51 protein-coding genes, 1 tRNA gene, 2 other RNA genes, 1 pseudogene and 1 other annotated feature (2 of these 56 only partly in view) are annotated in these 57671 nt (G+C 35.3%); of the genes and pseudogenes, 13 read left to right on the forward strand and 42 right to left on the reverse strand.

Annotation, left to right across the window (positions count from 1 at the left end):
- The 5 genes from B8955_RS02770 to hisS all read right to left on the reverse strand — a co-directional run.
- Positions 1-838 carry the 5' portion of a deoxyribonuclease IV gene (locus B8955_RS02770; protein ID WP_084098307.1) on the reverse strand. It extends 59 nt beyond the left edge of the window, so only the first 838 of its 897 coding nucleotides appear in the window; the start codon lies at positions 836-838; its stop codon lies beyond the left edge, outside the window.
- A 12-nt stretch (positions 839-850) separates the two neighbouring features.
- Positions 851-1510 (reverse strand): RDD family protein, encoded by a 660-nt coding sequence (locus B8955_RS02775; protein ID WP_159444420.1) that lies wholly within the window; start codon positions 1508-1510, stop codon positions 851-853.
- The gene (gene sppA, locus B8955_RS02780; RefSeq protein WP_159444421.1) at positions 1500-2543 is read right to left on the reverse strand and encodes a signal peptide peptidase SppA; all 1044 of its coding nucleotides are present in this window, start codon (positions 2541-2543) and stop codon (positions 1500-1502) included. Before sppA ends, B8955_RS02775 begins: the two co-directional genes overlap by 11 nt.
- A 69-nt stretch (positions 2544-2612) precedes the next feature.
- Complete coding sequence (gene aspS / locus B8955_RS02785) at positions 2613-4382, reverse strand: aspartate--tRNA ligase (protein WP_084098312.1); 1770 nt, start codon at positions 4380-4382, stop codon at positions 2613-2615.
- A gap of 13 nt (positions 4383-4395) precedes the next feature.
- Positions 4396-5685, reverse strand: a complete 1290-nt coding sequence (hisS, locus tag B8955_RS02790) for a histidine--tRNA ligase (protein WP_084098314.1) — start codon at positions 5683-5685, stop codon at positions 4396-4398.
- Between the two features lie 51 nt (positions 5686-5736).
- Positions 5737-5926: a binding site (T-box leader), on the reverse strand.
- A gap of 105 nt (positions 5927-6031) precedes the next feature.
- On the opposite strand from hisS, the gene B8955_RS02795 reads away from it, so the two are divergent.
- Positions 6032-7393, forward strand: a complete 1362-nt coding sequence (locus B8955_RS02795) for an N-acetylmuramoyl-L-alanine amidase family protein (protein ID WP_084098316.1) — start codon at positions 6032-6034, stop codon at positions 7391-7393.
- 58 nt (positions 7394-7451) lie between these two features.
- Here the strand turns inward: B8955_RS02795 and dtd are convergent, their stop codons facing one another.
- From dtd to B8955_RS02820, 5 genes are all read right to left on the reverse strand, one after another.
- Complete coding sequence (gene dtd / locus B8955_RS02800; RefSeq protein ID WP_084098317.1) at positions 7452-7898, reverse strand: D-aminoacyl-tRNA deacylase; 447 nt, start codon at positions 7896-7898, stop codon at positions 7452-7454.
- A gap of 9 nt (positions 7899-7907) precedes the next feature.
- On the reverse strand, positions 7908-10151 hold the full coding sequence (locus tag B8955_RS02805; protein WP_084098319.1) for a RelA/SpoT family protein: 2244 nt from the start codon (positions 10149-10151) through the stop codon (positions 7908-7910).
- Positions 10152-10228: 77 nt separating this feature from the next.
- Positions 10229-10984 carry a 16S rRNA (uracil(1498)-N(3))-methyltransferase gene (locus tag B8955_RS02810; protein ID WP_084098321.1) on the reverse strand — a complete coding sequence of 252 codons (756 nt, stop codon included), beginning with the start codon at positions 10982-10984 and terminating at the stop codon, positions 10229-10231.
- Complete coding sequence (prmA, locus tag B8955_RS02815; protein WP_084098323.1) at positions 10966-11937, reverse strand: 50S ribosomal protein L11 methyltransferase; 972 nt, start codon at positions 11935-11937, stop codon at positions 10966-10968. Before prmA ends, B8955_RS02810 begins: the two co-directional genes overlap by 19 nt.
- A 2-nt stretch (positions 11938-11939) precedes the next feature.
- Positions 11940-12371, reverse strand: a complete 432-nt coding sequence (locus B8955_RS02820) for a hypothetical protein (protein ID WP_084098325.1) — start codon at positions 12369-12371, stop codon at positions 11940-11942.
- 235 nt (positions 12372-12606) lie between these two features.
- On the opposite strand from B8955_RS02820, the gene gpsB reads away from it, so the two are divergent.
- The 3 genes from gpsB to B8955_RS02835 all read left to right on the forward strand — a co-directional run bounded on the left by gpsB (position 12607) and on the right by B8955_RS02835 (position 14581).
- Positions 12607-12999, forward strand: coding sequence for a cell division regulator GpsB (gpsB, locus tag B8955_RS02825; protein WP_084098327.1), 393 nt, complete (start codon positions 12607-12609; stop codon positions 12997-12999).
- Positions 13000-13024: 25 nt separating this feature from the next.
- An RNA gene (gene rnpB, locus B8955_RS02830) (RNase P RNA component class B) lies at positions 13025-13378 on the forward strand.
- Positions 13379-13444: 66 nt separating this feature from the next.
- Positions 13445-14581, forward strand: coding sequence for a THUMP domain-containing class I SAM-dependent RNA methyltransferase (locus B8955_RS02835; protein ID WP_084098329.1), 1137 nt, complete (start codon positions 13445-13447; stop codon positions 14579-14581).
- Positions 14582-14724: 143 nt separating this feature from the next.
- On the opposite strand, the gene B8955_RS02840 is transcribed toward B8955_RS02835, so the two are convergent.
- From B8955_RS02840 to B8955_RS02850, 3 genes are all read right to left on the reverse strand, one after another.
- The gene (locus tag B8955_RS02840; protein WP_084098331.1) at positions 14725-16410 is read right to left on the reverse strand and encodes a M28 family peptidase; all 1686 of its coding nucleotides are present in this window, start codon (positions 16408-16410) and stop codon (positions 14725-14727) included.
- 93 nt (positions 16411-16503) lie between these two features.
- Positions 16504-16905 (reverse strand): ribonuclease HI family protein, encoded by a 402-nt coding sequence (locus B8955_RS02845; RefSeq protein ID WP_084098333.1) that lies wholly within the window; start codon positions 16903-16905, stop codon positions 16504-16506.
- Position 16906: 1 nt separating this feature from the next.
- Complete coding sequence (locus B8955_RS02850; protein ID WP_084098335.1) at positions 16907-17872, reverse strand: hypothetical protein; 966 nt, start codon at positions 17870-17872, stop codon at positions 16907-16909.
- 3641 nt (positions 17873-21513) lie between these two features.
- Between B8955_RS02850 and B8955_RS02865 the strand changes: the two genes are divergently transcribed.
- Complete coding sequence (locus tag B8955_RS02865; protein ID WP_084098339.1) at positions 21514-21717, forward strand: hypothetical protein; 204 nt, start codon at positions 21514-21516, stop codon at positions 21715-21717.
- Between the two features lie 243 nt (positions 21718-21960).
- Positions 21961-22323 (forward strand): PH domain-containing protein, encoded by a 363-nt coding sequence (locus B8955_RS02870; protein WP_084098341.1) that lies wholly within the window; start codon positions 21961-21963, stop codon positions 22321-22323.
- Positions 22324-22862: 539 nt separating this feature from the next.
- Here the strand turns inward: B8955_RS02870 and ssrA are convergent.
- Positions 22863-23225, reverse strand: a transfer-messenger RNA (tmRNA) gene (gene ssrA, locus B8955_RS02875).
- 186 nt (positions 23226-23411) lie between these two features.
- Here ssrA and B8955_RS02880 point away from each other — a divergent pair.
- Complete coding sequence (locus tag B8955_RS02880) at positions 23412-23753, forward strand: DUF2187 family protein (RefSeq protein ID WP_084098343.1); 342 nt, start codon at positions 23412-23414, stop codon at positions 23751-23753.
- Between the two features lie 203 nt (positions 23754-23956).
- The gene (locus B8955_RS02885; RefSeq protein ID WP_084098346.1) at positions 23957-24631 is read left to right on the forward strand and encodes a helix-turn-helix transcriptional regulator; all 675 of its coding nucleotides are present in this window, start codon (positions 23957-23959) and stop codon (positions 24629-24631) included.
- A gap of 40 nt (positions 24632-24671) precedes the next feature.
- Here the strand turns inward: B8955_RS02885 and B8955_RS02890 are convergent, their stop codons facing one another.
- Genes B8955_RS02890 through B8955_RS07070 form a run of 3 tightly spaced genes read right to left on the reverse strand, consistent with a single transcriptional unit; the run spans position 24672 to position 27338 of the window.
- Positions 24672-25355 (reverse strand): histidine phosphatase family protein, encoded by a 684-nt coding sequence (locus B8955_RS02890; RefSeq protein WP_084098348.1) that lies wholly within the window; start codon positions 25353-25355, stop codon positions 24672-24674.
- Positions 25356-25372: 17 nt separating this feature from the next.
- The gene (locus tag B8955_RS07065) at positions 25373-26521 is read right to left on the reverse strand and encodes a fructose-bisphosphatase class III (RefSeq protein WP_327078272.1); all 1149 of its coding nucleotides are present in this window, start codon (positions 26519-26521) and stop codon (positions 25373-25375) included.
- Positions 26493-27338, reverse strand: coding sequence for a fructose-bisphosphatase class III (locus tag B8955_RS07070; protein ID WP_327078273.1), 846 nt, complete (start codon positions 27336-27338; stop codon positions 26493-26495). Before B8955_RS07070 ends, B8955_RS07065 begins: the two co-directional genes overlap by 29 nt.
- A gap of 171 nt (positions 27339-27509) precedes the next feature.
- Between B8955_RS07070 and B8955_RS02900 the strand changes: the two genes are divergently transcribed.
- Complete coding sequence (locus B8955_RS02900) at positions 27510-28334, forward strand: helix-turn-helix domain-containing protein (RefSeq protein WP_084098350.1); 825 nt, start codon at positions 27510-27512, stop codon at positions 28332-28334.
- 55 nt (positions 28335-28389) lie between these two features.
- Here the strand turns inward: B8955_RS02900 and smpB are convergent, their stop codons facing one another.
- The 8 genes and pseudogenes from smpB to opp3b all read right to left on the reverse strand — a co-directional run bounded on the left by smpB (position 28390) and on the right by opp3b (position 36531).
- The gene (smpB, locus tag B8955_RS02905) at positions 28390-28857 is read right to left on the reverse strand and encodes an SsrA-binding protein SmpB (RefSeq protein ID WP_273310850.1); all 468 of its coding nucleotides are present in this window, start codon (positions 28855-28857) and stop codon (positions 28390-28392) included.
- Positions 28858-28868: 11 nt separating this feature from the next.
- Positions 28869-31196 carry a ribonuclease R gene (gene rnr / locus B8955_RS02910; RefSeq protein WP_234983508.1) on the reverse strand — a complete coding sequence of 776 codons (2328 nt, stop codon included), beginning with the start codon at positions 31194-31196 and terminating at the stop codon, positions 28869-28871.
- 4 nt (positions 31197-31200) lie between these two features.
- Positions 31201-31944: an alpha/beta hydrolase gene (locus tag B8955_RS02915; RefSeq protein ID WP_084098353.1), complete on the reverse strand. Its 744-nt coding sequence runs from the start codon at positions 31942-31944 to the stop codon at positions 31201-31203.
- 61 nt (positions 31945-32005) lie between these two features.
- Positions 32006-32239 carry a preprotein translocase subunit SecG gene (secG, locus tag B8955_RS02920; RefSeq protein ID WP_084098355.1) on the reverse strand — a complete coding sequence of 78 codons (234 nt, stop codon included), beginning with the start codon at positions 32237-32239 and terminating at the stop codon, positions 32006-32008.
- A 115-nt stretch (positions 32240-32354) separates the two neighbouring features.
- Entirely contained in the window at positions 32355-33305 is a 951-nt protein-coding gene (locus tag B8955_RS02925; protein ID WP_084098356.1) for an ABC transporter ATP-binding protein, read from the reverse strand.
- 190 nt (positions 33306-33495) lie between these two features.
- Positions 33496-34527: pseudogene (locus tag B8955_RS02930) on the reverse strand (ABC transporter ATP-binding protein); the annotation flags it as partial.
- A gap of 14 nt (positions 34528-34541) precedes the next feature.
- On the reverse strand, positions 34542-35585 hold the full coding sequence (opp3C, locus tag B8955_RS02935; RefSeq protein ID WP_084098360.1) for an oligopeptide ABC transporter permease: 1044 nt from the start codon (positions 35583-35585) through the stop codon (positions 34542-34544).
- 1 nt (position 35586) lies between these two features.
- The gene (gene opp3b / locus B8955_RS02940; protein WP_084098362.1) at positions 35587-36531 is read right to left on the reverse strand and encodes an oligopeptide ABC transporter permease; all 945 of its coding nucleotides are present in this window, start codon (positions 36529-36531) and stop codon (positions 35587-35589) included.
- 61 nt (positions 36532-36592) lie between these two features.
- Between opp3b and B8955_RS02945 the strand changes: the two genes are divergently transcribed.
- A complete protein-coding gene (locus tag B8955_RS02945) occupies positions 36593-36952 on the forward strand; it encodes a DUF3899 domain-containing protein (RefSeq protein WP_084098364.1) in 360 nt (119 codons plus the stop codon).
- Between the two features lie 132 nt (positions 36953-37084).
- Here B8955_RS02945 and B8955_RS02950 read toward each other — a convergent pair whose 3' ends face one another.
- From B8955_RS02950 to clpP, 9 genes are all read right to left on the reverse strand, one after another.
- Positions 37085-38734: a peptide ABC transporter substrate-binding protein gene (locus tag B8955_RS02950; RefSeq protein ID WP_084098366.1), complete on the reverse strand. Its 1650-nt coding sequence runs from the start codon at positions 38732-38734 to the stop codon at positions 37085-37087.
- 266 nt (positions 38735-39000) lie between these two features.
- The gene (locus B8955_RS02955; protein ID WP_327078275.1) at positions 39001-39759 is read right to left on the reverse strand and encodes a DMT family transporter; all 759 of its coding nucleotides are present in this window, start codon (positions 39757-39759) and stop codon (positions 39001-39003) included.
- Between the two features lie 570 nt (positions 39760-40329).
- The gene (gene eno / locus B8955_RS02960) at positions 40330-41637 is read right to left on the reverse strand and encodes a phosphopyruvate hydratase (protein ID WP_084098370.1); all 1308 of its coding nucleotides are present in this window, start codon (positions 41635-41637) and stop codon (positions 40330-40332) included.
- A gap of 54 nt (positions 41638-41691) precedes the next feature.
- A complete protein-coding gene (gene gpmI / locus B8955_RS02965) occupies positions 41692-43221 on the reverse strand; it encodes a 2,3-bisphosphoglycerate-independent phosphoglycerate mutase (protein ID WP_084098372.1) in 1530 nt (509 codons plus the stop codon).
- On the reverse strand, positions 43222-43977 hold the full coding sequence (tpiA, locus tag B8955_RS06980; RefSeq protein WP_084098374.1) for a triose-phosphate isomerase: 756 nt from the start codon (positions 43975-43977) through the stop codon (positions 43222-43224).
- Between the two features lie 27 nt (positions 43978-44004).
- A complete protein-coding gene (locus B8955_RS06985) occupies positions 44005-45192 on the reverse strand; it encodes a phosphoglycerate kinase (protein ID WP_084098375.1) in 1188 nt (395 codons plus the stop codon).
- A 94-nt stretch (positions 45193-45286) separates the two neighbouring features.
- Entirely contained in the window at positions 45287-46294 is a 1008-nt protein-coding gene (gene gap / locus B8955_RS02980) for a type I glyceraldehyde-3-phosphate dehydrogenase (protein WP_084098377.1), read from the reverse strand.
- Positions 46295-46331: 37 nt separating this feature from the next.
- Entirely contained in the window at positions 46332-47369 is a 1038-nt protein-coding gene (locus tag B8955_RS02985; RefSeq protein ID WP_084098379.1) for a sugar-binding transcriptional regulator, read from the reverse strand.
- A gap of 259 nt (positions 47370-47628) precedes the next feature.
- Positions 47629-48225 carry an ATP-dependent Clp endopeptidase proteolytic subunit ClpP gene (clpP, locus tag B8955_RS02990; protein WP_084098381.1) on the reverse strand — a complete coding sequence of 199 codons (597 nt, stop codon included), beginning with the start codon at positions 48223-48225 and terminating at the stop codon, positions 47629-47631.
- A gap of 135 nt (positions 48226-48360) precedes the next feature.
- Here clpP and B8955_RS02995 point away from each other — a divergent pair.
- A tRNA-Arg gene (locus B8955_RS02995) sits at positions 48361-48432 on the forward strand.
- Between the two features lie 316 nt (positions 48433-48748).
- Here the strand turns inward: B8955_RS02995 and B8955_RS03000 are convergent.
- The 7 genes from B8955_RS03000 to B8955_RS03030 form a co-directional block, all read right to left on the reverse strand.
- Complete coding sequence (locus tag B8955_RS03000) at positions 48749-48970, reverse strand: DNA-directed RNA polymerase subunit beta (protein WP_084098383.1); 222 nt, start codon at positions 48968-48970, stop codon at positions 48749-48751.
- A complete protein-coding gene (murA, locus tag B8955_RS03005; RefSeq protein WP_200804255.1) occupies positions 48939-50243 on the reverse strand; it encodes a UDP-N-acetylglucosamine 1-carboxyvinyltransferase in 1305 nt (434 codons plus the stop codon). Before murA ends, B8955_RS03000 begins: the two co-directional genes overlap by 32 nt.
- Before the next feature lie 28 nt (positions 50244-50271).
- A complete protein-coding gene (gene upp, locus B8955_RS03010; RefSeq protein ID WP_084098387.1) occupies positions 50272-50907 on the reverse strand; it encodes a uracil phosphoribosyltransferase in 636 nt (211 codons plus the stop codon).
- A 120-nt stretch (positions 50908-51027) separates the two neighbouring features.
- Positions 51028-52044 (reverse strand): L-threonylcarbamoyladenylate synthase, encoded by a 1017-nt coding sequence (locus tag B8955_RS03015; protein ID WP_084098389.1) that lies wholly within the window; start codon positions 52042-52044, stop codon positions 51028-51030.
- Positions 52037-52909: a peptide chain release factor N(5)-glutamine methyltransferase gene (gene prmC, locus B8955_RS03020; protein ID WP_084098391.1), complete on the reverse strand. Its 873-nt coding sequence runs from the start codon at positions 52907-52909 to the stop codon at positions 52037-52039. The genes B8955_RS03015 and prmC overlap by 8 nt, the downstream gene beginning before the upstream one ends.
- Positions 52893-53975, reverse strand: coding sequence for a peptide chain release factor 1 (prfA, locus tag B8955_RS03025; RefSeq protein ID WP_143238350.1), 1083 nt, complete (start codon positions 53973-53975; stop codon positions 52893-52895). Before prfA ends, prmC begins: the two co-directional genes overlap by 17 nt.
- A 14-nt stretch (positions 53976-53989) precedes the next feature.
- Positions 53990-54586 (reverse strand): thymidine kinase, encoded by a 597-nt coding sequence (locus B8955_RS03030; RefSeq protein ID WP_084098393.1) that lies wholly within the window; start codon positions 54584-54586, stop codon positions 53990-53992.
- A gap of 205 nt (positions 54587-54791) precedes the next feature.
- Between B8955_RS03030 and B8955_RS03035 the strand changes: the two genes are divergently transcribed.
- Positions 54792-56153 carry a Mur ligase family protein gene (locus tag B8955_RS03035; protein WP_084098395.1) on the forward strand — a complete coding sequence of 454 codons (1362 nt, stop codon included), beginning with the start codon at positions 54792-54794 and terminating at the stop codon, positions 56151-56153.
- Positions 56150-56818 (forward strand): type 1 glutamine amidotransferase, encoded by a 669-nt coding sequence (locus B8955_RS03040; RefSeq protein ID WP_200804256.1) that lies wholly within the window; start codon positions 56150-56152, stop codon positions 56816-56818. Before B8955_RS03035 ends, B8955_RS03040 begins: the two co-directional genes overlap by 4 nt.
- A gap of 38 nt (positions 56819-56856) precedes the next feature.
- Here the strand turns inward: B8955_RS03040 and B8955_RS03045 are convergent, their stop codons facing one another.
- Positions 56857-57671 carry the 3' portion of an iron-containing alcohol dehydrogenase gene (locus B8955_RS03045; RefSeq protein ID WP_084098399.1) on the reverse strand. The gene runs 367 nt beyond the window's last position, so only the last 815 of its 1182 coding nucleotides appear in the window; its start codon lies beyond the right edge, outside the window — the gene reads right to left on this strand; its stop codon occupies positions 56857-56859.

Consider the following 57671-nt stretch of genomic DNA (forward strand, 5'->3'; position numbering starts at 1 on the left):
CAATTTCAAATTGATAAGGTGGTTTTTTGTTTTTCTTGTCTTCTCCAATTTGAACCCAAGGCGTTTCTAAAATTTTCGGCAATTCAGTCAGTTGAGGATGATGAACCACTTTATTTAATGCCTCAAATCCAATCGTACCTTCGCCAATATTAGCGTGTCGGTCTTTATGAGACCCTTGTTCATTTTTAGAATCATTCACATGAATAACCTTTAACCGATCTAATCCGATAATACGATCAAAATCAGCTAATACCCCATCAAAATCCTCACGAATATTGTACCCTGCATCATTTGTATGACAGGTATCCAATGTCACTGATAAGCGATCGTTATGGGTAACTCCTGAAATAATATCTGCTAATTCTTCAAAAGAGCGTCCTATTTCGGTTCCTTTTCCTGCCATTGTTTCTAGAGCAATTTGAGGAATTTCATCTCCAATCAATGCTTCATTTAATCCTTTAATCAGTTGTTTGGTGGCAACTTCAACACCAGCTCCAACATGCGCACCTGGATGCATAGTAATTTGTTTGGCTCCTAAAGCAGTTGCTCTTTCGATTTCATCACGTAAAAATCCAACAGCAAAATCCATATAGCCAGGTTTTGTCGTATTTGCTAAGTTAATAATATAAGGAGCATGAACGACAACTTCTTTAATTCCCTGTTCTTTCATCAAAGCCTGACCAGCTTCAATATTCATGTCTTCTACCTTTTTACGTCTGGTATTCTGGGGAGCGCCAGTATAAATCATTAAAGCTGTGCTTCCATAACTTGCTGCTTCGGCAACTGATCCTTTAAACATCTGTTTTCCTTTCATTGACACGTGAGATCCAATTAGCATTCAATATCCTCCTCAAAATGGTTCTTCAGTCATTATTAAACGAAATTGTTTTAACGCAATAACATTTGTATCCATAAATAAATCAATAAAACTTTCCCTTTTGGGCGTAAAAATAACGACGATTCCTAATAGTGGAATGGTTGATAAAATAAACTTGCCTAATCCTTCCCGAATAAAACATGTCTTCATTGATAATCGCGTTTCATTATCATTTATTACCTGCAAATCACATAATATTTTCCCTAATGTTTGACCATTAAACACATAGGAGCTGATAGTAAAATAAATGATCAAAATAAATGTACGGACAAGATAATCCATAACTGATGATGTTACCACTAAAGGCTCAGACAGGAAAAAATCGATAATACCAACACATAAAAAAATCAATAATTGAACAATCATCCAATCAAAACTATAAGCTAACAAACGAATCCAAAACCCACCATAGATTTGTCGACTAAATCCAGATGTAATGGAGCGTTGAATATTTTGACGGTTTTCATCAAAGAGTCGAAATGCTGATTTTTTATATTTTCTATTAGCAAACTGCCACTCGTGACGTTGACGACTTTCTTCTTTTTCCAAATTACCATGAAACACTCTAGCTGTTAGTTGTGGTGGCGCTTCAACTGCTGAAGATGTCTCTTTTGATTTCTTTTTAAATCGCATTTTCTCCACCTCCATATAAATAATAGAGTTGTGGTGCTTTAGCATCCTTAATCATATGATCAATAGCTTTTAAGTCATTAGCTGTACTATCTGTTCTACCTGTTAGAGAGATGAATTGTTGAACATTACTAAATAGTTGGGAGAAGAAATCTTGCTCTTTATTAGGTGTCACATCGACAACTCTAGCGGATGAGAGATCATTATCGCCCATCATAGCGTCAATCGTATCATCTTGATTCCCGATACTATCTACTAACCCATTATCTTTTGCTTGTTGTCCAGAATAAACACGTCCATCAGCTAATTCTTTCACTTCATTTTTGGACATTCCTCTACCATCAGCAACTACAGAAACAAAGTCCTCATAAGATTCATCAATCATTGATTCAAATATTTTTTGCTCTTCTTTATTCGCATCTTTAAATGGTGACCCCATATCTTTATGATCACCTGATTTATAAGTTGTCATCTTGATACCATGTTCATCAAGAAATTCATGATAATTAGGCATTTGCATAATGACACCTATAGACCCTGTCACTGTTTCTTTATTAGCATAGATTTTATCTGCTTCAGCTGAAATCATGTAACCACCACTAGCTGCTGTGGTCCCCATCGATACATAAATTAGAATATCTCGTGCTGCTTTTAAATCATTTAATTTATTTTTCAATTCAGCACTATGATAAGTCGTTCCTCCTGGAGAATCGACGGCTAAAACTAATCCTTTAATATTTTCATCTTCTTTAATTTGTTCGATTACTTGTAACGTTTTTTCATGATTATAGCCTTCACTCATAGCAGATAAGCTGTTGTTATTACCGCCTTGAATTGTTCCTTTAATTGATAAAACAACAATTTCACTATCACTACTACCTGAACGTAATTCTTTAGTAGATAAAGAATTAATTTCATTATTAGCAAACCAATCCACCATAACGTCTTGTTGTTTTTGTTGTGTAAGCTCTTTACCGAGAACACCTAAAATCAGTAAAATTACAGCAAAAATAATGACTAGCCATTTCTTTTTCATAGTAGCCTCCATCTGAAAGTAAAGCCGGAACATACGTCCCGGCTAATCTCAATGTATTTTCCTTATTAATTAATCGACATCAATTTTAGTAACTTGTAGAGATAACTCATTTAATTGATCAAATGACACTTCACTTGGTGCTTGAGTCAATGGATCAAATGCACGACCATTTTTAGGGAAGGCAATCACTTCACGAATATTTTCTTCACCAGCTAGTAACATAACTAAACGGTCTAAACCTAATGCTAATCCTCCGTGTGGTGGGAAACCGTAATCTAGAGCATCTAATAAGAAACCAAATTGTTCTTGCGCACTTTCTTCAGTAAATCCTAATGCTTTAAGCATTTGCATTTGAATATCTTTTTGATAAATACGTAATGAACCGCCACCAACTTCATATCCGTTAAGAACAATATCATAGGCTTGCGCATAAACATCTTCAGGTTGATCAACAAGTTTATCAATATCTTCCTCATTTGGCATTGTGAATGGATGGTGCATCGCATTATAACGTTTTGCTTCTGGATCATATTCTAATAATGGCCAGTTAACTACCCATAAGAAATTAAATTGATTTTTATCCATTAAGTCTAATTCACGACCAAATTTCAAACGAATTTCTGCTAATGATTGGTTAACGACAGCTGGTTTATCAGCGACAAATGCTAGAATATCTCCAGATTCAGCATTTAAGCGATCCATTAATGGCTCAGGATTATCTTTAAAGAATTTACCAATTGGACCAGATAGACCATCATCCGTCACTTTAATCCAAGCAACCCCTTTAGCACCATAAGAGCTTGCGAAGTCAGTTAAACCATCAAGGTCTTTACGTGAATAATTGTCTCCTGCACCTTTAACATTAATGGCTTTAACAATTCCACCATTGTCAACAGCTTGATTAAAGACTTTGAATGAATATTGATCAACAATATCTGAAATATCAACAAGTTCTAACCCAAAGCGAGTATCAGGTTTATCCGTACCATACCGTGACATCGCTTCGTCATAAGACATCACTGGGAAGTCCTCTGTCATGTCAAGATTTTTAACGCGTTTCATAATAGCTTTCAACATATTTTCAACTAAGTCACGAATTTCTTCTTGAGATAAGAAGGTTGTTTCTAAATCGACTTGCGTAAATTCAGGTTGACGGTCACCACGTAAGTCTTCGTCACGGAAGCAACGAACGATTTGATAGTAACGATCCATTCCTGCTGACATTAACAATTGTTTAAATAGTTGTGGTGATTGTGGTAGTGCATAAAATTCACCAGCATGAACACGTGAAGGTACCAAATAGTCACGAGCGCCTTCTGGTGTTGATTTAGTTAAGTATGGTGTTTCGACTTCGATAAACGCTTGGTCATCTAAATAACGATGAATGGTGCTAACTACCTCATGACGAAGTTTCATATTATTAGCCATTTTTGGACGACGTAAATCAATATAACGATATTTCATTCGTGTCTCATCATTAACATCAATATCATCTTCAACTGGGAATGGTGGTGTTTGACTAGTATTTAAAATCGTCAATTCTTTAACCATTAATTCATATTTCCCAGTTTTGATCTTAGGATTAATTAAATCTTCATCACGAAGAACCAATTCACCAGTGACTTCAATGACATATTCTGAACGTAAACGCTCAGCTTCAGGGAATTGATCACCTAAATTATCAACATTGAAAACCACTTGTACGATACCTTCTCTATCGCGTAAGTCAACAAAGATAACGCCACCTAAATCCCGACGTTTTTGTACCCAACCTTTAAGGGTTAACTCTTGTCCTACATGTTCGTCACTAACTTGTCCACAATATACTGTTCGTTTCATTCATATCTCCCTTTTAATTTGTCATTTGTTGATAAATTGAACCAAAATCCGTTAAAAATTGTTGTAATGGAAAGGCATTTTGTTCTCCTGTTGCCATATTTTTAACTTGAATTTCGTCATGATCAATTTCATCTTGTCCAATCGTAATTACTAAGTCAGCTGCTAATTTATCAGCTTCTTTAAATTGTTTTCGTGGCTTCCGATTAAAGAAGTCACGGTCACAGCTATATCCTGCATGACGTACTTTCTGCATAACTTGAGTAGCTGCTGCGGTGGTTTCTTCACCAAAATTAACGACATAGACATCTAATGGATGTTGTGCTGGTACAGAAATACCTTGGGATTCCATTAATAAAATCAAACGTTCCATCCCAATCGCAAATCCAAAACCAGGTACTTGTTGTTTACCATCGGATAATTCAGCAACAAGGCCATTATAGTTACCACCACCACAAATGGTCGTTTCTGTACCATATGTTTCTTCATTAGTCATAATTTCAAAAATGGTTTCTTGATAATAATCTAACCCACGAACCATATTAGAATCAATTTCAAACGGAATGTCTAATGCCGTTAATAACTGTTGAACATCTTCAAAACGTTTTTGTGATTCCTCTGATAAGCTATCTAAAATACTTGGCGCATCAGCAACAATCTCAATATCTCGAGCATCTTTACTGTCTAAAACGCGTAGTGGATTTTGATATAAACGGGATTTTGAATCCTCGCTTAACTCATCAAAATAGGGTTCCAAATATGCAACCAACTTATCACGATATTCTTTACGAGTTTCTGGCGTACCTAATGAATTAATTACTAATTTAAAATCAGAAACTTTTAAAGCATTTAAAATATCAATAGCTAATGCAATTGTTTCAACGTCTGTTTCTGCTGATTCACCACCAAAAACTTCTACTCCCAATTGATTAAATTGGCGTTGTCTACCGCTTTGTGGTCGTTCATAACGGAACATTGATCCCATATAATAAACTTTATATGGTTTGACATGTTCAGGACCAAATAATTTATTTTCTACGTAAGCACGAACAATCGGTGCTGTTCCTTCAGGTTTTAGAGCAATGTGACGATCCCCTTTATCATGGAAGTCATACATTTCTTTAGTGACAACATCTGTCGTTTCTCCTACTCCTCGTGAAAATAAATCATAGCTTTCGAATAAAGGTGTACGAATTTCAAAAAAGCGATAACGATGTAAAATATCTCGGGCTGTTTGTTCAATATATTGCCATGTTTCGACTTGTCCAGGCAAAATATCAACTGTTCCTTTCGGCTTTTGAATCATATAAACCCCTCCTTTTATATTAAAAAAGCCCCTATTCTATAAATCATATAGAATAAGGACGAATTAGTCGTGGTACCACCTTAATTTCAGCATCATGCTGCTTTGCACTTAACGCGTGTTACGGAATAAATTTCTTTATTCACCTCAAGAGTGTCTCAATAACTAAACTTAAAGTCTTTTCACCAACCAGACCTTCTCTTTATTAAGTTATCGTTATCTCTTTCTCTATCGTGGGTTTTATCTTCATATAGCGTATATTAAAGTGATTTTATTGTCAAGATAGGAATCATGTTATTGCACTTTTAAAGGGATAAATGTAAACTAATTACGATAAGGAGCGATACTTATGCTGAAAAAATGGCGAGAAGAAATTATTCAACATAAAGCGCAATACTTTATTTATTTACTTGTGCTGATTATCAGCTTAAGTATCTTTGGTATTGGGCTTTATCGAGTAAATAAAGCCGCGGAAAAAACTTTGCAACCAACAGTTGTTAATATGCGGAAAGGGCCCGGAATCACCTATGACATTGATAAACAGATTGAACAAGGCACCCATTATCACGTAATGGCCGAAAATGGGGATTGGTTACAAATCTTGCTGACTGATGATGATTCTAGCGGATGGGTACCTAAGTGGTTAATTGATTCCAAAGAGTTTGCTGATTCCTCATCTTTTATTGCAACTGTCTTAGATGACACAGCTACTTTATATACTGATAACACAGAGAACTCCGATGTTGCAGGACAAGTCGAAAAAAATGATAAGCTACAAATCGTTCACCAAATTGATGGTTGGGTTCAAGTTCAAACTTCTGAAGGAACAGGATGGATTGCTCAAGAAGCAATTGAAATTACGCCTGGTGAACTTACCCATTCAACTGGTCCAACTGATGAAACATTAAAATTACAAGAGAATTTAAAAAATAGTGGCCAATATACAGTGATTCCTACCACAGAAGGTGCTAATATCCGTGAAACCGCTGAAACAGGAAGTGCTGTGATTGATAAAACAAGCGCTAATGATATCCTCACCTACATTGGTCAAGAAGGGGCTTATTATAAAGTAGCATTGGAAGATGGGCGTGAAGGTTATCTAGCTAACTGGTTAGCTGAATCAAATAGTCAAGCTATGAAAGAGATTGCTGAAAATGTAAATGATAAAGATGCGCTTAATGGTAAAGTGATAGTCATTGACCCTGGACATGGGGGCGAAGATCCTGGTGCACTAAGTGATGTCACTCAAGAAAAAGAAGTCACATTACAAACTGCCAAAGCTTTAAAACAAGCATTAGAAGATGCTGGTGCTGAAGTTCACCTGACTCGAGAAGCTGATGATACCGTCTCTTTAGCCGATCGTCCTGATATGGCGAATGATTTACAGGCTGATGCGTTTATTAGTTTACATTACGACTCACAAGAAACTGTCACTTCATCCGGAACAACCGCTTATTATTATAATGACGAATCATTAAAATTAGCTCAATATATTCAACCACAAATGTTAGAACAGTTACCACTACCTAGTAACGGCATTCGCTTTGGAGATTTCCAAGTGTTAAGGGAAAACGATACTCCTGCTGTCTTACTTGAACTTGGTTATATGAGTAATCCATCTGACGTCGCAACGTTTACTCAAGAAGAATATCATAATAATGTTGCTGAAACTGTTGTTGATGGATTACTGGTCTACTTTAATTACGAATAAAATTCATTTAAAAAGAGCTCTTCCTTAAAGATATAGGAAGAGCTCTTCTCGTTATAAATTATTCATCTGAATCTAAAATTATGGTTACCGGTCCGTCATTAGTTAAGCTGACTTGCATATCAGCACCAAATTGACCTGTTTCAACTTTTAGACCATAGTCATCACGTAATTTTTTATTTAATAGTTGATACATGTTATCACCATGTTCAGGATTAGCTGCATCTACAAAACTTGGACGATTTCCTTTTTTAGTACGACCATACAATGTAAATTGAGAAATTGAAAGGATATCTCCAGATACTTTGTCGAGCGCCCAATTCATCTTGCCATCGTTATCGTCAAAAATTCGCATATGGGCAACTTTTTTTGCCATATAATCGACAGTTTCTTCAGTGTCTGAGTCATGAACTCCCACTAAAAGAACAAAACCTTTGCCAATGCGACCGACTTCTTCATTATTAATCGACACATGTGCGTCAGTTACCCGTTGGATAATGATACGCATAAAAACCTCCTATGATAATGTTCTATAAACTTCATAAACATCGGGAATATTTTTGATTTTATCAATAATTTTATCTAATTGACTTATATTTTGAATGAGTAACTTCAATTTGATTTTTACCGTTGACGAATCATGAGATACATTCCCGTTAATGGTTGAAATCTGTTTCGTCAATGGCGTAATCACTTGAAGCACTTCATTTAGTAAGCCACTACGTTCAAAAGCAATCAATTCAATCTCAACATCATAATTAACATCTGGATCTGAAGCGGCAGTATCTTCCCATTCAACGTCGATTAAGCGACTTGCGCTGTCATCCGTTTTTTTGACATTATTACAATCACGGCGATGAATTGAAATTCCTCGTCCTTTTGTAATGTATCCAACAATATCGTCACCAGGAACAGGATTACAACAATGAGCCAAACGAATCAATAGGTTATCTGCGCCTTCAACCACCACACCATTTTTATGGCGCACAGTCATTTTTTGATTTTGGCTCTTCACTTTTTCTGTTTCTTCAGATTTTTCTTTTAATGTTTCTTCAATTGGAACTTTCTTTTGCTCTTCTGCTTTTTTCCGTCGAACTTTATCAGTCATCCGATTAGCGACGGCTGTTGTTGATAATTCACCAAATCCAACTGCAGCAAATAAATCTTCTGTTGAAGCGAAATTAAACCGTTCTAATAAATGCCTTTCCGTTTCTTTAGTATAAAGTTCTTTAAAACTAAAGCCTAAATCATGAACGGCCGTTTCTACCATTTGACGCCCTTTTTCAATATTTTCATCACGATCTTGTAATTTGAAAAATCGTTTGATTTTATTTCGTGCCCGACTCGTCGTCACAAGATTAACCCAATCACGACTTGGCCCAGCAGAGTTTTTAGACGTTAAGATTTCTACGATATCGCCAGTTTTTAATTGGTAGTTCAATGGTTCAATGCGTCCATTAACTTTAGCTCCAATCGTTTTATTCCCTACTTCAGAATGGATAGAATAAGCAAAATCTAGAGGAACGGAACCATAAGGAAGTTCCGTAACATCGCCTCTTGGAGTGAAAACATAGACTTTATCTTTAAAAATATCTTCTTTGACTGACTGCATAAAGTCCGTTGCGTCATTAGATTCATTTTGTAGTTCTTCTATTTGGTTAAACCAATCTAACTGTGGCTGTAATGGGTTATCGGAAACTTTTTCCGTTTCACCCATTTTGTAAGCCCAGTGAGCAGCTACCCCATATTCGGCAATTTCATGCATTTCAAACGTCCGAATTTGAATTTCAACTGGCATGCCAAAATCCCCTAAAATAGTGGTATGTAATGATTGATAGAGATTGGCTTTGGGCATCGCAATATAGTCTTTAAAGCGCCCAGGCAATGGTTTCCAATTGGTATGGATAATCCCTAGAACAGCATAGCAATCTTTAATCGAATCTACGACAACCCGAATCGCTAACAAATCATAAATTTGACTGAAATCTTTATTTTGATCCTTCATTTTACGATAGATAGAATAAATATGTTTAGGTCGTCCGTAAATCTCAAATTCACCAGTCACAACATCGGATACATGGGCTTCTAATTGTTCAATTGTTTTTTGAATGATACGGTCACGCTCATTCCGCTTAGAGTCAATTAATTGCACAATTGAATAATACGCTTCAGGATCTAAATACCGTAATGAAATATCTTCTAATTCCCACTTAATTTGACTAATCCCTAAACGATCAGCTAAAGGAGCGTAAATTTCCATTGTCTCCCTAGAAATACTAATTTGTTTCTCTTTACGGTGATATTTCAGTGTCCGCATATTATGCAGACGATCGGCTAATTTCACCATAATAACACGTAAGTCATTTGCCATTGCTAATAGCATTTTCCGATGGTTTTCAGCTAACTGTTCTTCGTGAGACTTAAAGCTAAACTTCCCTAATTTAGTGACACCATCCACTAGTTGCGCAATGGTTGGAGAGAAATGGTAAGCTATATCATCTAGAGATATCCCTGTATCTTCCACGACATCATGTAAAAAGCCTGTCGATACAGTGTCAGAATCCATTTGTAATTCAGCTAAGATACCTGCAACTTGAACCGGGTGCATAAAATAAGGTTCCCCTGATTTTCGCATCTGATCTCTATGGGCACGCTCAGCAAAATCGCTAGCTTTTATAACAATAGCCAATTTTTCTTCTGCCATATACTCTTCGCACATCTTTAAAACATCTTGCTTCGTATAATTTTTATTACTTGGCATATTGTCACCCCTTTCCATAAATTAAACGTATTATATCATGAATCTTAACACTAACAACTGTACGAACAACAAATAAACTAGAGTTCAGTAGCATATGAGATTGCACTGAGTAAATATAGTGGTGCCGTTTCCGCTCTCAATATTCTCGGTCCTAAACTACATGTTTTAACATGATCTCCAGCATTTAATAGCTGATTGACTTCTTCGGGATGGATACCACCTTCAGGACCAAAAAAGGCGCCAATGGAGTCTCCCATATCAATTTCCATTAACATATTTTTAAGTAACTTATTTTCGCCAGATTTCGCAGTTTCTTCGTAAGCTACGACAAAATGTTCATGATCATCCACTCGTTCAACCACATCTTTTAAAGAATGTAAGTCGTAGACATAAGGAACCACTGTACGATGGGATTGTTCCGCAGCAGCTTGGCAAATCTTCTGAAGTCGCGCAATTTTTTTGGTAGCTTTCTTATTATCCCACTTAGTGATTGCATGTTTAGTTGTCACTGGGACAATCGCTGTCACTCCAAGCTCAGTTGCTTTTTGAGCAATCAGTTCTAACTTATCTCCTTTAGGTAATCCAATGTATAGAATCACTTCAACCGGCAATTCAACATCAGTCGTTACGAGGTCAACGATTTCACCAATAACCTCTTCCTCTGAAATTGCTGTTATTTGTAAAATTGCAGCTTGATGATTAGAGCCGACGATATATATTTTTTGATTGGGTGTCATCCGCATCACTCGCGAAATATGATGATGATCATTTCCCGTTAACGTCACTTCAGTGGTTTCATCGGTGATGGGATTATCTATAAAGTATCTTTGCATCGATTTTCTCTCCCTTTACGTGCATAGATGGCAAACCATTCACCACGTTGTAAAATTTGCTCAATTCGAAAATCATGATTAATTAACGCCTGTTTAATCTCATCCACTTTATCATAATAGATTCCTGATAACAGTAACGCTCCGTCAGGAACTAGATTATCGTAAGCTTGAGGAATTAGAGGTTCTAAAATATCTGCTAAAATATTAGCACTGATGACATTTACCTGACGATTAACGCCATTCAATTTATCATTCTCAATGACATCAATATCAGTAGAATTCGTGTTTATGCGAATATTTTCACGCGCTGTCTCAATAACTGAATGATCATATTCATATGCCCATACTTTTTTTGCCCCTAATTTGTAAGCGGCAATCGCTAAAATACCTGATCCTGTTCCAACATCAATTACTAAATCATTGGTTTTCATAACCACTTCAAGAAAAATAAGCATTAATTCGGTTGTCGGATGAGACCCCGTCCCAAAAGCCATGCCTGGATCTAAATAAATACAAATATTTGCTTTAGATTCGGGTGTATAAGATTCCCATACTGGAATAATACTCATATAACGTGTCATTTGAATGGGTTGATAATATTCTTTCCACTTATTCTCCCAATCTTGACTTTTTATTTGTTCAGACTGCATACGATATAAAGTAATCGGTTGCTCTTTATTCACTTGATTATATTGATTAATATAAGACTCGAGTTCATAGATAATACCATCGATAGCACTGTTCGCATCAAAATACCCGAGTACAATTGGATGTTGGCTATATTGTGATTCATTGATTTCCCCTTTGACAGTTCCAAAACCATCATCTGGAAGGTTCTCAAAATCACTTCTATCTTTGATAGAAACCCCTGTTGAGCCAAGTAACCATAAGTATTCACTCACAATTTCCTCTGCATAATCATCAACTTCGATTAATAATTCTAACCATTCCATGATTACGCCTCCCAATGTAATTTTTTAGTATTGTAGCGATTAATACTAGAGCGTGTATCTTTCATTTGAATGAGTTCTTCATTTGGCCAAGTTGGAATCACTTCAACACGACGCTGATTGTCAACTTCTTCTATCTGTAAAGCAACATCTTGTAATGTTTTATGAATACCTAGTAATACTAGATTTAAATAACCTTCCTCTGCTCCTTTTGTTACATTAAATAACGGAACAATGATTTTTTTGGACATCGTAGTTACTTGATCACTTAATCCATCCAAATGAAAAATGACTTGATACTTTTTATCTTCACCAATTGGCAAATAAAAGAAAAGATAGATGGATTGAATTTCTTTATGAACAGACATTTTCCATGGATAAGTTAATTGTTGTTTATTTAGCTCATTTTTTATATAAGTCACTATATCGTTTGTCATCGGTTCTCCTCATTTTCTTTCATAACAGAGTTGTTTGTACCCTATTCTAACGGTACGTAAATATTTTAACAATTGATTTTATTTATTTTGCGATTCTTTTCTTGAAAAAATTAATCTTATTTCAAATAAGACAATTATTTTACGATTATGTTACAGATTTAAGCCTTTTTTAAAGCTTAAATCCCTTCAATATGTTATAATATGCCTCAGACAATTATTTTAATGGGGTGTACCAATGGCTGAGCGTAATTTAACAACTAAAGATATTTTACAAAAAGAATTTAAACCAGCTTTACGAGGATTTAATACTGAAGAAGTCGATGAATTTCTTGATTTAATTATTCGGGATTATGAATCTTACGAAAAAGAACTCGCATATTTAAGAAATGAAGTCGAACGTTTGAAACATCAAACAAGTAATAAAAAAACAACTAATGAATCAACAGATAAAAATAAACAAGCGACTCACGCACCATCTGTTGGCACAACAAATTATGATATTTTACGTCGACTATCTAAATTAGAAAAAGCAGTATTTGGAACTCAAACACGTTCACAAACAAGTTCCCATGACGAAAGTTCTAATGAAAGTGAAGTTTCTGATACTGTAGTCTATGAAAAAGATTAGCATTGTGCTATGATTATTAATTGTAAATTTCAGGTAATTGCGGATAGTCCTTACTATCTGAGGAAAGTCCATGCTCACACAAACTGCGACGTTTGTAGTGTTCGTGTCTAGTGAAGTCATAAGCTAGAGCTTAGACGGCAGTTAAAAATGCTAAGGGTTTAAGCCTATGCATGAGTCAACTTGAAAGTGCCACAGAAACGAGTTAACTATGAAAGTAGTTAAATGGAACGCGGTAAACCCCACGAGTGAGCAACCCAAACTTTGGTCGGGGCATTTGACAATGGAAAATGAACCAACGTCAAACTGTTATACAGAGATAGATGATTACCAAACTAATTATGATCCTGCATAATTAGGGAACAGAACATGGCTTATCGAAATTTACATCAGGAGCTGGCTGGGATTCGCTCCCAGCCTTTTTGTTTAGACTTAAGGAGGTAAATTAATGACCACTTATCAACTATTAGCTACTGCTGCTAGCGGAATCGAAGGTTTAGTTGGCAGAGAATTAAAAGATTTAGGCTATGACCGTGAAGTCGAAAATGGTCGGGTTCGCTTTGATGGAACCACCCAAGATATTGCCAAAACTAATTTACAACTAAGAACCGCCGACCGGGTCAAAATTATTATGGGTGAATTCACCGCCAAAACGTTTGATGACTTATATGAAAAAACGAAAGCACTTCCTTGGGAAACCATTCTTCCAATGGATGCTGAATTTCCGGTTGCTGGTAAATCCGTAAAATCAAAATTGCATTCTGTTCCTAACTGCCAAAAAATGGTCAAAAAAGCCATTGTTGATCGTTTATCAAGCGTCTATCATCGTCGTGGCCGTTTACCTGAAACAGGTCACCTGTATCCAATTGAAGTCAGTTTATTAAAAGATACCGCTCTAATTACTATTGATACCAGTGGATCAAGCCTATTTAAACGAGGGTACCGACAAGAAAAAGGTGGCGCTCCACTTAAAGAAAATATGGCCGCTGCGATTATGAAACTAACAACATGGTTCCCTGATAAACCTCTACTCGATCCAACTTGTGGTTCTGGTACCTTATTAATTGAAGCTGCACTCATGGGGAAAAATATTGCCCCCGGATTATTCCGAAAATTTGTCAGTGAAGATTGGGATATCTTCCAAGCTGATGAATATCAAAACGAACGAATTGTAGCTAAGAAAGCCATCAACCAAGAGATTCAGTTAGATATTATGGGTTGCGATATTGACCATCGCATGATTGAAATCGCCAAGAGAAATGCTGAGGCTGCTGGAGTTGACGATCAAATTACCTTTAAACAAATGCAAGTGAAAGATTTTACTACCGATAAAGATTTCGGCATTATTGTCAGCAACCCTCCTTATGGGCAACGTTTAAATGATGAAGAGTATATTCATAATCTTTATCGTCAAATGGGAGACGTTTACCGTCCATTAAAAACGTGGAGTAAATATATTTTAACCAGCGATTTAGCGTTTGAAGAATACTATGGTGAAAAAGCAACCAAACGTCGAAAACTATACAACGGGTCATTGCGAACCGATTTATTCCAATTTTGGGGCGAACGTAAACGCCGTCAGTAATTATTTTAAAATACTGTTTCATTGCGGTAAATCTTACATATCATCAAAAAAGAGAGGTAGTTCTATAACTATCTCTCTTTTTCTGTGCGTCCTTTATGAATCATCGCACAGATAAATAATTGTTTTTTTATAATGAGCTAACTTTATTTTGTTTTTTTACGATTGACGACAAGTAACCCCCCAATACCAAACAATGCTGAAGCTTCTAATATCGTATCTAATGTCGTCACACCGGTCTGTGGTAATGCTTGAGAATTAGAGGCTTTTGTTATTGTCTGTTCAGACAATTGGGCGTTTTCCCATTCAGATGCTTCAACTATTGGAACATCACCTATAAACGAAGGAATCATCGGTTGATAGTCTGTATTCATAGAAACTACTGATGTTCCTTTTTCTGTTGTCAGTTGTGCCAATTGAGCCACTTGTAACGCATAATCACTTAAATAATAGTCAGAGTGATTCAATGTATCCATTAATTGATGAATTTGCGTTATTAATGATGGCGTTAAACCTTGATGATTGGTTTCAAGATTTTTTAGTTCCTCTTTTAACTGTGCAATTTTGTTATCACGGTATGGATGATTCCCTTCAGCAGTCGGTAAGTTTAGTAGCATATGATACAACAGTTTAGCGTGTTGCATTAAGCGTTCTTCAACTCGACCTGGAAATTTGTCTTCTAGGTATGCTAAATTATCACGTTCAGTATGCATAATTGGACCCGCAGCAACGGTTTGATTATAACCATCTAAGTCACCAATTCCCCAATTAGTGCTTTCTAAATACGCAACTGGAATTCCAATATCTTTAAATGGCGCATGGTCACTCCAATCACCAGTACGGCCAGCTGGATATTCAGGATTTAAACCTGGACTCGTTTGAATCGGTAACTGCATCGCTTTCGCTAAAGATAACCCTAAATATGCTAAATAAGTATCGCCACTTAGCCCAGCATAAAGATAAGGATAATCGCCACCAATTAAGCTATCTAGGTTAATCATTCCTAAGGTATGGCGTCTTTCATCCTCAGACATTTGGTTAACATATGCTTTGGAACCTTGTAATCCCATTTCTTCACCACCAAAGGCAATAAAGCGTACTGGAACATTTAAATTTTGTTCGAATAAGCGATGAGCCGTTTCTAACATGACACCGATACCTGAAGCGTTATCATCGGCCCCTTTTGAGCCATTATCAGCTACGGAATCATAATGCGCCCCTACAATCACTTGATCACTAGATGTCACTTCAGGATGATAAGCGATGATATTATGAGAGGTAATTGTTTGGCCCTTATGTTCAAAGGTAAATGGTTGCTCCTCAACTTGATACCCATATTTTTTAAATTCATTTGCAATATAGTCTTTGGCTTTTAATTCATTATCAGTTCCAGAAACACGTTGGCCGATATTATTAGATAAATAATCCACATGCTCTTTAGCTTCTACACCATAAGATTCTGCATAATTTTCCATTTGAGGTTGATTATTATTGTCTGCCTTAACAAATTGACTTTCATTGCCATTATCCGTTACTGTTTGTTGATAATCGTTAACGTCTTTGATACCTTCATTATCTTCAACAATGTCTTGAGCTTCCGTCTGACTTTCATCCTCAGGAATATCACTTTCTACCGGCTGATCAATCCCTGATTCGTCAACTGCTTCTTCACCATTATTAGTTAACTCGACAGCTGACTGGTTATTTGGCAGCGTACTTTCAGCTGCCTCGACATGATCTACCTGATTTCCTAAAAATAAACTTAAAGCTAAAGCTGTTGCTCCAATGGTTAACGGAGTTTTCATTCCACTTTTATCATTTTCTTTGACCATAAACGTATTCCCTCCTTCTTACTGCTAATATCTTACTCCTTTATAAGCGTTTAATCAATTAGTTACAAAAAAAGAGCTCACCTAAGAACTCTTCTAGCCAACTATTTGATGCAATGCTTGCTTCGCTAATTGATCAGCACCTTTATTCTGATTTTCGCTCACCCAATTTAATTGAAAATTAGGGAATTCTTTTAACTGATTTTGGACGTTTAAGGCTAAACGATGATACTTTTTATTGGGATGAAAGCGTCTATTAACGGCTTCCACCATCGTTTTAGAATCACTTTGACACATAATCCATTCTGTCGTTTTATCTTGCTTTTTTAACAACTCTAGAGCAATGAGAAGTGCCCAAAATTCCGCTTCATGATTATCCATTTCTACTTGTAGTGGAAATTTGTAAGGCGTTTGTTGCTTGTCTTCTATCCATAAAATACCAACCGCTGCTTTTCCAAATTGATTTTGCACCGCTCCATCAATGGCCAAACGTATCATTTTAATCACTTCCTACTATTGATAACCATTCTTTGATAATGATTTGCCACTGCTGAAGTTGATCAGCTGATAGCTCTGCCAACCGATGCTTGTCATCTGGATTTGCTATCAACCTTAACACCTCTTCTTCATCCAACAACAGCTCATCATAAAATGGATAAATAATGGCACATAACATTCCCCATTGATTAATAAGGGCTTCTCTTAACAAACTATTTTCGCCGTAGGATTTATCAATCCATTTCAATCCAGAATTAAAAAATGATGTATTCTCTAAACTCGTCAACTCTTGAAGCTTCATTGTTTCAGATTGATTCTCTAAGTTCTTCACTGAGACGGTAAGGGACTCTGTATGTGTCTGCTTATATAACGAGATCAAGTCCACACGAAGCAAGCGTGGCGCATTTTCAATTAAGAGTTGCCATTGTGACAACGGTAATTCATTGGCATGAGTCTGCAAATACGTGACAAGAGATTGTTGCTCCATTAATGATACCGGCTGGAAACTTAATAAACGGCCTAAGATAGTATAAAATTCGGTGTCAGAAATAGGAGATATTTCGCTATCTTCATTAAGTTCGTTAGATAAAATTGTTTCGATAACAACTTCCGGAAGAATCGCTCCCTTTTCTTTGCTTAATAAAATATCACGTAGCTGATTCTTTTTATCTTGGCATTGGTTCGCAACTAATTCTTGGAATGAAAATTTTTCTGAAGGTTCATCAACTTGAAGATGATGGAAGTGCCAGTCATCGGCTTTTTGACTTAAGTCAATGGCTTCGGAAACGAAATCATTCTCAAGTAATATCTTAATCACATCACCGATAAACTCTCTATCATCTTGGCTCATAACCTTTGCTTGTTCTAGATATCCACAAGTTATTTCGAATTTCTCATTGTCGTAAGCTTCAATCGCTTGACGAATTAACTTCTTATCTTGATTAGGAAATGGAATGGTTTGACTCATACGATCACCTTCTTTATAGATTGCTCTACTTATTTTCCATCTTATCATAATTTAAAGAAGATACAGAGGCGGCAGCCTTTAAATATCGTTATAGTTTATAAGGGGTTGGTTAAATTAACCTTTACACTAATTATTTAGAAAAGTAAAAAAGTTGGATAGATATAATGCTTGTTAAGTTCACTACCTATCGATTAAAATACTTTTAAGGAGGAGAAATAGTTAGATACAGAAACTGTTGACGGAAAACAACTTATTAATCGAACGTAAGCTAGACAACGTAAATGATCTAATATTAATTGTTTTGAATACTGAAAAACTGAATATTTCTATATTACTTATGTGTATCTAACACTTATTAAATGACAAAAGAAGCTATCTTTGTGTTTATGGTGCATATACTCGTGTTGTATGTTTTCAAAGTTGATTAAGATATATTATGCAGTAGTAGTATCAACTATTTAAATGAAATACTACCAGTGAATAAGAATGAGTAATGAATATTATTAGTACTAAGAAGAAAATTTTTAGAACTAAACATATCAGTCCCAATTAAAAAACAAATAGATTATGATCAAAAGTTACCCGTAAGATATTACGAGAAAAAGATTTTATTATGGTTTATATCATCACAGGATTTTTACTATTAATTTATTTTTTTAAAATTAGAGATAATAAAAAATAATTGAATAATACTATTCGGGTAGTTTAAGCTACCCTTTTTCAACATGCTCAATAGATTTTTATCTTTAAAATCTCTAAGAATATTAAAATTTTCTCCAGTACTTATTTTTATTACTCTAGAATATCTACTAATCCCTGAAAGGAAAAAACTCTACACAAAGCTAAAATTATTTAACTTTTAATATTACATTAATCAACAAAATATCACTTATGATTAATGTAAATAATCTTTTTTCATCCTTTATCATTCGTAATACTTCTTCTTCAGATAGTTCTTCATACATTTCAAAAGTATCTGATTCTGGCCAAAAATAGCGAATCATAATCCCTATGGGTTCCCAATTCTTACTTTTCTTATTATAATAATGCTCTCTTCTATTCTCTTTGTTCTTCCTAATTATCATTCCACTATGGGAACAGTCTTTCAATTCATAATAGTAAAACATTTTTATACCTTACAGAATCGATATTTATTATACAAGTATATTTAATAATATCCCCAATGTGATAGATATTATTAAAGTTAAAGGTATGACTTTAATAATTAATGTATTTGAGGATATATTGTCAAATCCTTTGTTGACTAAATAGTAAGAAGAAAAACTAGAAATTGTTATAACAGTTAAAAATAGACCTGTAAAAACAATATCGATATTTTTGAAAAAAGCACGAGAAAATAAAAAAATAAAAGTAGGAATATATAGATAACTAAGAGACCTAATGAAAGATATGTTCATATTTTCTTTGTCCATGGTAACCCTTTCATTAATAATCAAAAGCAATATTGTTACTTCTTATTTATCATACTTTCAAAATTGCAACTAATACATCATTTTATTTATAAGCGTTAAAGTTTTCTTTATAAATTCCCAAAAATTGAAATCATTTTTGACAATAATCTCCTCCATAATTTAGGGGAAACTCGCCAATACGATATTTAGGACGATTATAAAGAATTGAAATCTATTAAATAACTTGTTGCAAATGCTTCATTGTATTTTGTTATACTATAATCAAAATAATATTTTTAATATAAATCAAGAATCTATTAAAAACGGGAGTATTTATGTCATATACTAATAACCAAAATTATTTCAAAAGATCATTAAAAATATTTTCAATAGCAGTTGCTCTTTTCTTAATAAGTTTTATTTTATCAATCATATTTAACCCATCAATTGATATTTTTACAAGTTTATCAAATTACGTGCCGTCTACTCTTAACAACTCTCAAGGATTGAACAAAGTATGGAAGTACATAATGCATAATGGAGTTCAAATTCCTTGGCAGATGCTATTTCTTTTTCTAATACCTATACCATTTTTATATGCTTTAAATATGATTTTTACAAGTATTATTTCAGGTGTAGCATTTGGTTTCGCAATTCACCTCAGTTTTTATAAAGGCACTATTATGGTCATTTCTTCATTACCCCATACTTTACTGGAAATACTTGCCATGTGTTTTATAGTTAGTTGCTTATACAAATTAAATCGTGCAATCATCAGAAAAATATGTAATTTCTTTAGGAAATATAAAAAAAACAAATTATTCCTTTAGACTTGCTTTAAGTAATTTATTTAAAGTATATTTTTCAATCGCGTTACCATTATTCGTAATTGCTGCATTTTTAGAAACCTATCTGACAGAACTAATATATAACTTACTCACATAATCATACCTTCCGATGCATTTTAATTATTTTTCTATATTTAATGGATTTTCAAGTCACTGTCACAATATTTAATAAAATTTGTAGCGGCTAAATCCCATAACCATAAGGAATGGATCAATTGGTATAGTGATTCTACAATGATTTTGACGTAATCTAATTTGATGGTATATTGTACATTTAATTCTTATTTCTGGATATAAAAAAGAAATAGCTAGACGAAATGCCTCCTTAAAACAGTTTTACTTTTTTCAAGTGCCTACTTTAAGGAGGTTATTTCAATAATCACTCTTTTTTATAAATTCGAATCAGTTTAAAAAAATTGTTCGCCAAAACAAGCCAATCAATAAACCAATAATAAAAATAACAACCCAAATCATAATATTTTTTCTATTACTTTCTTTCATAGACTCACCTCAAATAATATAATTCTAGTACTATTGAAATTGATCAACCTCAAATCAATACCATCCGATATATAATCTCCTACACTTTATCCTGATAGATTAGTGGCAACTCCATATACAACATACCCAACAAGAACACCACCTATGAAGACAACAGTACTACTAGCCAAACGGAGTGACACAGTTGGTTCTTCATTATCAATATTACTATTGGTTGTATCTGCATGCTTTTGTAGATTTTCATAAGATCCAAAATCATGAACGTTATATCCTAGATGCTCGTAATATTCTTTTTCCGTCTTTTGATGTTTCTGTTCATTTTGTCAACAGACTTAGTAGTCTCTTTTACATATACAACAATATTTGTAACTCCCATTAATAGTATAGAGAAAATAGCTAACACTGCCATACTCTCAATAATTATTTTTTTAGTCATATAAATCTTCTATGACTAAAAAATCCCAAACATTATGGTAAGCGATTTCATTATTACGTTCACTTTATCATAGTTAAAGCATATGTCAAATTCATACCTTTTTATAAATTTTAAAAGAATAAATTAAATGAATTTTTTAGATAGCCTTCGCAATTTTTTAAATAACCAACTGGATGAATATAATTTTTATGATCAATGTAAGGTTTATGATTTATTACATATAAAAAAGGATTAGCTTAAACTATCCTACCATCTTATTTCTTCGTAACATATGTATAATATTCATCTCTTTTTTCTTTAAACGATTTCATATATAATCCATTATTTCCTCAACAATCATCTACTCCATAACCAATGGCATAGCCGTTAGCTTTTACTTTATAAACTTATTTTCAACAGATATTGTGATATACTGATGATAATTTTACTATGGAGGTGGCTTTTATGTATAACCCAATTAACGCTCAAGAATTCGCCTTGGCAGTCGGTTCTTCTCATAGATTTGAAGGGTCTAACGAAGAAATCGCAAAACAAAGCTTAGAGTTATATCGAACTGCTTTTGATACTGCGAATACTTTTAATAAGAGCTTTACAAAAAATAAATCATCAAAAGAAAGTCATGGATCCGTGAATTCTTTTAACCCATAATCAACCTTTTTGAGGCAATTAATTATTAAAAGCAATTGTACTCAATACGAATTTTTCATGCGACAGGAACCCCAACAGTATATGAAATGGTAACTAAAAATACTCACAAATAATTGTGACATTACTAATATAAAAGGTGTTGAAGAGGAATATACTAAAACTTTTATAACTTCAATGACTTTCAAAAAAATAAGCGCTCCATCATTATTTAAAAAATACAGAATTTACTTAGGAGGAATATAAATGCCACTTGAACATTTTGCAGATTGGATTTTTGACGAGGAAATTGAAACGCCTCAAGAAATTTTAGACAATCTAAGAGACGATGAATCAGCAATCAAATCTTATAAAACGATTCGAGATTCGGCGACATTCACAACTAAACGTCTCATTGTTATTGATTCTCAAGGCTTAACAGGTAAAAAGAAAGAAATATATAGTCTTCCCTATAAAAGTATCCATATGTGGTCAACGGAAAATGCTGGAACTATTGATCTAACCTCTGAAGTTCACTTATGGACAAAAGTCGGCGTTATCAAAATTAACTTAGAACGAAACGTTGACGTAAGAGAATTTGACCAATTATTACAAGAGGTTTGTCTGTAACCTCTACTAGTATTAACAAAAAGGAAATGGAAAGGTTAAATTTCAAAAAAATCCCCTCACACATGGTAAACTGTTGTAGAGAGGTTAGGTTGTCCCCAACCCCTTAGATTTTATTTGAGAAGCGTTAATGCAATTTCTAGTATGATTTTTATCAGCTCAAGTAGGACAGTCACAAGAGCTAATTTTACTAGTCAATCGTTTTAACGTTTTTTATTATCCCCTAGCATTCTCTTATGCCTTTTTATGTGTGGCGAGATGCAGGGGAATTTTATTTTTTTGACTGTATTAGTACACATATGCAGATAAAGTTATAGTGCCTTTTTCTGCTTCGCTTGTGAAATTTGACAATAAAAAAACCGCCCTATCATTTAGGACGGCCCTCATCAATATGATAATGGGCGTTAGATTTTTTGCTTAAATGTTGTATGTAATGTTGTATGTTCCGACATACAAAACTTCAAAATCGTTGAGTATCGATTCTTGTGGAATCGTTGTTATATCAACGTTTTTAACGCTTTTTGACACCCATTATAATGTCTCTATGGAGGTGAGGGGATTTGAACCCCTGTCCAGACATGCCGGCTGTCCAACGTTTACTATTATAGTTTATTGCTCATCGAGCGCACTAGCGGTGAATAAACAAACACATCTAGATTGCCTGTCTGATTAAACTCTTTCCTTCGCTCCAGACGGAAGCTAGGGACGTATCCCACTTCAATAGGACCCGTTACTAATACATGGGCGATACTAGGCGGATCTTAGCTCGCTGTTTTTAGGCAGCTAAAGCTAAAGTTTGATTATCTTGTTTGTCAGTTAAGATTTACTGTGACATTTTTACGAAGCTGTCTCTTCGAATAGTAGTTGAACCCCGGGGAATGCCTGTCGAATCCATGAACACCCCCGAATTATGACTAACTATAAGTATACCGTGTTTTTATTATTAATGCAAATTTGAATCTGTATTATAACAAAATAGACTATTATATCACCATTTCTCCTATGAAACGGTCTAAGTAAACTCTTTTCCTAATTTGTGCTATAATAGAGTTATGACATAAGACATTGATAATAAAGGGAGAGGAAATATAATGGCAAGTCAGTTATCATCGAATACACAATCATTAGTTAAAACCGAATTACGTCGGGGCACTAGTAAATCTCGAATTGCCAACTTACTTGATTTATCATATAACGAAGCGATTGAAGTGATTAATCAAGTTAAAGAATCTATTCGTCCTGAAATTGGTGATGAAATTCGCTTCACATTCAGAGAGCATGATATGCAAGGAATTATTGAAAAACTATTAAATAATTCAGCCGTTGTCGATATCTATTGGGATTATTCTGATAACGAAATGCGAGAGATCTGTGAAGAAAAAACTATCGTTAATTTTAAAGATATTGATGAATATGTCCATATTTATAACTAATTCAAAGCAAGTTTTCACTTGCTTTTTTATTGTCTACCATTCAGACACAATTCTCATCTTTTTATTATTTGAAACCGCTTTTATAAACAAATCTTTATTTTTTCTTTAGAAATCACTTTGATTTTTCTCTTAACCTAGATTATGATGGAGGTAATCATTACGATTTTAAGTGTTAGCTCGCTAACACTAGAGGAGGAAAAATTATGAGTCCAGAAAGACTGGCAACTTATAAAAGTCTTGTTGCTTTTTTAGGTGAAGTCATGGGTGAACAATTTGAAATTGTTCTACATGTCATCGAAGAAAAGAATGTGTGGATTGAAACAATTGTGAATGGCCAACTTAGTGGCCGGACAGAAAATTCACCATTAACTAAATTCGCTCTTGAGTTAATTGAATCCAAAGATTATTTGGAAAAAGATTATGTTACCAGTTATAAAACAGTGACTAATACCGGTAAAATTTTACAAGGTGCTACTTTCTTTATTAAAACGGATAATCAATTAGAAGGAATGGTTTGTATTAATATGGACTATTCTGGACAACTTGAATTAGCTGAATCAATGATTAAGATGCTGCATTTACCTAAAAAAATGATAGCCAAAGAATTACTAGGTCATTCTACTGAGAAAGAAACCGATGATTTTACCGAAATTTTATCTGAAAATGTTCAAGATATTATTCATGAATACATTGATCCGAGTCTAATCAATGATAATGTTTCTCTTACTCAGGAGGCTCGTTTAGAAATTATTCGAACATTGGAACGTAAAGGTGTTTTCCAATTAAAAGGTGCTGTTACGCAAGTCGCTAAAATTTTGAAAGTATCAGAGCCTACTATTTACCGTTATCGAAAAATTATTGAACATAGCGATCATTAAAGCAAAAAAACTTATCCCTTTTTACTAGGGATAAGTTTTTTTAGTCTGTTTTGAAATGCTCTGTTTGGTTATAAGCTTCTAAATGGTATTGTCCGTCTTCATAACGAACAATTGATACGCTGGCGTTATCTAGCAAACTATCAATTTGAAAATCAGGAATTAATTCATGAATCATATTCCGAATTGTCATTCCATGGCTGACGATTAGAATCGTTTTATCTGATTCCCGATGTTTTGTAATCACATCAATCAATCCTAATTCAACACGCATCCAAAAATTCATAAAATCTTCCGCATCATGATAAGGATCTAAATCATGTAGAAAATTGAGTTCTCTTTTAACGGCGTCATCAGCAATTAAACCTGAATAACTATCTTCGTCATTATTCACATTTTGACCGATTTGATTCCAAATGTCTGCAGCTGGCAACCCTTCTAAACTACCAAAGAATACTTCTCTAAATTCCGGTCTTTTTTCGATGCGTAAATTTTTATCAGCATAATGATTTTCTTCTAATACAATTTCAGCGGTTTGCACTGTTCGTTGTAAGTCACTCGTATATACTGCTTGAAAATCAACATCGGCAAGGCCACGTGCAGACTGGCGAACATCTTCTACTCCTTTGTCAGTCAACGGAGCGTCTGCCCATCCTTGCATTCGATTGTATTTATTCAAATAGGTTTGGGCATGGCGCATAAAGTAAATTGTGACACCTTTTGCCATGGTCTCACCCCTTTCTTTTATTTAATATACGGTTTTATTATACCATGTTCATACGCATTTAATAACTCTTTTAAATCAGCAACCTGTTTTTCTAATTCTACACCAACATCTGTCTGTCTAACGGTCATACGCTCAAGCTCTTGATCAACAACACGTCTAGTAGATACAATATCAATTTCTTCAGATACTGCTTCATCAATGTTTGTAAATGGTTGGTGTGTCACTAGTTGCATACCAAATGAATTATATAATAATGTATATCCTGCTAATCCTGTCGTCGGTTGATAAGCTTTGCTGTACCCACCATCAATGACTAGCATTTTTCCATTAGCTTTAATTGGATTTTCGCCTTTACGTTCTTTCACTGGCGTATGTCCGTTGACAATATGCCCATGTTTTGGATCTACACCAAATTCCATTAAAATGCGTTCAACATATTTCTGTTCATTTCGATAGTCATAATAAATATTTTTATATTCTTCATGAGTGGCTTTATCAGCTACATAGTATCGTTCAAAAGTCGTCATTTTTTCTTTTCCAAATAGAGAAGACCCTTCTCCTTGCCACAAATACCAGACATAATCGAGATAGCGATTTTCTTCTAATCCTCGGTTTCGATACGCCATACAGACAATCTGTTCAAATTTATCGAATAAAGCACGCCCTGATAATACTTCTCCGTCAATGGCGACCTCCATAAAACTGCCATCAGAATTCATAGGCATACACCCATGATAAAGAAGGTTCTCATTATAGATTTTATATAAATTCCCCTTAGCAAATAAGAACGCAATATGTTTTTGTAAACGCTCTGAACCTAAAAAAGCCATTTGTAAACGATCGAGCACATATTCCTCTTCTTCGGTTAATTGATAAGGATTATCAGGATTAACTGTTGGGAATGAGGTGTTTTCTAAAGGATAATGTTTGCCATTAATTTCAACCGTTTTTTCTTTATAGTCAATATGGTCTAATAATAAGCGGTCTGACGTATTAAATTCTGGGTGACGATCAATAACTTGCTTTTCTAATTTGAATTGAATAATAGCTATTGCTTGATGCATTCTAGCAATTTGCTTGGTTTCCTCTGGTAAGTGGTCCGTCTCAGGTGAGAGTTTAGGCATAAAACCCGTTAAATCAGAAGAGGCATATGCTTTTTTCCGCAAATGTCATTAAAGGACGTAGTGAAATACCATAAGCGTCTTCAATGATTTCTAAATTATCATAGCGTGCACAAATTCTTAAAACGTTCGCCATTAATACCTTAGATCCACTCGCTGCTCCCATCCAAATAATATCGTGATTTCCCCATTGAATATCAAGCGATTTTTTTTGCATCAGTAAGTCAATAATTTTATCAGGAGCTGGACCACGATCATAAATATCTCCTAAAATATGGATATGATCGACAACTAATTCTTGAATTAATTCAGAAAAGGCACTAATTAATCGCTGTGAAGCATTTAATTGAATCACATTCTCAATAATATCACGATAATAATTTTCTTTATTCGTCAATATTGAATCTTTGAATAATAACTCTTCCATAATATAGGCCATATCTTGAGGCATTGCTTTACGAACTTTAGAGCGAGTATATTTAGAGACAACAAATTGTCCGAGTTCCACCAACTGAGCAATTGTTTGCCGTAAAAATTGTTTTTGCTGAATCGGATCGACCATTTCTCGAAGAATTAATTGCAGTTTTCTTTCTGGATAGTAAATAATCGTTGCTAAACGATTCATTTCCTCTTTAGTGAGTTGATTTTGAAAGACTTCCCGAATTTTTTCTTTAATATTTCCAGAGCCATTTCTTAAGACATGAGAAACGGCATCATACTCTCCATGTAAATCACTTAGAAAGTGTTCCGTTGCTTTCGGTAAAGCCATAATAGCTTCTAAATTAATTATTTCAGTAGTGACACTTGCGACATCAGGAAAATTTTGTGATAACAATTCTAAATATTTTAAATTATGATTCATTATTCTAATCCTTTCTCTGCCATAAGTCTCACTTATTATAAATGAAAACGGATTAATAAAAAAGATTAAACAATTATCTTTAAAAATAATACAAAAATGTTCTTTCATTAATAATTTATACAATGGTTATGTTATAATTATTTAAAGCTTAGCGATGGAGTGGTGAGTGATATGGATTCGTTAAATATTTCACGGAATGAAATTTTTCGTATGAATATTCATTTTGCAACGATTGAAATGTTCAAAAATTTTACTCAAAAACATCTAGCCGCCAATAAGTCGGAAAATAATTATCAAACCGTGTCTTTAATTTATATAACAGAAGGCTCAGTTTCTGTAAGCCAAAATGAGGCAAATACGAATTTAACAATCAACCATTTTGCTTTTATTAATCGAGAAAATACTGCTTATGTTTCAGCTAATGGTCAAAATACCGAAGCGACTGTTTTAACTTTTGATATTAATAAGCGTTATCTTAATTTTCAATTCAATCAAGATTTATCAACCACTTCCCCACTGTTAAAAAACTATTTAACGGAATTAGTTGAAGAAAATGATCGCAATGATGCGGCAGTTTGCCAAATTTTAACCGCTTTAATTATTGTGAAATATTTCAATCAATCCGATTCGATATCTCCTCAACAACTCAATCAATCATCAACTAGCCAACATAAAGTCGAACGCACCATTGATTATATTCACAGTCATTATGAACAAAATATGACACTAGATAAATTAGCTGAAGTGGCTAATATTAATAAATATTATCTCGTTCATATGTTTAAAAATCATACAGGAATGTCTCCAATTGAATATTTAATCGCTTTTAGGATAAAGCAAGCGAAGTATTTATTAAGTCATTCAGACATTACAGTAGCAGAAATCTCACTTTCAGTTGGTTTTTCTTCTCAATCTTATTTTTCTAAAATCTTTAAACGGCATACCGGCTTAACGCCACTTAAATATCGTCAAATGCATAACCATCATAAAGAATAAAATGAAAGACGTTACAGTTAAATTTGGTTAAACCATTTTAACTGTAACGTCTTTTTTAATAATGCATTGCTCGCTGTGCTTCACGTTTCATCGTTTTTTCTTTCAAGGCTTGTCGTTTATCATGTTGTTTTTTACCTTTAGCAATACCGATTAGAACTTTAGCGACTCCACGTTTGATATATACTTTCAGTGGAACTAAAGTCACACCATCTTGTGTCACTTGTTTGGTCAATTTATTTATTTCGCGTTGTTTCAATAACAATTTACGTTGACGAAGCGGGTCATGATTGAAAATATTTCCTTCTTTAAAAGGACTGATATGGACATTATAAAGCCATACTTCACCTTTTTCGATTCGAGCAAAACCATCTTTTAAGTTCATTCGTCCAGCTCTAATCGATTTAATTTCAGTTCCTTTTAATACTAATCCACATTCAATAGTATCTAAAATCGTATAATCATGATTTGCTTTTCGATTTCGCGCGAGGACATTTTGGTCTTTTTGTTTATGTTTGGCCATAATTATCCTTCTTTCTATTTTTTATGTTTTCTTTTACGATTCTTTTTACCATGCCCTTTTTGACGACGGTAATTAGATTGATATTTTCGTTGGCCTTTTTTATTTTTTCCACGTTTGCGTTGGTTATTCTTTTGCTGAGCTTTTCGCGGAGACTTTTTATGCCGTTTTTTAGTCTTTGTATCATCTTGAACTAATTCAAAATCAATTTCTCGAGTATCAACATCTGCTTTGACTAAGCGGACTTTTACCGAATCTCCAATATGGAAAGTATTTCCTGTTCGTTCACCAATCAAGACCAATTGACGTTCGACATAATTATAATAGTCATCTTTAATGGTTGAAATATGTACAAGACCTTCAACTGTATTATCTAATTCCACAAACATACCAAAACCTGTAATGGAGCTAACGTAACCATCAAATATCATGCCAATTTTATCTTGCATATATTCCGTTTTTTTCAGGCTATCTGTTTCACGTTCAGCATCGACACTGCGACGTTCCATCTCTGAAGAGTGGTCCGCAATTTCCGATAGTTTAGTTGTTTGTTTAGCTTCTTGTTTTTTACTTAATTGATGATTGCTATAATAATGAATTAAACGATGAACAATTAAGTCTGGGTAGCGACGAATAGGTGATGTAAAATGCGTATAATCCGTGGCTGCTAAACCATAGTGTCCAATAGGCGTCACATCATATTTAGCTTGTTGCATGCTACGTAATAACATCATTTTTACTACTGGTGCATAGGTTTCATCTTCGACTGTTTGAAGAATTTGTTGTAAATATTTCGGTTTCATTTCATCTTTAGTCCCTTTAGCAACAATTCCGAAAGTCGTAATAAACTCTAGAAACCGTTGTAACCGGTCAGTATCAGGATGCTCATGAACACGGTAAATAAAAGGAACGAGTTCTTCGGTATAATGACGCGCAACCGTTTCATTGGCTAATAGCATAAAAGATTCAATCATCCGCTCACCAACTCCACGTTCACGAACATGAATGGCTACCGGTTTTCCTTGTTCATCGACTTCAATTTCCGCTTCGTTCGTATCGAAATTAATTGCACCTCTCGCTTCTCTCAAATGATAAAGCGTATGATGTAATTTTTCCATTTTTTGAAGCATTGGATAAATATCTTGATATTTAGCAATCAATTGTTCGTCATTATTTTCTAGCATAGCATTCACATCATGATAGGTCATACGATAGTCCGAATTAATAACGGTTGGTTTGATTTGATGATTAATGACTTGGCCATCCCTAGTCACTTCCATCAAGCAGCTTAATGTTAATCGATCGACATTAGGATGTAGTGAACAAATTCCATTTGACAGTCTTTGAGGTAACATTGGAACTACCCGATCCGTTAAATAAACACTGGTTCCTCGTTCATAGGCTTCTTTATCTAAAGGTGACCCTTCCGTCACATAATGAGAAACATCGGCAATATGTACACCTAGTTCCATATTGCCTGAAGGAAGTTCTGTTAATGAAATGGCATCATCCAAATCCTTGGCGTCGTCACCATCAATGGTAATCGTTAATAGTTGACGTAAGTCTTCTCTAGATGACATATCATCATCAGAAATGGTTTCAGGTACTCGGTCTGCAGCCTCTTTGACTTCTTGAGGAAATTCATGAGGAATATCAAACATATTTAAAATAGCTAAAATATCGACACCAGGTTCATCCTTATGGCCAATTTGTTGGACGACATTAGCGATAACTTGTTGCGGTTTATCCTCTGTAGGATATTGACTAATTTCAGCCACAACAATTTCACCTGTTACTGGGTGTAAGCCATCTTCTGAAATAAAGCAAGTTAAATTATCAAATCCTTTATTTTGCGGTTTTAAGCCACCATAATAACCGGTTTCTTTTTTTAATTTATCATCAAAAGCAGTAAACTCACCCGTCAATCGTGTCACTTGGCGTTCAACAACATCAATAATGATACCTTCTGCAGACTTATCCGCCCATGGAACTTCAGGTTTAGTTATTTTTACCTTCACGACATCGCCATTTAACGCACTATTTGTTTTTCCTCGGGGAATAAAGATATCATGATTTTCGTTGTCGCGACGAACAAAACCAAACCCTTTATCATTTTGTGAAAAAGTGCCTTCGACTACTGTTTCTTCAATAGCGAGTTGAATAACCCCATTATCATTAATTTTAATTTGCTTATCTTGTTCTAAATGTGCAATCATTTTGACTAATTTAGCAAATTGTTTTCCTGAATGATAACCAAGGATTTGACTCAACTGTTGAGAGGTTTTTCCTTCAGGATATGATTCTAAAACAGATAGAATCTCTTCAGCAATTCTCGGTTGATTCATAATCTCACTTCCAATCTAATTGATCTAAAAATCGAATAATTGATGTTTCTAACTCATGATGTTGTTTATCGACTGTTACGACATGTCCACTTTTTTCAAATGAATTTAAATCTACAGGTGTTTCCGTTAAATAATCTCGTAAGTTTTTCCCTGCATTAGGACTAACCATTTGATCTAAACCAGCTTCAGCGATGTAATAAGGCTTTTGAAAATTTTTTAACTCTTTACGAATATCCACAGTTAGGTCATTCAGAGATGCCATTGTGGCTTGTACTTTCGGTTCAAGTTGATGTAGTAAGTCGTTCACATTATCTCTTTTCTGATAGGTTAAAACTTGCTTGGCAAATTGATAAAATTCATAAGGAACATTGGTTTTTTTCATATTTGATTCCATAATAGGAGAACATAGTGACCCCACACCAATCACTTCTCGTTCTAATGCCACTTTAGGAGCTATAATTCCGCCTAAAGATAACCCAATCGGGACAATCTGTTGATACCCTTTCTGTTTAAGAAAGTCGTAAGCGGCTAATCCATCTGAAACCCAATCTGTTGCTTCTGTTGGTGACACCAGATCAAAAACATTACCTGTGGCATGACCTGTAAATTGCGGACAATAGACAGTGTAGTTTGCACGTTGTAACGCACGTCCTAACATTCGCATATCATTTGAGCTGCCGGTATAAGCATGAAAAAGGATGACAGCACGGGGTCCTTCCTCAAAGAAAAATGGTTCTGGTAACTTCATTTTAACCTCCTGAATAATGTTAAAAAAGCGGTCCACTGGGTGAACACGCTTCTTTGCTTTATTAAGATGACAGTTTAGCTAACGCTAACGCTAAAACCATAAAAATAAAACCTAATATAATCGTCATTTTATTTAACACCGCTTCAAAACCACGAGCTTTTTTATTTTTACCAAATAATGTCTCAGCACCACCTGTTAAATTACTAGCCGCATTATTTTTTGAGGGTTGAACAACGACGATTAAAATCAAGAGAATAGCGACAATTATTATAGCTGTTAATAATGTATTATACACGTTGATTGCCTCCAAAATTAAATTCCACTTAATCATAACATACTCAATGCATAGTCACAATTTTTCCATCGTCTCTAAATAAAAAAATCCACTTTTATAGTGGACTTTTTTATATTTATTCTTTTTCAATTCCTTTGCTTGCGGCTTTTTTGTATTGGGCCACTTCATTTTCACTACAATATATGTAATGACCTGGTGCAATTTCATGCATAGTTTCATCACCTTTAAAAGGCGCATGATTATAAGCTATACGTTGACGTTTCCGCTCATACATCGGATCAGGTAATGGAATAGCAGATAATAGACTCTTCGTATAAGGGTGTTGTCCATTAAAATAAATCTCATCTGCATCGCCTAGCTCAACGATTTTTCCATGATACATAACGGCAATACGATCACTGATATATTTCACCATTGATAAGTCATGGGCAATGAAGAGATAGGTTAAATTAAATTCCTCTTGTAATTCTTCCAATAAATTCACGACTTGAGCTTGAATAGAGACGTCAAGTGCAGAAATTGGTTCGTCAGCTACAATCATCTTAGGATTAACTGCTAGCGCTCTAGCGATACCTATCCGTTGACGTTGCCCACCAGAGAATTCATGCGGATAGCGAGACGCATGATTAGGATTTAATCCTACTTTTTCAAGTAATTCTTTAACACGCGCTTCTTTCTCTTTTTCATTATTTACTAGCTTATGAATAGTCAAACCTTCTGCAATAATATCACGAACTTTCATTCGTGGGTTAAGAGAGGCATATGGATCTTGGAAAATCATTTGAATATCTTTTCGGAAATCAAGCATTTCATGACGACTTTTTAATGCAGCAATATCTTTGTCTTCAAAAATAATTTCACCATCTGTTGGATCATATAGACGAATGATTGCCCGACCTGTCGTTGTTTTACCAGAACCTGATTCACCAACTAAACCAAATGTTTCACCAGGATAGATGTCAAATGACACATCATCAATTGCTCGAACCTCTTGTTTGCTACCTTCATTAAAGTATTGTTTTAAATGATGCACTTGCAACAAAGGATGTCTTACTTCTTTAGTCATTGAAATCCTCCTCTTCTAATGATTGATGAACAGCGGGATCCATATCCGTTGCTGCAACTTGTTTTTCATAGCTATCATTTGTAACAGCTTTTTCTTCGCTTACTAGATTCTCTTGATCATTTCCCGTCATCACCGGATTTTGTTTTGAATCTGCCTCAGATACTTCACGGTTCGCATGTACGTTAGCACCTTGTTGAATTTGTTCGTAAATACCATAACGGCGTTTGATTTCTTCAGGCGGATTAACAGCTGGGGCATCAGGATGAAGTAACCATGTTTTGGCATGATGAGTTGGTGTTACTTCAAACATTGGTGGATTCTCTTCGAAATCAATAGCCATTGCATAGTCAGAACGAATAGCAAAAGCATCTCCTTTTGGTGGATCTAGTAAATCCGGAGGTGTTCCTGGAATTGAAATCAATTCTCCTTCTGTATCCAATGTAGGCATTGACCCAATTAATCCCCAAGTATATGGATGTTGAGGGTGATAGAAAATTTCATCGACATCCCCTTCTTCAACAATTTCACCAGCATACATTACGGCAACACGATCAGCAACATTCGCTACAACACCTAAATCATGAGTAATGAAAATAATAGATGTTTCAATCTTTTCTTGCAGCTCTTTCATTAACTCTAAAATTTGAGCTTGAATCGTAACGTCAAGTGCCGTTGTAGGTTCATCAGCAATCAAAATTTTAGGGTTGCAAGCTAGTGCAATCGCAATTACAATCCGTTGACGTTGCCCACCAGAAAATTGGTGAGGATAATCATTCATTCGTTTTTCAGCATTTGGAATACCAACTAAATCAAGTATTTCCGCAGCCCGTTGATAGGCTTCAGATTTCGTTTTATCTTGGTGCAATATAATCGGCTCAGCAATTTGTTTTCCAATTTTGATAACTGGATTCAATGATGTCATTGGATCTTGGAAAATCATTGCGATATCTTTACCACGAATTTTTTGTATTTGCTTATCAGATTGTTCGAGAATATTTTTTCCGTCGAAATTGATTTCGCCACCTTTGATTAAGGCATTGTTCGCTAACAATTTCATTAAAGAACGAACGGTAACTGATTTTCCAGAACCAGATTCCCCTACAATTGCTAAAGTTTCTCCTTTACGTAAGTCAAAGTTAACGCCACGAATAGCTTGAACTTCACCTGAGTAGGTTTGGAAGCTTACACGTAGGTCTTTCACTTCTAAAATTTTATCACGCATATTAAAGCTCCCTTCTAATCGTTAGTTTTTGGATCAAGTGCATCCCGTAATCCATTAGCTAACATGTTAAATGCCACCATAACGACACAAATAACGCCAGCTGGATACCACATTAGGTGTGGTAAGAAACGGAATGTTTTGTAACCATCATTAATTAAAGTACCAAGTGAAGCTGACGGTGCTGGAATACCTAAACCGATGAAGCTTAAGAACGCTTCGAAGAAGATAGCAGACGGAATTGAGAATACCGTTTGAATAATAATCATTCCTGATAGGTTAGGTAAAATATGTTTAAATGCTATTTTTAAAGGTGATTCCCCTAAGCTTCGTGCGGCTAAAATATATTCTTGGTTTTTCAATTTTAAGGTTTGCGCCCGAATAATCCGCGCCATAGAAATCCATTCAGTTAATGCAAGCGCAATGATGATTGATCCAATACCAGGTTTTAAGATTAATAGCATTAAAATAACAACTACTAAGTTTGGAACTCCTGATAACACTTCAAGAATACGCATCATCACATTATCAATACGACCGCCACACCAGCCTGAGATAATACCATAAGGAACCCCAATCACTAGATTAAATAACGCAGCGATAAAACCAATAAATAGCGAAACTCGTGTCCCATATAAAATTCGAGATAATAAGTCACGTCCTAAAGCATCAGTACCTAAATAGAAGTATTGCCCTTCAGGGACACCTGCTTGAGCATATTTATCAATAGCTGTTGTACCGCCAGCCGTTGTTTCCATACCGTCAAACCAAGATAGATTTTCTAGTCCTGGAATTTTAGGTGGTAGATTAGCGAATTGCGTATTTTGAGCAGCGTAATCGTGTGGTGCTAATACTGGTGCTAATAAAGCAATAATAGCCACAATAATTAAAATGGCTAGTGAGACAATAGCCACTTTATTTTTTTTCAATCGACGCCACGCATCTTGCATAAAGGTTAGAGATTCACCAGAAATCTGTTCCCGTTCTTTAGTATCTTTTACGGTAACTGGTTGAAATTTATCAGCAGCAATGGCTGGATAGTTTTGATTCATTTCTGCCATCTTAATTTCCCCCTTCTGAGTTCACACGGATACGTGGGTCAACAATTCCGTATAAAATATCAACCACTAATAACATTGCGCAAAGTAAGAATGAATACATAATCGTAATTCCCATGATGGTTGGATAATCATTCGTTTGAATTGATTTAACAAACTGTTCACCAATTCCAGGAATCGCAAAGATATTTTCGACAACCATTGATCCAGTCATTAACCCAACTAACAATGGACCTAAAATCGTTAATAACGGAATCAAGGCATTACGTACTCCGTGTTTAAAAGCAACCGCTGTCTTACTTAATCCTTTAGCACGAGCGAGTTCAATATAGTCAGCGTTTAGTACATCCACCATCTCTGTCCGTACAAATCGACTCGCATCTGATATTGGTGAAATCATTAACGCCACAGTAGGTAAAACTGTTGCCATAATGGTTCCATCCCATAAAGCAATTGGGAACCAATTTAATTGCACCGCAAATACTAATTGTAATAAAACAGCAAATACGAAAGAAGGAATTGACCGACCAATAATGGCGACGAAAGTAGCTGTTGAGTCGACCCAAGTATTTTTAAACATCGCAGCAACAACACCTAAGATAATCCCTAAAATCGTTCCGAAGAACATCGCTTGGAAACCTAATTGGAAAGATGGACCAATTCGATTACCTAACAGTTGACTAACAGGTGTATTATTGAATTGGAAGGATACACCGAAGTCTCCTGTTAACAATCCTAGAATATAACGCCCGAATTGAACGATGACAGGATCGTTTAATCCATATTTTTCATTCATAATATAAATTTGATCTGGAGACAATTTGTCTTCATTAGTAAATGGCGTACCTGGTAATAATTTCATTAGAAAGAATGTTATTGTCGCAATTAAGAATAGTGTAATGGCCATATACAGAACACGTTTTGCTAAATATTTGCCATATGATTTCATAAATTGCTTCACCTCCATAAGTATGATAATTTATTAAAGACTAAGTATAAGGACTGATTTTATGACAAAACCTTTTTATAAAATTCTTTTAGCTATTGGTATTTTAATTCCAATCATCTGGGCGTTTATTCAAGATAATTTAGCGATAACCCATGCGTTAAGTAATGCCTACTTTTATTTATGCGTGCCACTACTTATCATTGGTTTATTCACTGCGGTTTTAAAAGCGGGAACATTCGATTTATTTGCATCAAGCTTTAAAAAGTATGGTCCGTTCAAAAAAAATGACTATACCATCGATAAATCAGCAACACCGAATGAATTATCACGAAAGGTGACTTGGAGCCCTCGACCATTTCTTATGATTGGTAGCTTATTCCTCCTTTTGTCTCTAATATTTCTCTTATTTTACTATATTTAGGTTATTAATTATTGTAAATTGCTTATAAAAAATGGCATTTTTCTTAACCAAGTATGTAATAAGAGCGTTATCAATTTTTATAATAGATAAAAGGGCTGGACTGTTTGGTCCGCCCTTTTATTCGGGTGTTTACTATTCTTTTGTTACCCATTTGAAACCTTCATTAGCTCCAACTTGGTTACGAGCAACATCTTTAACGCTTGGGTTTTGTAAGTATGCTTGAGACCGTTGATATAACGGAGCAATTGCTGCATCATCAAGCAACATTTTTTCTGCTTCTTTTAAGTTGTCCCAACGTTCATCTAGTTTTTCCGTTTCATTCAATGATGCTTTAATTAATTCATCATATTGTGGGTTAGAATAACCAGACTTATTGTTTGGTCCATCTGTTTGGAATAATTCTAGATAGTTAATTGGGTCTGCATAGTCAGCGCTCCAAAGAGCAATTTGTAAATCATAATCTTGTTTATCATCAGCAGCAATACGTGATTTAAATGGTACAGCTTTAATTTCAACATTTAAGCCATCAAGATTTTCTTGTAACTGACCTTGTAAGTATTCAGCACTACGTTTTGCGCCTTCAGTATCGTCTGTTAATAATTCTAGAGAAATGTTGTCTTCCCCAATTTCTTCTAAACCTTGTTTAAAGGCTTCTTGAGCGGCTTCTAAATCATAAGGTAATAAATCACTACCATTTTCTTTACGGAAGTCTTCACCACCATTAGGATCACTTGCTAAATCTTTTGGAACAAAGTAGTCAGCTTTTACTGATCCATTTTGAAGAACATCATCTACATAAGAATCTTTGTCAATAGCTTGAGCGATACCGTGGCGAATATTTTTATTTGCTAATGGTGTTTCTTTACCATCACGTTCTTGATTCATTTTAATGTAAGCAATTGTTGATTCAGGAGAACTTGCTAAGTTTGGATCGTCTTGACGTGTTTGTGCGTATTCACCACCAACTGTTGTATAATCAATTTCTCCAGAGTCAAATAAGTTTAGAGCTGTTGAGTTCTCTTTAATAACTTGCCAATTGATCACATCTGTTTTAACAGCATCTTTATCCCAATATTGATCATTTTTCTTCATTGTCCAGTTAAGATTTGTGCCATCCCAACCTTCTAATACATATGGGCCATTGTATAAAACATTTTCAGCAGTTGTTCCGTAAGCATCGCCCTTTTCGTTAACGTATTTTTCATTTAACGGATATAACGGAGCCATTGCTAACAATCCTTCAATATAAGGAACTGGCTTAGCATATTTAACTTCTAATGTGTGATCATCAATGGCTTTAACACCTAATTCACTAGGATCTTTATCTCCGGCAATAATTTCGCTCGCATTTTCAACAATTCCATCTAATAAATAAGAATATGTTGCCCCTTGGTCAGGGTTAACTAACCGTTGCCATGCAAAAACAAAATCGTTAGCAGTGATAGGATCTCCATTGGACCATACCGCATTATCTTTCAGTTTATAAGTATATGTATTCCCATCTTCGGAGATTTCAGGTTCTTCAGCAAGAAGTGCTAATTCGTATTCTCCTTCTTGGGTTTGACGATATAATCCTTCATTTACGGCTTCCATTGCTGTGAAGCTGATATTATCAGTTGCCATTGTTGTATCCATTGTTGGTAATTCACCTGATGTTGTCCAATTTAATGTTGTTCCTTCATTACTTCCACCTTCACCATTACCTGAGTTTCCACAAGCAGCTAATAGAAATGCTGAAAGTCCAACCACAGCAGTCGTTTTTAATAAGTAACCTTTCTTCATGAGAATCCCTCCTGCTTTTTTAATAATTTCTAGCTTATTAAGATTCTATAAGAATAAATATCAGGTGTCAATATAATTATGGGAAAATTCTCATTTTTATCATTTTAATTTAAATATAGTAGCTATAGGGATACATGCGTATTCATCTAATGATAACTTTTTATTACCAGTTGATAAAATTAGTAAATGATGATAATTAATATTCTCTATATGATAATTAATTATCAAAAAAGACTAGGTCTTAAATCTAGTCTCATTTAGTTTATTCAATTTAAAGCAGTTATTCTTTTTAATGGCTGTAATTCAACTGCTAAAATTCCTAAGAAGATTAATATTCCACCAATTACCATCGTTGGTAAAACAGGTTCATTTAATAGGAGAATAGCTGCAATCATACCAAAGAACGCTTCAGTAGATAAAATAACCGCTGATTGACCACTCGTTGTATGTTTTTGAGAAGCTGTTTGAATACCATATCCGACTAAAGTCGCGATAATACCGATATATAAAATTGGTAACAATGCTTCAAAACTAAAGTCAAATTGTGTTTCCCCGGTAAATAGAACGGCAATCCAACTTAATAAGGCTGCTACCCCCATTTGAATAACCATGACCATGCAGTTTTCCATTTTACCTCCATAATGGTCTGTGTAGAAAATGTGTGCCCCAAAGAAGATGGCACCAACTAAAGAAATCTCATCACCAATGTTAAATGCTAACTGTCCACTAGCATCTGACCCAGCAAACGACGTAAAGGCAATCCCTAATAACGAAATAAATGCTCCTAATAAAGTATTTTTAGATAATGGCTTTTTGATAATGATCCATGAGATAAATGGAACCAACACCACATTTACAGCTGTTAAGAAAGAGTTTTTCGAAGTCGTCGTAAACTCTAAACCAGTTGTTTGCAAGAAGTACGCCAGGAATAAAATTGCTCCAATAACGCTCCCTTTAAACAAATGTGTTGGCTTAATTTCTTTCAATCGTTTGGCATTCAAAGCCATCAAAATAATAAAGGCAATTGAATAACAAAACCTTTCATATAAACCGTTTACTTAAAAAATTATTAGATAATCTAAAAAGGCTATCTAATAAGTTGGAAGACATCAGATGTGTATTCGTTTACTATTAAGTCAACCATTTTAACACATGAATTGAATCTCTCGTTCATTGTATCCTAATTCAGTCATTCATCTGTATGTTCACCTATATAAGGAGTGAGCTTCCAGTCCGGCAATTCATCATGAAATTGCACAGATGTAGTCACAACTTTAACCTCTCGTCCTGTAGGGTAACGGATTACTCTTAAAATTCGCTATCAAACGCTTAAAACAAGTTGACAGGTACATATATCCTTTTATATGGGTTTACGAGCTCATAAAGCCTTCACAGGACTAATATGGTGTTATATCATACTCAGGTCACCAATTTTCAGATCTTGTTCCCATGTGACATCACAATCGGAAATGGTAACCATTAGAAACTTTAAAAAAATAGCTATTGCTTCGAAAAATATAGAAATAAAAAAGCGGTCCGTTTTAAACGGACCGCCTGAGCGATTAAACCTAGAATTCTTCTAGTTTTTTATATTCTTATTTTCCAGGATTTTCAAGGTTATAGAAAGCTTTTAATCCTTGGTATTCAGCTAATTCGCCTAATTCATCTTCAATACGTAATAATTGGTTGTATTTAGCAATACGGTCTGTACGGCTTAATGAACCTGTTTTAATTTGACCAGCGTTTGTAGCTACAGCAATGTCAGAAATTGTTGCATCTTCAGTTTCACCAGAACGGTGTGAAACAACTGCAGTATATCCAGCACGTTTAGCCATTTCAATAGCGTTGAATGTTTCAGTTAATGAACCGATTTGGTTAACTTTGATTAAGATTGAGTTACCAACATGTTTTTCAATACCACGTTCTAAGATTTCAGTATTTGTTACGAATAAGTCGTCACCTACTAATTGAACTTTATCACCTAAACGTTCAGTAAGTAATTGCCATCCATCCCAGTCGTTTTCATCCATACCATCTTCGATAGTGATAATTGGATATTTGTCAACTAATCCTTCAAGATATTGAACTTGTTCTTCAGCGTTACGTTTAGCACCGTTTTCGCCTTCGAATTTAGTGTAGTCGTATACACCATCTTCATAGAATTCTGAAGAAGCAACGTCGAATCCTAAGAAAATGTCTTCGCCTGGTTTATAACCAGCTTTTTCGATAGCTTTGATGATTGTTTCAACACCATCTTCAGTACCTTCAAAGCGAGGAGCAAATCCACCTTCGTCACCAACTGAAGTTTCTAAACCACGTTCAGAAAGTAAACCTTTTAATGCGTGGAATACTTCTGCACCCCAACGTAAAGCTTCTTTAAATGAAGGAGCTCCAGCTGGAACAATCATAAATTCTTGGAAGGCAATTGGTGCGTCAGAGTGTGAACCACCGTTTACAATGTTCATCATTGGAGTTGGTAATACTTTAGCGTTGAATCCGCCTAAGTAGTTGTATAACGGAATATCTAATTCATCAGCAGCAGCACGAGCAACAGCAATAGAAATTGCTAAAATTGCGTTGGCACCTAATTTACCTTTGTTAGCTGTTCCATCTAATTCAATCATTGCTTTATCGACACCAATTTGGTCACGAACATCGAAGCCAATTAATGCTTCAGCAATGACATCGTTAACGTTATCTACAGCTTTTTGAACACCTTTACCAGAGTAACGTTCTTTATCGCCATCACGTAATTCAACAGCTTCGTGTTCACCAGTAGAAGCACCTGAAGGAACCATACCGCGGCCGAAACCACCTAATTCAGTATAAACTTCAGCTTCAATTGTAGGGTTACCGCGAGAATCTAATACCTCACGTGCATAAATATCGATAATTGCAGACATAATCTCTCTCCTTTTAGGTTTTAATTTTTAAATTATTTATTAACTAATTTAACACTATTTAATTAAACTATTTCCTGTCATTTCTTCAGGTTTGTCAATATTTAATAAATCTAGCATTGTTGGCGCAACATCAGCTAAACGGCCATCTGTACGTAAAGTAACACCTTTTTTCGTTACAATGACTGGAACTGGAACCGTTGTATGAGCTGTGTTAGGTGAACCATCTTCATTTAACTCAGTATCAGCATTACCATGGTCGGCAAAAATAATCGCATGACCATCTTTTTCGGTAATCGCATCAACGACACGACCTAGACATTCATCTACGGCTTCAATAGCTTTAATTGTTGCATCTAAGTCACCAGAATGACCAACCATATCCGGGTTAGCGAAGTTCAAAATAATCGCATCTTGACGATCGTTTTCAATTTCATCAACTAACGCATCAGTTACTTCGTATGCTGACATTTCTGGTTTTAAGTCATAAGTAGCGACTTTAGGTGAATTAATTAAAATACGTTTTTCACCAGTAAATTCAGTATTGCTACCACCATTCATAAAGAACGTAACATGTGGATATTTTTCAGTTTCAGCAATACGTAATTGATTTAAACCAGCATTTGAAAGAACTTCACCAATAACGTTTTTCAATGGTAGTGGTGGGAATGCAATTTCAGCTGGAATATCATCATTATATTTTGTCATCGTTACAAATTTAATATTTTCAGGAACACTTTGACGATCAAAATTATCCCAATCGATGGCTGTTGTAGCTGATGATAATTGAATAGCACGGTCTGGACGGAAGTTAGCAAAAATAATGGCATCATTATCTTGAACGAGTCCAACTTCTTCGCCTTCTTCATTTGTTATAACGGCAGGAATAACAAATTCATCAGTGACGCCGTCAGCATAGCTATCTTCCACAACTTTTTGTGCAGATAAAGCTGTTTTACCTTTACCATTAAAGATAACATCATAAGCTTTTTCAACACGTTCCCAACGATTGTCACGGTCCATAGCGTAATAACGACCAGATACAGAAGCGATTTGACCTAAGCCAACTTCTTCCATCGTATTTTCGACATCTTCAATATATCCTGGAGCAGCATGTGGGTCAACGTCACGACCATCTAAGAAAGCATGTAAGAATAATTTTCTAACACCTTTTTTCTTAGCATCACGAATAATCGCTTTAATATGGTTGATATGTGAGTGAACCCCTCCATCAGATAATAAACCAAAAATGTGTAATGCTGATTGATTATCTAATGTATGATTATAAGCAGAGTTTAACGCTTCATTTTCTAAGAAATCACCATCAGCAATTGCTTTGTCAATACGTGTTAAACTTTGATAAACGATTCGTCCAGCACCAATATTGGTATGTCCAACTTCTGAGTTACCCATTTGACCGTCTGGTAATCCGACATCTAATCCAGATGCTTTCATTGTGGCATGTGGAAATTCGTTCCAATAACGATCAAAATTTGGTTTCTTCGCTTGGTTTACTGCGTTACCATAGTTTTCTTTACGCCAACCAAAACCATCAAGAATGATGATAGCAACAGGTGACTTTTTCATTTATTTTGCGCCTCCAGTTAATAATCCAATATATGAATCGACTTCTAAGCTTGCGCCACCAACTAAAGCACCGTCAATATTTTCTTTTTCTAATAATTCAGCTACATTAGCAGGTTTTACAGAACCACCGTATAAAATACGGATAGCTTGGCTAGCTTCTTCACCAACAGCTTCGAATAAAATGTCACGAATATGTGCAATCATTTTTTCAGCATCGTCTGCTGAAGCTGTTTTACCGGTACCGATTGCCCAGATTGGTTCATAAGCAATAACCACTTTTGCAGCGTCTTCACTTGATAAATCTTTAAGTGCCGCTTTAACTTGTCCAGCAACCCATTCTTGGTCTTTTCCTTCTTCACGAGTTTCTAGACTTTCACCAACACAGATAATAGGTGTCATTCCATGATCTAAGATAGCTTTAGCTTTTTTATTAACATCTTCGTCAGTTTCATGGAAAATTTCACGACGTTCAGAGTGTCCGATAATAACATAAGGTACACCCATCGCACTTAATGTTTCAGGACTAATTTCTCCTGTGAATGCACCGCTGTTTTCAAAGTGGGAGTTTTGAGCCCCAATTTGAATATCTGAACCTTTAGCTGCAACTTGCATAGGTTGGATTCCTACAGCAGTTGGAGTAATTAGTACTTCTGCGTCAGTTTCTGGGAAATTAGCTTTTAATTCATTGATAAAGTCCACACCTTCATCTGGTGTTTTATTCATTTTCCAGTTACCGGCAATTAATGTTTGACGCATCTTCTCATCCTTTCAAAAAAATATAAATTATTTATTATCTAAAGCAGCAACTGCTGGCAATTCATTTCCTTCTAAGAATTCTAATGAAGCACCGCCACCTGTAGAGATATGGCTGAATTTATCACCATAACCTAAGCTTTGAGCGGCTGCAGCAGAGTCACCACCACCGATGATTGTTGTCGCACCGTCGATATTAGCGATAGCTTCACATACACCGATAGTTCCTTTGGCAAAGTTTTCAAATTCGAAAACGCCCATAGGACCGTTCCAAACAACAGTTTTAGCTTTTTCAAGTTCTTTAGCATATTTTTCAACTGTCGCTGGACCTACGTCGAGACCTTCCCAACCATCTGGGATTTCGTCAGCTGGGACAACTTTAGAGTTAGCATCGTTAGAAAAGTCGTCAGCAACCACATTATCAACTGGTAATAATAATTTATCTCCAGCTTCTTCCATTAAGTTTTTAGCTAATTCAACGCGGTCTTCTTCAAGTAAAGAATTACCAACGTTATATCCTTTTGCTTTATAGAATGTATAAGCCATTCCGCCACCAATAAGAACTTTATCAGCTTTGCTTAATAATGATTTGATAACATTAATTTTATCAGAAACTTTTGCGCCACCTAAGATAGCAACAAATGGACGTTCTGGATCATTTACAGCATCGCCTAAGAATTTAAGTTCTTTTTCAAGTAAGTAACCAGCAACAGCTTCTAAGTTAGCTGAAATACCAACGTTAGATGCGTGTGAACGGTGAGCTGTACCAAAAGCGTCATTAACGAAGACATCACCTAATGATGCCCAGTATTTACCTAATTCAGGGTCATTTTTACTTTCTTTTTTACCATCTAAATCTTCGAAACGAGTGTTTTCGAATAATAAGACTTCTCCTGGATTTAACGCTTTGATTGCTGATTCTAATTTTTCACCACGTGTTTCAGGAACAAAAGTAACTTCTTGTCCTAATAATTCAGTCAAACGTTCAGCAACAGGGCGTAACGTTAATTTTTCTTTATCGGCTTCTTCTTTTACTTTTCCTAAATGTGAGAAAAGAACTAATTTTCCACCTTCAGATAAAATATATTTAATTGTTGGAAGTGCTTGTACAATACGGTTATCGTCTGTAATTTCACCATCTTTTAATGGGACGTTGAAGTCAGCACGCATTAAAACCGTTTGATCTTTAATTTGAATATCTTCAACAGTTTTTTTCATATGTAAACATCTCCTTAATAGGCGCTTTTAAAAAAATTGGCGAGAAGCGCGAAGCTTCCCGCCCGTTATTACAGATTAAGCTGTCTATTTAAAATTATAGTGCAGCAAATTTTTCTAATAAGCGAACCATGTTACCAACGAAACCAGATTCGTTATCGTACCATGCAACAGTTTTAACTAATTGAGATCCATCTTCAGCTTCTTGGATTTCAGTTAATGTTGCATCAAAGATTGAACCTGATGGGTATCCAATGATGTCAGATGAAACGATTTCGTCTTCATTGTAAGCAAATGAATCAGTTGAAGCGTCTTTCATTGCTTTGTTGATTTCTTCAACAGAAGTGTTTTTGTTTAATAATGAGTACATAATTGTGTGAGAACCTGTAACTGTTGGTACACGTAATGCACTACCATCTAATAAACCATTAACTTCAGGTACAACGCGACCGATAGCTTTTGCAGCACCAGTTGAAGCTGGGATAATGTTTTGACCAGCAGCACGTCCTGAACGGAATGATTTAGCATTTGGTGAGTCTTGAGTTGATTGAGTTGCAGTGTAAGCATGAACTGTTACCATGTTACCAGTTTTAATACCAAAGTTGTCTTGTAATACTTTAACTACAGGAGCTAAAGAGTTTGTTGTACAAGATGCAGCTGAAATAATTTTGTCGTCAGCTGAAATAGTATCTTCGTTTACACCGTAAACAACCATTTTAGTATCAGCATCTTTAGCAGGTGCAGAAATTAATACACGTTTGGCACCAGCATCAATGTGTGCTTGAGATTTTTCACCAGAAGTGTAGAAACCAGTACATTCTAGAACGATATCGATATCTAATTCGCCCCATGGTAATTTGCTAGCATCTTTTTCTTCATAAGATTTAATTTCTTTACCATCTACTACGAATCCGTTGTCGCTTAACTCTACTGAGTAAGGGAAACGTCCGTGTGCAGTATCATATTTTAATAAGTACGCTAAGTTTTCGTTATCTGTTAAGTCGTTAACTGCTACAACCTCTAATTCAGAATTTGTATCTAAGATACGACGTAATGCTAAACGTCCGATACGTCCAAAACCATTGATTGCTACTTTTACTGCCATTTAAAAATTCCTCCTTATGGAATATAAAAAATTTATTTTAATGGGATTCCCCATATAAAACCTTAGTTGAGGCACCTTTATCAGTAAATAATACTAATTGTTTAGGTGCAAGTTTCGCAAAAGCTTTAATTGCTTCTGCTTTCGACGCGCCTCCTGCAATTAATATTGGAAGTTCAATATGCTCTAAATCTTTTAATTGCATTCCAATACGAGGTAAGCGATAAACAATTTCTCCTTCTTCATTATAGAAGCAACCGAATGCTTCACCAACTGCTTTGCCTTCACGAATTTGATTAATCTCATTATCATCTAATCCACGACGTTTTGCCATCGTCAACGCATCACCAACACTGAATAATAAGACATCAGCCTGATTAAGTGCTGTTAACGTTTCTTGAATAGAAGGTTCTGTCAACAACAAACGATACGTTTCTTCACTAACCTTTTCAGGCGTATATAATGACATATTAGCGCCATTTAATTGATGAGCTAAGATATCGGAAATCGTGTTTGCTTGAGCAGCAAGCTGATCACCAAATCCACCACGAGCAGCTACCACTGTAAAGTGTCGACCATGAGATAACCCTTTAGAAAAGTTTTTCGCAATATCTAGCATGGTCGTACCACCAGTAATAGCAATTATATGATGACCCAAGTCTAACTGTTGATTTAAATAATTTGAGACTTGAAGTCCCATTTCATGGCTTCGATAATCACTATAATCCGCATTACCAGAAACTATTTTTGCTTCCTTAATACTTAGAGTTTGTTTTAAGAGCATCTCTTGTTCATAAACAGACGTTTGTTTTTTCCAAATGGCTTGAGCGTTTAGTAACGCTTCTTCTCCTTTTGGGGTCAATTTCATTCCACTTGACGTAGAATAGATAAATTGCTGACGTTTTAAAAACTCTGACTCTGTTCGTAACGGACGCTCCGTCATATTTAATTTTTCTGCCAATTGTTTACGACCAATTGGACCTTTGCAATGAATCCAATGCAATATATCAATGCGTCGTAAATAGATAGGAAGTAACTCCGGAACCACTTCACTAATTTGTTCTAATGTGTGATCCATGATTACACTCCCTTGCATCTGGACGTTCATTGTCCAATGTGTCTAAAAACGACCACCTGATGGTAAAAAAATATAAAATCAATATTTCCTTACAATTTGTATTATAGCAGGTTCGATAACTTACTGCAAATGTAATCTCCTTTTCTTGTGAAATGATTCCTTAAATTGCATCTATTTGCATGTTTTTACTTATTCGAAATAAAAAAGTCATAGTACAAGGAATGCTTTCATTCCTATCATACTATGACTTATTAACTATCTATTGATTTAAGTCTTTACTTGACACCATTACTTCATCAATTAATCCGTATTCTTTTGCTTCTTCTGCTGTCATGTAATTATCACGGTCCGTATCTTTTTCAATGACTTCTAGTGGTTGACCGGTACGTTCAGATAAAATTTGATTTAATTTTTCTTTCGTTTTCAAAATATGACGAGCAGCAATTTCAATTTCTGTGGCTTGACCTTGAGCACCGCCTAATGGTTGGTGAATCATTATTTCAGCATTTGGTAAAGCAAAACGTTTCCCTTTAGTCCCAGCTGTGGCTAAGAATGAACCCATTGATGCAGCCATACCCATTACAATAGTTTGGACATCCGCTTTGACAAAGTTCATTGTGTCGTAAATAGCCATTCCGGCTGTAACTGATCCACCTGGAGAATTAACATAGATAAAAATATCTTTCTCTGGATCTTGGGCGTCAAGAAACAGTAATTGCGAAATTACTGAATTAGCAACTTCATCATTAATTTGACCGCTTAACATAATAATACGATCTTTTAACAGACGAGAATAAATATCATAAGCACGTTCCCCACGTGCAGATTGTTCGATTACAGTTGGTACTAAGTTCATTCAATTTCCTCCTTTTAGCTACAAAGTGATAATACCATCAAGGTCAGACATGGTCAAATACAACCTCTTAGATAATACTAAAATCACTCTTGATTCATTAAGTAAAATTCGCTATAATATTCGTATTGATTACTTGCACCCGTAGTGTAATGGATATCACATAAGATTCCGGTTCTTATAATGGGGGTTCGATTCCCTCCGGGTGTATTTTACCATATCAAGCGTAATAAAAACACTTATAAATGTTGATTTATTAGGGTTTTTAAAAAACTTGAGAATTGTTGAGACTAATATGAGCAAAATAAATCTAATGACTTTGTTATAAGAGACAACTAAAATATTGTGTGCTCCCATACTTTAAGCGAGAGAATTAAACTACTAGCTATTAGCGACAATCTGCTAATAGCTTTTTTGCTATCTATTTCAGACTTCGTCAAATCATTTTTGATAAATAAATCCCCCAAAAGCTTATTATAAAAGAATAACTTTTGGGGGTTAGTATAATGTCCATTGCATACGCTTTTTATACAAAAATAAATTGGAAAATATGACGCCATTTCACTGGATTTAAAATATGAAAAAATGGTTCATCACTACTTTGGCTATAGCCAATAAATAATCCGATAATAAATAAAAAGAATAAAGCAATAACTATCACTAATATTTTTTGCCATGTCTTCCATTGGCTAACCGTTGTCGTGACATAATCGGTACTAGTTCTCCATGATTGTTGCAATTTCTTCATCTGATTTACCTTCTACGTCTATTCGTTTCACATTTGCTCCGAGAGCGACTAGTTTATCTTCAAAATGATGATATCCGCGGTCTAAATACTCAAGACGCCCAACTTTCGTAACTCCTTTAGCGACAAGACCGGCAATAATCAAAGCGGCTGCTGCGCGTAAGTCTGTTCCTTGGACGGCTGCACCTTGTAAATCGGCAGGTCCTGTAATAGATGCCGTATCTCCAGCGATCGTAAACTGAGCATTCATCCGTCTCAATTCTTCTAAATGCATAAATCGATTTTCAAATACCGTTTCTTCCATCTCAGAGGTACCTTCCGCTAATACTTGCGCAACTGTAAATTGAGCTTGCATATCAGTTGGAAAACCTGGATAAGGTAGTGTTCGCACATTAGTAGCTAACAATTGTTTTGGTCCAATGACATGGAGGCCATCATCTTCTTCATTAATCTCTACACCCATTTCTTTTAATTTAGAAATTAATGGTAAATTATGCTCAGGCAAAGCATCTTTTATTAACACATCACCTTGAGTAACGGCTGCTGCAACCATAAATGTTCCTGCTTCAATGCGGTCTGGGATGACATAATGGTCAGTAGCAATCAGTTTATCGACACCTTTAATTTTAATTGTATCAGTTCCTGCTCCTAGTACATTAGCTCCCATTCGATTTAAAAAGTTTGCCAAATCGACAATTTCAGGTTCTCTAGCAACATTTTCGATGACTGTTGTTCCTTCAGCTAGTACAGCTGCCATCATAATATTTTGGGTTGCACCAACACTAGGGAAATCCATGTAAATATGAGCACCTTTAAGTTGGCTAGCCGTTGCTTCAACATAACCTGCTGTCGTAACTACTTCAGCCCCTAAAGCTTCAAAACCTTTAATATGTAAATCAATAGGTCGAGAGCCAATTGCACAACCTCCTGGCATCGCAACTTTGACATGCCCAAAACGTGCTAATAATGGCCCCATAACAACGACTGAAGCACGCATTTTACTCACTAATTCAAAAGGTGCTTCTGTTAATAGGTCACCACTTGCATCAATGATAATTTCATTTTCAGATTCGGAAAAATCCACAGATGCGCGAAAATGACGTAAGACATCATTCATCGTATAGACATCTGATAACAGTGGAGCATTCGTCACCTTGCTTGTTCCTTCACTGGCTAAAAGTGTTGCTGCTAAAATGGGAAGCACCGCATTTTTAGCGCCATCAACTTGGACAGCCCCTTTTAAAGGAGTGCCACCTTTAACCACCATATTTTCAATCATTTTTTGTGATCACCTCTTATTTTTCTTATAGCGTTCCGAATAAACGGTCTCCTGCATCCCCTAATCCAGGAACAATATAACTATCTTCATTTAATCCTTCATCTAAAGCTGCTGTATAAATATCAATTTGTGGGTAAGCTTCTTCAAGAGCTTTCACACCTTCAGGACAAGAAACTAAGCAAACAAATTTAATATGTTCTGGGTCTACTCCACGTTTAACTAATGAGTCAATTGCCATCATAGCAGATCCACCTGTTGCTAACATTGGATCCACAACGATAACTTGACGTTCACTAATATCTGTAGGCATTTTAAAGAAATATTCTTGTGGTTCTAATGTTTCGTGGTCACGATACATTCCAATGTGTCCAACACGAGCGGCAGGAATTAAACGTAACATTCCATCAACCATACCTAAACCAGCACGTAAAATTGGCGCAATTGCTAACTTTTTACCAGTAATCATTTTTTGTTTAGCTTTACCCATTGGTGTTTCAATTTCAACTTCTTCTTGTGGTAAATCTCTTGTGACTTCGTATCCTAAAAAGACCGTAATTTCGTTAACTAAATCGCGAAAATCTTTAGTTCCTAAGTTTTTGTCTCTTAACATAGCCATTTTATGTTGTACTAGTGGATGATCGATAACATGTAAATTACTCATAATAAACTCCTTTTCTTTGCCTAATTTGCGTTGATTTCATTGTATCTAATGTCAGCTATTTGAGCAAATATTCTTTTAGCTCTTTTTATCTTAGCACAAACGATTCCAAAGTGTGACCACCTATTTTTCAATTGTTTGTGAACTAGCTTTCAATAATCGATTACGATAAGCGCCATTTTCTGATGCGTCTGGATACAATTCAACCACAATTTTATCAATTTCAGGATTGCTATCAAAATACCGCAACGCTTCAAATAAGTGATGCATTGCTGATTGAATATCATTTCCTAATTTAAAGGTATGGCAATTGTCCGGAAGATTCTCTAGTAGTTTATCGTTTGCTGCTACTCCAATTTGCTCGTCCGTATGATGTTTAACATAATCTAATAGCTGATCTTTTTCAATCGCGATAACGGGTTGATTAGGACTATAATGACGATATTTCATTCCCGGCGATTTTGGCCGCTCACTAGTTTCTAAATCTGTTAATGACACTTGAGAAACCCTTAGATTAGGAATCGCTGATTCTAACATTTCACGTGTCACGTATCCTGGACGCAAAATTTGCACATGATGAGGATCACTGACATCAAGAACTGTAGACTCAACACCAATTTGACTAGGTTCAGAATCAAGCACACCAGCAATTTCACCATCAAAATCATGTAAGACATGATCGACACTTGTCGGACTAGGTTTTCCAGATTTGTTAGCTGAAGGTCCAACTAATGGAAATCCCGTTTCTGTAATCAATTTTTGGGTAAAACGATGATTAGGCAAGCGAATACCAACTGTATTCAATCCTCCAGTCACTACGTCAGGAAAAATCCCTGGTTTAACCGGGACGACTAAAGTTAATGGCCCTGGCCAAAAAGCTTTAATGATTTGATTGATAAGTTGCTTTTGCTCCTCTGTGAGTTCAGCAAAATTAAAGATTGCCTCAGGATAACTAATATGAACAATGAGCGGATTATCACTTGGTCTCCCTTTCACTTCATAAACTTTTTTGACAGCTTCAGCATTATTCGCAATTGCGCCTAACCCAAAAACCGTTTCAGTTGGAAAAGCGATAAGTTCTCCAGACTGTAGCAACTCAGCTGCTTTTTTTAATGTTTTTAACGTAAATGTTTCAGTCATTCTCTTCCTCCTTGTTGTGAACAACGAGTATTCGATCATTTCCAGTATAATCTTTCCTAATAGAGATATCACTATTTGGCATGGCTTCTGTAAAGATCCGTTTTACATCTTCTCCTTGTTGAAATCCAATTTCAGCAAGGAACCATCCATCTGCTGACAAGTAATCCGTTAAATTTGCACTAACCTTTTCATAAAAGGCCAGCCCATTATGATCAGCAAATAAGGCTGTCTGTGGTTCATAGCGTTTCACATCTTCTCCCATCAAGTGTCGTTCGGTTTGAGAAATATAAGGCGGATTGGTCACAATTAAATCAAACTTCTGAGTAGGAATTTGAGCCCATAAATCGCTATGCCACCATTCAATATTCGTATCATAATTAGCCGCATTTTTTTGAGCAATAGAAAGGGCTTCCTGGGAAATGTCACTAGCATGTATCTTTATATGAGAGTTTTCAAGGGCCAATGTAATGGCGATAATCCCGCTACCAGTCCCAATATCTAAAACTTTATTTAATTCGTGTTTCCGAATAAGATGATTTGCTAATTGGACTAAATCTTCTGTTTCCTGTCTGGGAATTAGGGTCGCTTCATCAACATAAAACTGACGTCCATAAAACCACGCTGAATGAACTAAATATTGCCAAGGGTAATGATCCAGAGCTATCCGCTTTATCCCCTGACAATATACCTTTTGTTGTTCTTCGGGCATTAGCTTCTGTGCGTATGTCATCCAATCCGTTAACGTCCATTGGTTCATGTCCCATAAATAGAATTTAGCAATTTCGGCATCTTTATCATACTTAGTCAAAAAATAAGAAGCTCGATCAAGAGCTTCTTTGTAGGTGATATTAGATATTTGATTCATTTAGTTCCTCAAGTCTTTCTGCTTGATCAGCTAATAATAAAGCATCAATTACTTCATCTAATTCTCCACTAATAATGCGATCTAATTTTTGAATCGTTAAATTAATCCGATGATCAGTTACACGATTTTGTGGATAGTTATAAGTACGAATCCGTTCTGATCGGTCACCAGTACCGACTAGATTTTTCCGTTTACTATCATATTCGCTTTGTTGTTCAGCTTGTAATTTTTCATAAACACGTGAACGTAAAATCATCATTGCTTTTTCTCGGTTTTGTTGTTGTGACCGTTGATCTTGCATAGCAACAACAACGCCTGTCGGTTCATGGGTCATGCGAACGGCTGATGCTGTTTTATTGACGTGCTGACCACCAGCACCAGAAGCATGATAAATATCTACGCGAATATCAGATTCATCAATTTGAAAATCCAAATCTTCAAGTTCAGGCATCACCCCAACTGTTGCTGTTGACGTATGGACACGACCTTGAGACTCTGTTTCAGGCACACGTTGAACACGATGCGCTCCAGATTCAAATTTCAATTTTGAGTACACATTTTCTCCAGAAATTTGTAAAATAATTTCTTTATATCCGCCAATATCATTAGCACTTGCTTCAACAACTTCTGTTTTCCATCCTTGAGATTCTGCATAATGGCTATACATGTTGTATAAATCGCCAGCAAATAATTGCGCCTCGTCACCACCGGCAGCTCCACGAATTTCCATAATGATATTTTTATCATCATTAGGATCTTTGGGAATCATTAATACACGAATTTCTTCTTCAAGATTTTCTTTCTCTTCTTTAAGCTCACGAAGCTCTTCTTTCGCCAATTCTTCCATTTCAGCATCATCAGTTTCATTTAAAACCTCTTCTGCCTCTTCAATATTCGATGTCACATTTAAGTATTTTTTAAAGGCGTCTACTTTTAGACGTAAATCGGCTTCTTCTTTAGATAATTCTCGGAATCGCCGATTATCATTAATTACTTCAGGATCGCTCATCATTTCCGCCACTTCTTCATAACGGGCAATGAACGTTTCCGCTTGATCAAATATCATGTCATCCCTCTTTCTTATCGGTCAATGTAAATTTGGTTGTCTTTTAAAGGTGGGTGATGGTAATGTTTGCGGCAAACTGGAAAATAAGCTTCATTCCCACCCACTTGAATTTGTTCACCATCATAAACAGGTTGTCCTTCATGAACCCGCAAATTCATAATTGCTTTTTTATCACAGAACCAACAAATTGTTTTTACTTCTTCAATTTTATCGGCTAAAAGTAATAGATATTTAGAACCTTCGAATAAGTGATTTTGAAAATCGTTTTTTAGCCCAAATGCCATAACTGGAATGTTTAATTCATCAACCACTTGAGCTAACTGATAAATATGATGACGTTTTAGAAACTGTGCTTCATCTACTAATACACAATAAAGTCGTTTCTTAACTCCAGCAACAAGATCATAAATATTCATTTCTTCATCGATGGGAATTGCATCACGACGTTCTCCTACTCGACTGGTCACATTTCCAACCCCATCGCGATCATCCGTTGCGGATGTCAATACGAGAACATCTTTATTTTGTTCTTCATAATTATGAGCAACTTTAATGATTTCAAATGATTTACCACTATTCATTGCCCCATATCGAAAAAATAATTGGGCCATATCGCTTCTCCTACACATTTGTTGTTACATGAATATCACAATAATCTATTTTACGTTTTATCCTATAGTAAGTCAATCAGAGGCCCAGGTTTTACAATTGTTACAAATTTTTTTATAATTATCAGCACGATTAAATGAGAAAAACCATTTTTATGTTAAACTATTAACGATAAAAAACGATATTTTTGATGAAAGAGGTTTCAGTATGACGTTGAAAACATCATTGGCTACTCAAGTTGGCCGAGCCACTCAAAACATCCTTAAACGAACGACCAGTGGAGGCACTAGCCTACCAGGAAAATTAGCTCAACGTTTCGATCCCCAATTACTCACTAATCTGTCTAAAGATTATGATGTGATTATCATTACGGGGACAAATGGTAAATCCGTGACAACTGCTTTAACAGTAAACATCTTAAAACAGGCTTACCCTCATGTAATGACGAATGATTCTGGTTCAAATATGTTACAAGGAATCATCTCAAGTTTCATTTCTGACTATCGTGATGCCAAAAAACATAACGGTAAAAAACTAGCTGTTCTTGAGGTTGATGAAGCTAGTTTACGTCATGTTACAGAACACATTAAACCGTTAGCTATCCTAACAACGAATATCTTCCGTGATCAAATGGATCGATATGGAGAAATCTATACCACTTATAACTTTATTTTAGAAGGAGCTAAAAAATCACCTAAAACGGTTCTACTAATGAATGGTGATGCGCCGATTTTCTCTTCTAAACCATTATCTAATCCAGTGAAATATTTTGGCTTTTATAATGATGATCAAACCACTGATAAATTAGCTGAGAATAATACCGATGGCGTTATTTGCCCAGAATGTGAGCATATTCTGCATTATCATTCCATTACATATAGCAATTTAGGAGACTTTTTCTGTCCTAATTGTGGCTTTAAACGACCAAAACTAGACTATGGAGTTAACCAATTACTTGAGTTGACGCCTGAATCTGCTCAATTCCAAATGGATGGCTATACCTATGATATTCCAGTTGCCGGTTTATATAATATTTATAATGCATTAGCTGCCTATACTATTGGTCGCTTTATGAATGTTAGTCAAGAAGATATCTATAAAGGCCTTAAAGGTGCTCAAAGAATGTTTGGTCGTCAAGAAGCATTGACTATTGACCAACATGATGTGCGTATTAACTTAATTAAAAATCCTGTTGGTTTAAACCAAGTCATTGATTTAGTCGCTTTGGAAAAAGAAGACTTCACGTTAATTACGATTTTGAATGATCGTCCCGCTGACGGACAAGATATTAGTTGGATCTGGGATGGTAACTTTGAAGAATTAGCTGAACTTTCAAATATAAAAAATGGTTTCGTTTCTGGATTACGAGTAAACGACTTGAAAAAACGAATGTCTGTTGCCGGATTTAGCGATGAGCAATTAATTCCATTGGATACGATTCCAAAAATAATTGAAGCTATTCGACAATCACCTCAAGAAAAAGTATATATTTTAGCGACTTATACCGCTTTACTTAATATTCGTAAAGAGCTAGCTAATCAAGGATATGTAAAGGAAAGAATGCAATAATGACACAAGAAATTAAGATTGCGCATTTATACGGAAATTTAATGAATACATATGGCGATAATGGAAATCTTTTAATGTTCCAATATTTAGCCAAAGAACTAGGTTATCAAACAACCACAGAGCTTGTTTCAATTGATGATACATTTGATCCAACAGCTTATGATTTTGTCTTATTCGGTGGCGGGCAAGACTATGAGCAAAAATTGGTAGCTAAAGATTTAGCCACTAAAAAAAGTGCTCTCGCTCAATATATCGAAAATGATGGTGTTTTACTGGGTGTTTGTGGCGGATTTCAACTACTAGGAAAATATTACATTAATGCGAGTGGAGAACGTCTAGAAGGACTAGGAATTCTAGATCATTACACCTTAAATCAAGAAAATTCTCGCTTTATTGGAGATATCGAATTGCATAATGAGCGTTTTAACCAAACTTATTATGGTTATGAAAATCATAACGGTCGTACTTTTTTAGGTGAAAATACTGACCCATTAGGTATTGTAGCGAATGGATTTGGTAATAACGGTGAGGACAAAACAGAAGGTGTCATGTATAAAAATACGTTTGGAACTTACTTACACGGTCCTGCGCTCGTTCGAAATGATCATTTTGGTAAAACTTTAGTTAATTTAGCTATTAAAAATCAGCAAAAACGTATCAATTAATAAAGTAAACGGTCGCGACAACAATCGCGACCGTTTCTTTAATTTAGAGCCGTCTCATAAATTTTTCTTGAAATATCTAAGGTCTGTTGATTATTTTCTCCTAGCGCTGTATCATCATGTTTTTCTAATTGCGTCACTAAATAATCAATATCTGCTTCTTTTACACCGATTTCTTCAAGAGTTGTTGGCATTTCAATTGATTGGAAGAATTCTGCTGTTTTATCAATAGCTAATGTGATTTTTTCCTCATCATTTGCTTCAGTAATTCCCCAAACATTTTCAGCATATTGAATTAATTTTTCGTATTTTTCTTCTTTACGAACTTTCATCGTCGCTAGCATGACAGGCGTTAAAGTCCGAGCATGATCCGTATTATTAAAAGCGGTAATTTCGTGGCCTAATTCATGAGTCGCCCAATCGGTTGGTACACCTGGTCGTAAAATATTATTAAGTCCGTTCGTGCAAATCCACATATAATTTGCTCGCACACTATAATCATAATTGTCAGCATTTAATTCAGGTGCTAACTTAATGATTTCACGTAATGATGCTTCAGACCACGCATCTTGTAACCGCGCATCAACTGGATACGTTAGATAATCTTCAAGTAAATGAATGAATGTATCTGTTAAACCATTACGTAATTGACGATCAGGTAGCGTATAAGTAATTTCTGGCTCTAAAACAGAAAACTTAGGGAATGTTTTTTCAGAACTGAAGCTTACTTTAGCTTTTAGTTCTTCAAAAGTAATAACTGCCCCGCTATTCATTTCAGATGATGTCGCTGGTAAGGTTAAAACCGTTCCGAAAGGTAGTGCCTCTTCAATTGGTTTTCCGGCCCCAATTCCTTGCC

This window comes from Aerococcus suis (assembly GCF_900176325.1).
GTDB classification, from domain to species: domain Bacteria; phylum Bacillota; class Bacilli; order Lactobacillales; family Aerococcaceae; genus Aerococcus; species Aerococcus suis.

Coding starts and splice junctions, on each gene's coding strand:
- hisS (WP_084098314.1), bottom strand. CDS start 5,685: ATGATTCAAAAGCCGAAAGGAACAGTTGATATTTTGCCTGGACAAGTC.
- B8955_RS03000 (WP_084098383.1), bottom strand. CDS start 48,970: ATGAAGAAATTGCAACAATCATGGAGAACTAGTACCGATTATGTCACG.
- B8955_RS02850 (WP_084098335.1), bottom strand. CDS start 17,872: ATGAGTCAAACCATTCCATTTCCTAATCAAGATAAGAAGTTAATTCGT.
- opp3C (WP_084098360.1), bottom strand. CDS start 35,585: ATGGCAGAAATGAATCAAAACTATCCAGCCATTGCTGCTGATAAATTT.
- B8955_RS02805 (WP_084098319.1), bottom strand. CDS start 10,151: ATGCCAAGTAATAAAAATTATACGAAGCAAGATGTTTTAAAGATGTGC.
- B8955_RS02880 (WP_084098343.1), top strand. CDS start 23,412: ATGGCAAGTCAGTTATCATCGAATACACAATCATTAGTTAAAACCGAA.
- tpiA (WP_084098374.1), bottom strand. CDS start 43,977: ATGCGTCAAACATTAATTGCCGGTAACTGGAAAATGAATAAAACACCA.
- B8955_RS02925 (WP_084098356.1), bottom strand. CDS start 33,305: ATGACTAAAGAAGTAAGACATCCTTTGTTGCAAGTGCATCATTTAAAA.
- clpP (WP_084098381.1), bottom strand. CDS start 48,225: ATGAACTTAGTACCAACTGTAATCGAACAATCTGCACGTGGGGAACGT.
- prmA (WP_084098323.1), bottom strand. CDS start 11,937: ATGGAATGGTTAGAATTATTAATCGAAGTTGATGATTATGCAGAGGAA.
- B8955_RS03035 (WP_084098395.1), top strand. CDS start 54,792: ATGACGTTGAAAACATCATTGGCTACTCAAGTTGGCCGAGCCACTCAA.
- prfA (WP_143238350.1), bottom strand. CDS start 53,975: ATGATATTTGATCAAGCGGAAACGTTCATTGCCCGTTATGAAGAAGTG.
- gap (WP_084098377.1), bottom strand. CDS start 46,294: ATGGCAGTAAAAGTAGCAATCAATGGTTTTGGACGTATCGGACGTTTA.
- opp3b (WP_084098362.1), bottom strand. CDS start 36,531: ATGAAATCATATGGCAAATATTTAGCAAAACGTGTTCTGTATATGGCC.
- dtd (WP_084098317.1), bottom strand. CDS start 7,898: ATGCGTATCATTATCCAACGGGTAACTGACGCACATGTGTCGATTAAT.
- B8955_RS02890 (WP_084098348.1), bottom strand. CDS start 25,355: ATGGCAAAAGGTGTCACAATTTACTTTATGCGCCATGCCCAAACCTAT.
- sppA (WP_159444421.1), bottom strand. CDS start 2,543: ATGAAAAAGAAATGGCTAGTCATTATTTTTGCTGTAATTTTACTGATT.
- B8955_RS02985 (WP_084098379.1), bottom strand. CDS start 47,369: ATGGATCACACATTAGAACAAATTAGTGAAGTGGTTCCGGAGTTACTT.
- B8955_RS02945 (WP_084098364.1), top strand. CDS start 36,593: ATGACAAAACCTTTTTATAAAATTCTTTTAGCTATTGGTATTTTAATT.
- prmC (WP_084098391.1), bottom strand. CDS start 52,909: ATGAATCAAATATCTAATATCACCTACAAAGAAGCTCTTGATCGAGCT.
- B8955_RS02775 (WP_159444420.1), bottom strand. CDS start 1,510: ATGCGATTTAAAAAGAAATCAAAAGAGACATCTTCAGCAGTTGAAGCG.
- B8955_RS02810 (WP_084098321.1), bottom strand. CDS start 10,984: ATGCAAAGATACTTTATAGATAATCCCATCACCGATGAAACCACTGAA.
- B8955_RS02870 (WP_084098341.1), top strand. CDS start 21,961: ATGCCACTTGAACATTTTGCAGATTGGATTTTTGACGAGGAAATTGAA.
- gpsB (WP_084098327.1), top strand. CDS start 12,607: ATGGCTGAGCGTAATTTAACAACTAAAGATATTTTACAAAAAGAATTT.
- B8955_RS02900 (WP_084098350.1), top strand. CDS start 27,510: ATGGATTCGTTAAATATTTCACGGAATGAAATTTTTCGTATGAATATT.
- eno (WP_084098370.1), bottom strand. CDS start 41,637: ATGTCTGCAATTATCGATATTTATGCACGTGAGGTATTAGATTCTCGC.
- gpmI (WP_084098372.1), bottom strand. CDS start 43,221: ATGAAAAAGTCACCTGTTGCTATCATCATTCTTGATGGTTTTGGTTGG.
- B8955_RS02820 (WP_084098325.1), bottom strand. CDS start 12,371: ATGACAAACGATATAGTGACTTATATAAAAAATGAGCTAAATAAACAA.
- B8955_RS02795 (WP_084098316.1), top strand. CDS start 6,032: ATGCTGAAAAAATGGCGAGAAGAAATTATTCAACATAAAGCGCAATAC.
- B8955_RS02885 (WP_084098346.1), top strand. CDS start 23,957: ATGAGTCCAGAAAGACTGGCAACTTATAAAAGTCTTGTTGCTTTTTTA.
- upp (WP_084098387.1), bottom strand. CDS start 50,907: ATGAGTAATTTACATGTTATCGATCATCCACTAGTACAACATAAAATG.
- B8955_RS02845 (WP_084098333.1), bottom strand. CDS start 16,905: ATGATACGTTTGGCCATTGATGGAGCGGTGCAAAATCAATTTGGAAAA.
- rnr (WP_234983508.1), bottom strand. CDS start 31,196: ATGAATCAACCGAGAATTGCTGAAGAGATTCTATCTGTTTTAGAATCA.
- B8955_RS07070 (WP_327078273.1), bottom strand. CDS start 27,338: ATGAATCATAATTTAAAATATTTAGAATTGTTATCACAAAATTTTCCT.
- B8955_RS02865 (WP_084098339.1), top strand. CDS start 21,514: ATGTATAACCCAATTAACGCTCAAGAATTCGCCTTGGCAGTCGGTTCT.
- B8955_RS03030 (WP_084098393.1), bottom strand. CDS start 54,586: ATGGCCCAATTATTTTTTCGATATGGGGCAATGAATAGTGGTAAATCA.
- B8955_RS06985 (WP_084098375.1), bottom strand. CDS start 45,192: ATGAAAAAAACTGTTGAAGATATTCAAATTAAAGATCAAACGGTTTTA.
- B8955_RS02835 (WP_084098329.1), top strand. CDS start 13,445: ATGACCACTTATCAACTATTAGCTACTGCTGCTAGCGGAATCGAAGGT.
- B8955_RS02915 (WP_084098353.1), bottom strand. CDS start 31,944: ATGAAGTTACCAGAACCATTTTTCTTTGAGGAAGGACCCCGTGCTGTC.
- B8955_RS02950 (WP_084098366.1), bottom strand. CDS start 38,734: ATGAAGAAAGGTTACTTATTAAAAACGACTGCTGTGGTTGGACTTTCA.
- B8955_RS02840 (WP_084098331.1), bottom strand. CDS start 16,410: ATGGTCAAAGAAAATGATAAAAGTGGAATGAAAACTCCGTTAACCATT.
- aspS (WP_084098312.1), bottom strand. CDS start 4,382: ATGAAACGAACAGTATATTGTGGACAAGTTAGTGACGAACATGTAGGA.
- B8955_RS03015 (WP_084098389.1), bottom strand. CDS start 52,044: ATGACTGAAACATTTACGTTAAAAACATTAAAAAAAGCAGCTGAGTTG.